Below are 48,875 nucleotides of genomic sequence, written 5' to 3' on the forward strand. Positions count from 1 at the left end.
TATTAGGCACGCCGCCAGCGTTCATCCTGAGCCAGGATCAAACTCTCCAATAAAGTTAGTTTGTCTAGCATCTAAAATAAAAATTGACGTTTCACGTTGTTTGTTTCGTTCAGTTTTCAAAGAACTCATTGCCGCCGAAGCGACTTTATCAATATAACATTTTGTTATATTTTCGTCAACAACTTTTTTTATCTTAAAAGTTGTTTTCGTTTGTTTTCTTTGTTGTCTTTCGTGACAACGAATATAAATATACCAGTTCATTTATTAAAATGCAATAGTTTTTTTAATAAAATTTTTAACCTAATCAAAAAGTATAAAAACAGTATCAATCCCCCTACATAAAGACACCTTTCTTCTATATAGTAAATGAATCATTTTAACTTCATTATATGACAAAAAGAAAAGCTTTGGAGAAATCTCCAAAGCTTAGATTAGTCTTACTTATGACGCATCGCTGGGAATAACAGCACGTCGCGAATAGATGGCGCATTTGTTAATAGCATAACAAGACGATCAATACCAATTCCAAGTCCACCTGTAGGAGGCATACCGTACTCAAGTGCTTCAATATAATCATCGTCCATCATATGCGCTTCATCATTACCTTGCTCACGCTCTTTTAATTGCGCTTCAAAACGTTCTTTTTGATCGATTGGATCATTTAATTCCGTAAACGCATTCGCATGCTCACGAGCAACAATGAATAACTCGAAACGATCTGTAAAGCGTGGATCTTCATCATTCTTTTTCGCAAGCGGAGAAATTTCCACTGGGTGTCCATAGATAAATGTAGGTTGAATTAACTTTTCTTCTACTTTTTGTTCGAAGAATTCATTGATAATATGACCAACTTCCATTGTATCTTTAATTTCCACACCATGTTCTTTCGCCAATGCACGTGCTTCTTCCACGCTCATCGGGCTCCAGAAATCTGCTCCAGAATATTGTTTAATTGCATCTACCATGTGGAGACGTGTCCATTCTGGCTCTAAATTAATTTCTTGCTCACCGTACTGGATTGTTGTTGTACCTAGTACTTGTTTTGCGATATGAGCAATCATGTTTTCTGTTAGTTTCATAATATCTTTATAGTCAGCATATGCTTCATATAATTCGATCATTGTAAATTCAGGATTATGACGCGTTGACACACCTTCATTACGGAATACACGGCCGATTTCGTATACCTTCTCTAAGCCACCTACAATAAGGCGTTTTAAGTGTAACTCAATTGCAATACGCATATATAATTCCATATCTAACGCATTATGATGCGTAATGAATGGACGAGCAGAAGCACCACCCGCAATCGCGTGCATCATTGGTGTTTCCACTTCAAGGTAGCCATTATCATCTAAGTATCTTCTCATTTCACGAATGATTTTACTACGAGTAACAAATGTTTCACGACTCTCCATGCTCGTAATTAAATCTAGGTAACGTTGACGGTAACGTTGTTCAACATCTTTCAATCCATGGTATTTATCTGGAAGTGGACGAAGAGCTTTCGTTAATAACGTAAATCCTGTTGCTTTCACTGAAAGCTCACCTACGTTCGTTTTGAAAACTTTCCCTTCAATTCCTACTAAATCACCTAAGTCAGCTGTATTAAATAATTCATATTGCTCATCTCCAACAGCATCTTTACGAACATAGATTTGAACTTGTCCGTGTAAATCTTGGATATGTGCAAAACCTGCTTTCCCTTTACCGCGCTTCGTCATAATACGGCCAGCAATAGAAACAGAGATTCCTTTCTCTTCTAATTCTTCTTTAGAGAACTCTCCATACAAGTTTAATAATTCTTCCGTTGAATTCGTACGTTCAAAACGTTTACCAAACGGATCGATCCCTTGTTCACGTAAGTTATGTAACTTCTCACGACGAACAAGCAATTGGTCATTTAATTCTTCGTGGTTCATGTTATCCATGGTATTGATATCACTCCAGCTCTATTAAATTTTACAATATATACAGTATATCATTTTCTACTCAACTAGAAAAACTGCCAGTAGCATACTGGCAGTTCTTCTTTCTTTCACGTAATTATAGGTAGTGAGAGAAGGAATGTCAAACGTTCTCTCTTTCCTCCTTTTAACCAACGTGAATTGTTTGTTGTTTTGCTTCTACTTCTTCTACAAATGCACCTAATAAAGAGGCAAGATCTTCACGAGTATCACAAGTATTAATTGCATTACGTACTCTCGCATTACCACGAACACCTTTTAAATACCAGGCTGCATGCTTTCTCATCTCTCTTACTGCAATATCTTCATTCTTTAAGTCAATAAGACGATCTAAGTGCAACATACATACATCCATTTTCTCACGCACTGTTGGTTCCGGCATTAATTCCCCTGTTTCTAAATATTTTACCGTACGATAAATCATCCATGGATCCCCAAGAGCTGCACGTCCAATCATAACGCCATCTACCCCTACTTCATCAAGCATACGTTTCGCATCTTGAGGAGTTTCTACGTCACCATTTCCAATAACAGGAATATTTACAGATTGTTTTACCTGTTTAATAATATCCCAATCCGCTTTCCCTTCATACATTTGAACACGTGTACGTCCATGAACCGCTACCGCTTGACCGCCTGCACGTTCCACAGCTCTAGCATTTTCAATTGCGAAAATGTGGTCTTCATCCCAGCCAATACGCATTTTAACTGTAACTGGTTTTTCAACAGCATCTACAACGGCCGCTACCATTTCATATACTTTATCTGGATCTAATAACCACTTTGCACCAGCATCACACTTCGTAATTTTCGGAACTGGGCAACCCATATTGATATCGATAATATCCGCCGTTGTGTTTTTATCTACATATTTCGCAGCACCAACAAGCGTTTCTTTCTCACCGCCAAAAATTTGTAAACTTAGCGGCTTCTCTCTCTCATCGATATATAACATATCTAATGTTTTTTGGTTATTAAATAAAATCGCCTTATCACTTACCATTTCAGCACATACTAAACCTGCACCAAACTCTTTTACTGTTAAACGGAATGCAGAGTTACACACTCCCGCCATCGGTGCTAGTACAACTGGATTCTTCATCTCAATGTTTGCAATCTTTAACACTCTACTGTCTCCTTTCTTTACCCTCACTTTGGCATTAATTCATCTATTGAAATATTTAATGTCTTAGCAACTTCTACTACAAAATCTTGAGAAGGGGTTCTATTCCCTCTCTCTACTTCTCCTAAAACAGATACAGATACCCCTAATTCCTTTGCAAAACCTTCTTGCGTATAACCTTTCAACTTCCGAAAAGCACGAATGCGTCTTCCCCATTTTTCTGCTTCCATACCGTTACTCCCTCTCGCCTTTTCATTTCATCTACTTGCGAACGTGAAATGTTTTGTTTTATATCTTGATTGATCTCTAACAACGGAACGATAACAAAAGCTCTTTCGAACATCCGCGGATGCGGCACAATAAGATTCTCTGCTTCAATATTTTCTTGATTATAGAGCAAAATGTCAATGTCAATGGTTCGCGGGCCCCATCTGATTTCCCTTTTTCTTCCTAATTCTATCTCAACCTTTTGCGTTACTTTCAACAATTCTTGCGGCAGTAAATTGGTAGAAATTTTTATAACTAAATTTAAAAAACGATTTTGATCTGTATATCCCACTGGATCTGTTTCATATACAGAAGAGACATCCTCCACTTGAATATGAGGATTTTTATTTAACAGCTCAATCACTTGCAATAAATAAACATAACGATCACCAATATTTGATCCTAACGCAACATATACTACATTTTTCATGGTCGGCCTCTCGTAATTTCTACCGCCACAGCACGATAGTGCCCTGGTATTGGTGGATCCGGTTTAACAACCTTTACTGTACATCGCAAAATACTTACGTACTGATTCAATATATTCGCCGCTATATTTTCCGCAATACTTTCTACAAGCTTATATGTTCGATCTTCTACCACTTGTCTACAAAGTTCAAAGAGCTCCCCGTAGTTTACCGAATGCTCTAAGTTATCACTTTCGCCCGCTTGTTTTAAATCCAGTTCCACTGTTAAATCCACTTTAAACCTTTGCCCCAATTTATTCTCTTCTGGAAATACGCCATGATAGCCATAAAACTCCATATCATGAATATAAATTTTATCCAATCATTTTACCCCCTTGCCAATCATTGCATCCATCATCTTTGCCATACGTGCCATTTCCTTCACATCATGAACACGAATCATTTCACAGCCTTTATCAATACCAAGACAAATCGATGCTCCTGTGCCTTCTACACGTTCCTCTACCGGCAAATCTAAAACATGACCGATAAACGATTTTCTCGAAGTTGCAAGAAGGACTGGATACCCTAACACATGTAATTTTTCTAGATTGCGCATGGCTTCTAAATTTTGTTCTGGCGTCTTCGCGAAACCGATACCCGGATCTAAAACGATATTCTCATCAGGTACACCTGCACCTTTTGCAATTTTAACACTCTCATATAGATCCGCAATCATATCCGCAATAAGATTACGGTAATTTGTGTTATCACGATTATGCATTAAAATTATCGGCACATTATAATGTGCCGCAACTTCTGCAATTTTCGGTTCTGCCTTCGCTCCCCAGATATCATTAATAATATGAGCACCCGCTTCAATTGCTTGCTTGGCTACTTCAGCTTTATACGTATCAATAGAAATAGGCACTTTCACTTCTTTCGAAACCGCTTGAATCATCGGGATTACGCGCCCTAACTCTTCTTCCACCGAAACTTTCGCGAAACCAGGACGAGTTGATTCTCCACCGATATCAATAATATCAGCTCCATTACTCACCATTTCTCTCGCATGACTTACAGCTGCGTTCATCTCATCGTAGTTTCCACCATCTGAGAATGAATCTGGTGTAACATTTAAAATCCCCATGATTAATGTCTTTGTATTTAAATCCAATGTATATTCGCCGCAGCGCAAATCATAATTCCACTTCACACTACACATCTCCTCTTCGCAGTTCATTTCGGCTCCAAAGATTTTCTCTATGCATTTCATATACATACATTAGAGACTTTGTAACCTTTCCTTCTTTACCAGGGAAATTAAATTCTCCAATCTGATTAAGCGGGACAATTTCTTGAATAGAATTCGTTACAAACACCTCATCAGCGGAAAGTAACTCCTTTTGTGTAAAGAAGCCTTCTTCCACATGTACATCTAATATTTCAGCAATCCTTATAATAAACGCACGAGTGATTCCATTTAAAATCCCAGTTTCAAGTGAAGGTGTATATAAGATACCCTCCTTTACAAAAAAGAGATTCGAAACAATCCCCTCCGCTACGTGGCCTGCTTCAGTAAAAAAGATCCCTTCTTTGTTCACAACATTTCCAATTTCACGTTTTCCTAAAATGTTATTTAAATAATGATGGGACTTTAAACGAAATGCTCCTTCCGGCGTATTTCGTATTTGCTTCAAAATAACGCCTTCCTTTTCCATCACTACACCAGGGACCACCAAAGGCTTTATAAACACAATAACAGAGGGCTCTTCATAAACCTCTGTTTGTAAACCTATTTCATCTATACCAGCCGATACATTAAAGCGCACATACGCATGGTCTATCCTATTCCTTACAAGTAACTCCTGTAAAATGCACAGCACATCATCTTTCGTCATCGTCCATTTGATTTGCAACGTAGAAAGAGCATCCATTAAACGTTCATAGTGGTCATCTAATAAAAACGGATGACCATTATAAATACGAAACGTCTCAAAAACACCTAACCCATATAAATACCCATGATCATATGGAGAGATTTTCGCTTCATCCGCTTCCACATACGTGCCATTCACATAAATTAACATGATGATATACTTGGACTATGATGCCGAATAAAGTTCTGCAGCAATTCTTTCCCATGTGAAGTCATAATGGATTCTGGATGAAACTGCACTCCTTCAATTGGCAATGTTTTATGACGAAGCGCCATAATCTCTCCCTCTTCTGTCCAAGATGTCACTTCTAAACATTCTGGCAATGTTTCTTTTTTTACAATAAGAGAATGATAACGCGTTGCTGTAAATGGATTTGGAATGTCTGCAAAAATCATTTTTCCATCATGATACATAAGAGAAGTTTTTCCATGCATTAAACGATCCGCACGAACAACATCGCCTCCGAAAACCTGTGCAATCGATTGATGACCTAGACACACACCAAAAATAGGAATCTTTCCTGCAAAATATTTAATGACATCCATACTTATACCAGCTTCATTCGGACTACAAGGACCTGGTGAAATCATAAGAAGGTCAGGTTTCATTTGTTCAATATCTGAAATTGTAATTTCATCATTGCGCTTGACGATAAGCTCTTGTCCAAGTTCTCCAAGAAATTGCACTAAATTAAATGTAAAAGAATCATAATTATCAATCATCAATATCATTTCTCTCACCTAACCGTTTCTTCGCTACTTTCTTTCGCACGCCACAGGGCGATTGCCTTTTTTAACGACTCTTTATATTCATTTTTCGGATTTGAGTCAATTACAATTCCCGCTCCAGCCTGCACATACGCTTGACCATCTTTTGCAAGAAGCGTCCGAATCACAATATTTAATTCCATATCTCCTGAGTAACCAATCCATCCAATTGAACCTGTATAAATCCCACGGCGAACAGGTTCTAATTCTTCTATAATTTCCATCGTACGTATTTTGGGTGCACCCGTAATCGTTCCACCTGGAAATACAGCTCGCACTAAATCGAAAGCATCCTTATCTCGTCCGACCTCACCACGAACGTTTGAAACGATATGCATAACATGCGAATATTTTTCGATAACCATAAATTCATCTACTTCTACAGTTCCATACTTACAAACTCGCCCTAAATCATTACGCTCTAAATCCACAAGCATGACGTGTTCTGCACGTTCCTTTTCATTTTCAATTAACTCTTTCGCTAAGCTCTCATCTTCTTGTTCATTTTTCCCACGAGAACGTGTACCAGCAATCGGACGGGTACTCACTTCATTCCCTTGCTTTTTAATTAACAATTCAGGTGAACCGCTAACAATTTGAAAATCTCCAAGCTCTAAATATCCCATATATGGTGATGGATTAATTTCACGAAGACTCGTATAAATCTCCAGTGGGTGTGTTTGTAATGTTTTCTCTTGTCTTGTAGACAAATTCACTTGAAACACATCTCCAGCCCCAATATATTCTTGAATACGCTGAACAGCTTTCATAAATCCTTCTTCTGTAAAAGCTACCGCTTCATTTCTATGTTCAGGAAATTCAAATGGCAATTTAACTTCAGGAACTTCCTTCATCCAAAGGCTCTTCCATTCATTTAAACGACTTTCCGCTTCCTCACGTTCATCTATATAATGCGTAATAATCCACAACACTTTCTCTTGTTGATCATACACAAACACGTCATCAAATAATAAAAAGAATATGTCAGGTATATCCACATCATCCTCCGCAAGGGAAGGAAGTTTTTCAATATAACGGATACAGTCATAACTAAAATATCCGATTGCACCACCTTGAAATGGCGGATAGTCTGGATTATGATTCGTTCTCCATCGTTCCATATACCTTTGCATTAAATCTAACGGATCGCCTTTCTCTATTGTTTCCTTACCGCTTTCACTTATATGTAACGTTTCATCTTTCCCCCGAATCACCGCTACCGGATCGAGCCCCGCAATACTATAACGACCCCCACGTCCACTTTCTAACAAAATATGTTGATTCTTATTCTGAGAAAGAGACTTATATTGCTTAAAAAAATCTAAATGATATGGAACAGAAAGCGCTAAAGATTTTCTTCGCTGCATACCAACACCCCGTCTTCTTTTATCCCACTCCCTTAGACTAATCACCCCAAATTACAGATGGTTAATATGAAACAATCGTCCCTGAGAGCTAGTGAAAATATTTTAACTTTACTACTACTTATTTTACATGAAGTTTTCTAGTCATTCACTATTTTCAAACGAAAAAAGAAAAAGCATTCCTTTTCAGGAATACTTTTTCTGGCCATACTAATTATGATTCAAATTGATAAAGCGGTGTACTTAAATAACGTTCACCATTACTTGGAATAATTACAAGAACCTTTTTCCCTTTACCAAGTTTTTTCGCAACTTCTGTCGCGGCATAAATGACAGCACCTGAAGAAATACCAACTAAAATCCCCTCTTCACGAGCCACTCTTCTCGCATATTCAAATGCCTGTTCTGTCTTCACTTGAATAATTTCATCATATACTTCTACATCCAATGTTTCAGGAATGAATCCAGCCCCAATACCTTGAATCTTATGCGGACCTGGTTTCCCACCAGATAACACTGGAGAATCTGCAGGTTCTACTGCGTAAATTCTAATATCTTTATATATTTCTTTTAACACTTCACCAGCACCCGTAATTGTTCCACCAGTACCGATACCAGCGATAAATGCATCTAATTCATTACCCATTTGTTCAACAATTTCTGGCCCTGTCGTCAAACGGTGAATTTCTGGATTCGCCGGGTTTTGGAATTGTTGTGGTATAAAGTAACCATGCTCTTTCGCTAATTCAGTTGCCTTACGAATTGCGCCGCCCATTCCTTCTGGACCCGGAGTTAATACTAATTCAGCTCCATAAGCACGTAATAAGTTACGACGTTCAATACTCATTGTCTCCGGCATTACTAAAATTGCCTTATAGCCCTTTGCAGCCGCTACCATCGCTAAGCCAATTCCTGTGTTACCACTCGTTGGTTCAATAATTGTATCGCCTTCTTGTAATAATCCCTTTTTTTCAGCAGCTTCGATCATAGATAATGCAATACGATCTTTTACGCTACTTCCAGGGTTCATGAATTCTAATTTTAAGTAAATGTCTGCACTGTCTTGCTCTACGATGCGGTTCAACTTAACGATCGGCGTTTTCCCGATTAATTCTGAAACTGATTGTGCCACTCGCATTCCTGTCACTCCTAACACCGAGTATTTTTATTGGTTTTATATACATTTAAATTTTGACAGATTTTTTCTTACTTGTCAATTTATTTAGATGATTTACAATTGCTAGAAAATCTTTCTGTTTACAAGCTTTCAATCAAGTTTGTAATATCTTCTTTAGAGAAATTATATCGCTCATTACAGAAATGACAATGCACTTCCGTTTCATCTTCTTCCTCACGAACTTGTTCTAATTCTTTTTTACCGAGACTAATTAATACACTCTCAATACGCTCACGAGAACATGTACAATTAAATTGAACGTCCATTGTTTCTAATACCTTCACTTTTTCTTTTCCTAGTACTTCGTATAATAATTCCTCTGGCGAAAGCCCTTGTTCAATTAATTTTGAAACAGGTGGGATTTTTTGCAGACGCTCTTCAATAAAGGAGATTGTCTCTTCCTGTGCTCCTGGCATAATTTGCAGGATAAATCCACCTGCAGCAAGTATGCTATCATCCCCATTTACAAGGACACCAATACCAACAGAAGAAGGTGTTTGCTCAGAAACAGCAAAATAATACGTGAAATCTTCCCCTAATTCTCCCGAAACAATTGGAGATTGCCCGATAAACGGTTCACGCATACCGATATCTTTAATTACTGTTAGAAACCCTTCTGTACCTACTGCTTGATATACACGCAATTTCCCTTGCTCTGTTGCTTCAAAATCAACGTGGGGATTCGTTACATATCCACGTACATCTCCATTCGCATGAGCATCCACTAAGATTGGGCCAAGTGGGCCATTTCCTTCCACCTTAATCGTCAGCTTCTGATCACCTTTTAACATAGCCCCCATCATTGCACCAGCTGTTAACGAACGCCCAAGTGCCGCTGAAGCGGTTCTCCATGTATCATGACGTCTTTGCGCCTCACTTACCATATTTGTTGTACGTACACTATACGCACGAACTTCTCCATCAAACGCTAACGCTTTTACTAAATAATCTTTCATACTTATTTATTCACCCTTCTCATGTTGTAAATTTGCATTACGTTCATATAGCATATGCAAGCCTTTTAATGTTAAAAACGGATCTACAACATCAATTACATTAGATTCTTCTGCAATTAATTTTGCTAATCCTCCAGTTGCAATAACTTTCGGTTCTTGTTTAGCTTCTTCTTTCATACGCTTCACAATACCTTCCACTTGTCCAACATACCCATAAAGAATGCCAGCTTGCATTGCACTTACTGTATTTTTCCCAACAATACTACTTGGTTTTGTAATTTCAATACGAGGAAGTTTAGCCGCTCTACTGTATAAAGCTTCTGCCGAAATCATAATACCTGGTGTAATTACCCCGCCCATATAATGCTTATTTTCGTTAATATAACAATATGTAGTAGCTGTTCCAAAATCGACAATAATAAGCGGGCTTCCGTATAATTGGATACCAGCTACAGCATTTACAATACGATCCGCTCCAACCTCACGCGGATTTTCATATTTAATATTTAAACCTGTTTTTATTCCTGGTCCCACTACAAGTGGTTTAATTTTGAAATATTTCTCACACATACGCTCTAAGGCAAACATAATTGGTGGTACAACCGAAGAAACAATAATTCCTTTCACATCTTGAAAAGAAAGGCCTTCATGTTCAAGTAACTGTTTCACTAACATACCATATTCATCTTCTGTTTTATGACGATCAGTCTCCATGCGCCAATGCTGACGAAGTTTCCCATCTTCAAATACACCAAGCACCGCATTTGTATTTCCTACATCCAATACAAAAATCATATTCTCACCACTTATCTTATTTAATCTATATTTGTGCAGTATGTACAAAACTGATAATGCCATCATATCATACATACCTATATAATCAGTTTTTCCATCTTCACCATTTTACAAAAAGATCGTTCACTATTTCAATTTTTAAAGCAAAGAAGCTTCAAATTTATATACAAGTACACAATTTTCTCAGCATAAAAAAAGGAGTGACTATTGTCACTCCTTCATTTCTTATTTATCTTCTGCGTTCTCGTCATCTTTTTTCATTGTGATATTCACTTTCACATCTTCAGAGGACTTTTTACGCTCAGGTAAAACTCCATAATCATATAAATGATTAATTTGCTCTGCATCTAACGTCTCCACTTCAAGTAACGTTTTTGCGATAATATCAAGCTTATCACGTTTTTCAGTAAGAATTTGTTTTGCACGAGCATAACATTCTTTCATAATCGTTTGCATTTCTACATCGATGTCATGTGCAATTGCATCACTGTAGTTTTGTTCTGAATGGAAATCTCTTCCTAAGAACACCTGACCACCTTGTGAGCTTCCAAACTGCATCGGTCCAAGCTTATCACTCATACCAAATTCCGTTACCATACGTCTTGCAATGCCAGTCGCACGTTGGAAGTCGTTATGAGCTCCTGTACTTACTTCACCAAATACAATTTCCTCAGCCACTCGGCCACCAAGTAAACCAGTGATTTTATCAAGTAATTCTGGTTTTGTCATGAAGTAACGATCTTCTTTTGGAAGCATTACCGCATACCCACCAGCTTGACCGCGAGGAACAATTGTTACTTTATGAACGATATCCGCCTCATCAAGCACGACACCAATTACAGTATGGCCCGCTTCATGGAATGCGACAATATTACGTTCTTTTTCAGAAATAACACGACTTTTCTTCGCAGGACCTGCAATAACACGATCCGTCGCTTCATCGATATCAGACATGTCAATTTTCTTTTTATCTTGACGCGCAGCTACTAATGCAGCTTCGTTTAATAAGTTCTCAAGATCTGCACCAGAGAATCCTGGTGTGCGAGTCGCAATTGCTCTTAAGTTAATATCATCATCAAGTGGTTTGTTACGAGCATGTACTTTTAGTACCGCTTCACGTCCATTTACATCTGGACGATCCACTGTGATTTGACGGTCAAAACGTCCTGGACGTAATAACGCTGGGTCAAGAATATCAGGACGGTTTGTTGCAGCGATGATAATAATCCCTTCGTTTGCACCGAATCCATCCATTTCAACAAGAAGTTGGTTTAGCGTTTGTTCACGTTCATCGTGACCACCACCAAGACCTGCCCCACGTTGACGACCTACTGCATCAATCTCATCGATAAAGATGATACAAGGAGCATTTTTCTTCGCATTTTCAAACAAATCACGTACACGGGAAGCACCGACACCAACGAACATCTCTACGAAATCAGAACCACTAATAGAGAAGAAAGGAACGCCAGCCTCACCTGCAACAGCACGTGCAAGCAATGTTTTACCTGTACCTGGAGGTCCAACTAGCAGAACACCCTTAGGAATACGGGCACCAACTTCAGCAAACTTGCGAGGATCTTTTAAGAATTCTACTACCTCAACAAGTTCTTGTTTCTCTTCGTCTGCTCCAGCTACATCTCTGAAGCGCACTTTTTTCTTTTCATCATTGTATAACTTCGCCTTACTTTTCCCGAAATTCATAACACGGCTTCCGCCGCCCTGAGCTTGGTTTAGTAAGAAGAAGAATAAGATGAAGATAATCACAAACGGAATGATAGAAGTAAAGAATGTCACCCAAGCACTCGTTTCCTCTGCTGGTTGATACTTCACTTCAGCACCTTGCGCTTTGTCATTAATTTTCTTTTGTAATTCTTCAGTATTTGGTGCATAAGTAACAAATTGTTCTTCCTGACTAGCATTGCTAAATTGTCCTTTTACCTCAAACACACCATTTTTTGGTTGAAGCTGCACATTACGCACTTCACCTTTTTCAAGTTTAGTAATGAATTTATCGTAGCTAACTGATGTTGTTTTTTGTGTTGAACCATTAAAATAGCTCACGATTCCAATCACTACTAAGAATATCAGTAAATAAAAGATGGTATTACGGAAGATACGATTCATTCCTAACCTCCTCTCACGGCATAAACACTATAGTAAATCGTAACATAGAAAAACTTTCCTATCCAATTTTAACGCCTGTATTTAATTAATTTGAGTAAACGCTTGGTTTCAATACTCCAACATAAGGAAGATTACGATATTGCTCCTTATAATCTAAGCCATATCCTACAACAAATTCATGAGGAACAGTAAATCCAACATAATCTGCTTTCAGATCGACTTTGCGACCAGTTGGCTTATCTAGTAGCGTAACAATCTTTACAGATTTCGCCTTACGATATTTGAATAGGTCCACTAAGTAACTTAATGTAAGGCCGCTATCAATAATATCTTCAACGATTAAAATATCGCGACCTTCTACAGAAGTATCAAGGTCTTTTAAAATTTTCACTTCACCAGTTGAAACTGTAGAATGACCGTAGCTAGAAACAGCCATAAAATCCATTTCAAGATATGTATCTGTTCTTTTCAATAAATCTGCCATAAATGGCATTGCACCCTTTAATACACCGATTGCAAGAGGTACTGTATTTTTGTAATCCTCTGCAATAATTGCACCTAGCTCATGCACCTTTTCTTGTATTTGTTCTTCGGAAATTAATACTTTTTCGATATCTTGATTCATCATTTCATTATCCTCCTGGAAGACTCCTTGCTTTTGTAGTGAATAATCATATATTTATCCTTATCTGCTGTTCCATGTGAAATAGCAACTGCAGATTGTTTCAACAACGGAACCCAAATAATGTTCCCGCTTGCATCACAAACAATCGGCCACTCTTCTCTCTTTTCTTTTGGTACTTTTTCCTCAATAAAAATAGCTTTTATCTTTTTCGTACCACTCATACCTTTTATTGACATGCGATCTCCATTTTCTCTAGAGCGGATAAGAAGAGGATATGATATATCATTATACTTAGCAACAAATACTGTTTCATTCATGTTACTTGGTAATTCCTCATTTACTTCTGCTACAAGTTCATCACCGTTTGCTAAGGTAACAGCACCCGGTACTGATAAAACTTGTGAAAAAGGGAAAACAATTTCTTGCTTAAATCGGAAACTACATTCTTCATATGTACGAACAATTTTTAGGCCACCAGGAAAATCAAGCGAGCCTGAAGGGTGTGTCCGCTTAAAAAATGCAATAACTTTGTCAATATGTATAGAAGAAAGCGAAGACGGAATCTTGTATTCATAAAGATAGTTTAATATTAGTTGAATCCCTCTCCTTTGTAAAGGCATAGACATGGATTCAAAGGCAGGAATTGATAAGACGATGTGTTTATCACTTTTTTTTGTAATTACTTTATTCATCTTTTCAAAAGCTAATTCCTGCAAATACGCCTCATCCTCTTGCATAAGCATACTAAAATTTTGAAATCGCTCATGCACATGCGGATTTTCCTCTTTTAAATAAGGTAGAACATACTTACGTAATCGATTCCTCGTATATACTTCCTTTTCGTTACTCGGATCCATACGTGGTGTAACCCCTAACCTTTTACAATAAGCATTAATCTCTTCCTTTGTTACCGCTAACAAAGGCCTAATTACATATCCACTATGGAAAGGGCGTTTCACAGCAATTCCAGCATAACCCTTCGGAGTACTCCCGCGGACGAGACGCATTAAAATCGTCTCCATCTGATCATCCCCATGATGCCCAAGAGCTACATATCGCGCATCATATTTCTTCATTATTCTTTCCAAAAATGCATATCGGCATTCCCTAGCAGCCACCTGTGCATTCATTCCATATTGCTGTTGATATTGCGATACATTAATTCTTATCGTTTCGCAAATAACCCCAATCTTCCGGCAAAGATTTTCTACAAATTGTAAGTCTTCATAGGATTCATCTCCTCTAAACATGTGATCCACATGCGCGACTACAATCTTCAATTTCTTCTCTTCCCTTTTCTCTAATAAATAATATAAAAGAGCTAAAGAATCAGGGCCTCCAGAAACTCCTACAACAATTGTCGAATGTTCCTCTAATACATCATGCTGCTTTGCAAACTCATCTACTTTTTCAACAAATGTATCTTTCAACTCCGCAATCACCTTTCGTTAAAACCAAACAATAACATACTTTTTACCTTACCTATAATGGTACAACTTTTACAAACTTTGTGCAAAAAAAAGATGTACAAAATTCACATTTTTATCTTACATCCCTTCCCTATCTTCATAGAAATAATACAGCTACTTTCTCCTATAAAAAAAGGCCTAGGTGTCAACCTAGACCTCATAACCAAACTGAAGAGATTTCCGCTCCCCTATTGCGCTTGTTTACCCATAATTGGAATCGTAGCCCACTTTGGCATATTCTTCTTTACCTTCGCAACGACAATCGTCATATCATCATTGATATATCCATCACTAGATCGAATGACCTCTTCCATAATAATATCAGCAATTTCTTGTGGATCATCGGTTTGTAGTTCTTTAATTTTACGTTTCATCCACAATTCATGGTTTTCCACATGCTGCGCCCCTTCAAAAATCCCATCACTCATCATAATTAGAATGTCCTCTGTTTTTAATTGTTCACCAACAACATCCACCTCAACATCCTCAATGATTCCCATTGGCAAGTTGCTTGCTTCTATTTGTAAAACGTTATTTCCACGTTTTACAAAACTTGGGGTTGAACCAATTTTTAAAAACTTAGCGCTTGCATCACGTAAATCTACCATAGCTAAATCAAGCGTCGTAAACATTTCTTCTGTCGTCCTCAATGAAAGAATTGAATTAATAGACTTAATAGCAATTTCTTCATCAATACCGGATTGCAATATTTTTTGTAACAATTTTACTGTTTCCTTACTTTCCATATGTGCCCTTTGTCCGTTGCCCATTCCGTCACTAATGGCAAGAGCATATTTCCCAACACTTAAATCCATCATCGCATACGAATCTCCTGATACAAATCCGCCTCCTTTTGCCGCTGTAGCAAGCCCTGTATCAAGAGAAAATGTTTTCGCTGATCCAAAAGATATCATGCTATGACCATTTGGATAAGCAGAAGGTTCTTCATGTTTAACAATAATATTTTCTTTTAAAACATCCGAAAGCATCGGCGCAACTAATTTGTCACATTCCCCATGTTGATTAGATGCTGCCGGAATCATCATTTCAATATCAATATTCCCTCTATCTAAACAATAGATATCAACATGTTCCACCTCGACACCAAAGTCACGAAACGCTTGTAAAATTTGTTCTTCCTGTACCTGATGATTTTCCCGTTCACGCTGAATTTCTTTCGCAAAATCTTCCATTACTTTTGAAACACCTAATAATTGTTCTGCAACAATTCTACGATTCTCTTTCATTTGTTTTCGTAACTTTTGTCCCTCATAGAAATGACTTAATTCTCCTGCCATTAAATCTGTTACCTTTTTTCCTCTTACGCAGTGCTTTTCCCATTCACGAACCAACTTACGGTTATGCTGAAGCGTCCCTTCTTCTGTTTCATTCATAATTTGTTTCATATAATCATATGTTTTATCAAAATTCACTACCCAGCATTGATCCTTTTTAAAACATGATTGACACGTCTTTGCCGTAATTGTACTTAAAAATAAATCAGCTTCTGTTTCCTCATCCTCTTCCTCCACATATCCATATACCGAAAAGCTATTAGATAATGCAGAGAATACGTTTGCAAATTGATTAATTTTATTCGCTGTCACATCACGCATTCTTCGTAAATATTGTTGTTGATCCTGAGAATGTTCTTGTGTTCCTGGCATAAATTTAGCAAGCCGATCGATAATTGCCTGTGGTGTTAGTAAAAAGAATCCTATCGCCACTCCAGATTCTATTAAAGTTGTTATAATATTTACTTGTTTGTCGACGTATAATGTGATTAGACTTGTACCAATTAGCAACCCTAAACTAACGCCCAAACGCTTCCCTTCTTTTAATAATCCACCAAGTAACCCCGAAAAAGCCAATAGACTAAGTTGAGATAAGCTACCTACATTCGCTAAACTCAATATCAATCCTGTAACAACCCCTACTGTTGAACCAGTAGCTGCCCCTGCAACAAAAGCAAATAATAACACTAAATATCTCGTGAAAATATGTTGAACTGAAGCGTCGTAAATAAACCAATCTGTTGTACCCGTTAACACAGATGCAAGTAGTATAATTAAACAAACAATTTCTTCCGTTTCTAACGCTTGTTGCTTTCCCTTTCTTTCTGTCAATAACGGTACACTTTGTAGAAAAATCATTGTTAAAACAAAACTAAGCCCTGCTTCAATAGTACTTACAAGTAAATCATACATAGTGACGGTTTGCTGCGCGAAGTAAACAACAGCGAGATGTGCGGTTAATGCGGAGATAAATACTTGAAATGGTACAAGTCCAACAATTTTACGTGTAAATCGACTAAAGAAGATATTGTAAATGAAGAAAGTAAAAATAGATGCAAAGGCAAAAAGTAAATTATCTAGTGAAACGGAAAGCGCACCACCCATAAGAGCAAGAAATGCGAGTGCCATCTTATCACGCTTCATTACATAAACAGCAGCAAAAAACGGTAGTGCAAACGGTAAAATGTTCGTTAATATATATGCTCTTCCTAAAAGAAAACCGATTACAGCAATAACGAATCCCCATCTAAAGAAAACTTGCTCCAACTTCACTTTCAACTTGCTTGTCCATGTTATTGATCTGAGTTGTCCATCATTCATAGCCAGTGTACTTGTGTTCACAGTATTCCTTCCTGCTTTTGGCATATTTTTAACACCACCTGCATAGTTTAATTACTGTCATTATAAAAGATGATTATTGGGATTTTTGTCAAAACAACAGTTCACACTTACATAATCGTTCGACTTTTTATTCGAAATAAACCTATATATATACAAGTTGTTAAAAATAAGCACCTTAAAAGAACAGAAAATTCAAAAAATATAGGGTGTTTTTGTAGAAGCTTTGCACTTATTTATTTTCTTAACAAAAAAAAAGATCATGCTATCTGCATGATCTTTTCTAGATGACCCGTACGGGATTCGAACCCGTGTTACCGCCGTGAAAGGGCGGTGTCTTAACCACTTGACCAACGGGCCGTTAAAATAAATATAGCGGCGGAGGGGATCGAACCCCCGACCTCACGGGTATGAACCGTACGCTCTAGCCAGCTGAGCTACACCGCCATGTCGTCTTATTTAACGGACAATTAGTATCTTATATCAAATTCACTTTAAAGTCAACATGTTTCAAAAAGTTTTTTATTCTTTTTTTAATATACTCATTTACATAAAAAAGCACCCCGAGTGACTTACTCCGGGCACCTCTCTATATGTTAAGAATAAAACGTTCGTTTTATCCGCGACGAGCGCCACGGCCACCACGTTTAGATTCTGTATTACGCTTTAAAGAAGTTAGACGATCTTCACTGTCTTTTAAAAAGCGTGCCATCTTTTGCTCAAACGTTTCCTTTTGATTGCCACCATTATCACGGCCACCACGGTTATCTCTGTTAAAAGAACGATTGCGTTGTGGACGCCCAGAACGTTGTTGATCACCACCACGTTGATCACCACCACGTTGATATTCACTGCGTGGACGATCTCCTTCTGGTTTTACACGTTCTTTCGCTTTTTTAATAGATAGACCGATTTTTCCATCTTTTTCAACATTAATAACTTTTACTTCTACTTGGTCGCCTACTTTTAAGTGATCATTAATATCCTTCACATAATTATCAGCAACTTCACTAATATGAACAAGACCCGTTAAGCCTTCTGGCAGCTCCACAAAAGCCCCAAAATTTGTAATACCTGTTACTTTACCTTGTAACTTGCTGCCTACCTCGATTGACATAAAAAAAATGCTCCTCCTTAGTGGTTAAAAAGTCAAATTTTACTTTATTATATATAATCCTAAAATATAGTGTCAATAAGACACGACCTACTTAGAAACAGGAAAAATTATCTCCCCTTTTCCAGAGAAGAAATAATCCCTCCTAGCAATCTTTAAAACATACTCTTCATCATTCAACTTTTGAACATCATCTTGTATTTTTTTTTCTTTCTTTGTTAATGAACCCAATTCTTTTTTCATCTCTTCAACCTTTACTTCTTTTGCTTTAATGGAACTATTTTGTTGATAAAACGTTACACTAATGCTCGCAATAATTGTAAAAGCAAAGACAAGAAAAACTGCTAAACGGCGATATAATCGCCTCCTGTTTTCATTTGTTTGTATTATATGTTCTCTTACAGAATTTGGATTCTGCTCTTCAATCAATCTTTGCCTCAGTTCCCTCATTTCCGAGGTCCCCCTAACTTCTTTTTTATACGCTCCCAAATTTGAAAGATATATTTCTTCAATTTCCTTGTATGTTGCAGTAATCCCACATATCTCTTTATAAAAAGTTTAACACGGTTAGGGAGAAGTTTCCATATGAGCAAAGTAAGAAATCGAACAGGCCAGAAAAAAACTTTCCATACAAAAAGTAATATCCATACGGTACACTTCCACAACACATGCCCAATTGAAAATAGTATACGAAATAAAAATAAAATAAAAGCAATAATAAGCTGCGCTATAATAATAACAGGTTTTATCATAAGTAGCTGTACAATTTGGATAAAAAATTGTATCGTTTGTACAAAAATATAAATGAGAAAATTCAATACTCGCATATACACTGCTTTCAATAAGCTTTGATATGCAGCAAAACCACAAAACAAAGCTACAAAAACATATATACGTAATTCAGCTTCATTTACAAGCAGCAATACGTAAAAGACAAACAGTGCTTGGACAATCCAAAACAGTATATCATATATAAATACAATCCAACGCTTACGCCGCGGTCGCTGTAAAAAGCGTTGGTATGTATCTAACGCCGCTCCAATCCAAGCACCCATTCCAATCATAGAAAGCATTGTATACAGTTGAATCGTTAAACTCATTTAAACAACTTACTAAAGAATCCTTTAGCTTTCTCCCCTTGATTTTCATCAATGTACAACATCTCATGAATTTTCCCTTTAATGGATACAATACCTTTTTCTACATCTAAATTTTTCATCTGTAAGTTTTGACCGCGAATTGTTAAAAAACCCATTACAGTTTCTAATAAAAACTCTTCACTATCAAAACTCTCTACTTGCTTTACGCCAGTAATATCTATTACACGTCTACCACGCATAATAATATCATGCTCTACAGAAACATTCTGTTGATTAGAAGACGCAACTGAGTACCCCTTATTCACGTCAATCCCCCCATAGCTTTATACTATCTAGTAAATAATGTATGAGGAGAGAAAATAATTTAGAACAAGCCTTCTTCTGCTTTCACTTTCTCTTCACGAACTACCGTATACATGTTAGCTGCATCTTCTTTTTTCGTTGTTTCTTTTAATTCATTTACTTTTACAGTTACTACCTTTTGTCCAAAACGAATTGTTAGCTCATCTTCTACTTTCACAACAGAGCTCGCCTTTGCGGCTTGCCCATTAATCGCAATTCTTCCTTGATCAGCTACTTCCTTTGCTAATGTTCTCCTTTTAATTAGACGCGATACTTTCAAAAATTTATCTAAGCGCATCTCATTTCCCCCCTATTGATTCTCTATCTGCTTCGCTTCTTCCCATAAAGCATCCATTTGCTCTAACGTTAACTCCTGCATTTCCTTATTCATTTCAGCTACTTTGGCTTCCATGTATATAAATCGGCGCATGAATTTCTCATTTGTGGTACGAAGTGCCTCTTCTGGATCCAATTTATAGTAGCGAGCAATATTAACAAAGGCGAATAGTAAATCCCCAAATTCACCTAACATTTTTTCTTTATCCATCTTTGCAACTTCCTGCTCAAACTCTTTCAATTCTTCAAAAGCTTTATCCATCATTGGCTGTACATCATCCCAATCAAAACCAACTTTTCCTGCTTTTTTCTGAATTTCATACGCACGCATTAATTGTGGTAAACTTTTTGGAATTCCCGTTAAAGCAGACTCCCTTACATACCCTTTTTCTTGTTTTTTAATTTCTTCCCAGTTTAAAACAACTTCTTCCGCGCTCTCTACATCTATATCTCCGAACACATGTGGATGACGACGTACCATTTTTTCAGATAGCGTTCGGATGATATCATCAACTGAGAACCAGCCCTCATCTTCTCCAATTTGAGCATGAAGCATAACTTGTAACAACACATCACCAAGTTCTTCAATCAAGTGGTCATCATCTTCTTCATCAATTGCCTCTAACACTTCATATGCCTCTTCAATTAAATATTTCTTTAAAGACTGATGTGTTTGCTTTTTATCCCATGGACAGCCATTTGGTCCACGAAGCTCAGCAATAATTTCTCGGAGCACATCAAATTGTTGATATAAAGAAGCTCGCTCAGTAACAGGCGGTACATATACGCTTATTAAATTGTTCAACTCTGTTTCATGATCCAACATATAGAGCGGCACTTTTTTCACTTGCTCAAAAGATGTTCCTGCGGCTGTTACAATATATACTTCATACTCATCAGGCAACATTTCCATTAATGTCAACTTAACCTCAGATGCAACAAACGCATCATATACTTGGCAAAAAATTAAGTGTTGACGTAATTCTAATTGACCTCTTTCAAATGAAGTTGCATCAATAAGTTGGAACCCTTCAATTGGATCTATTTTTAAACTAGCAAACATCGGATCCAAAAAGCTTTGTCCACCTTCAATTCGCACCTCAATCTGCTTCTTTTCCCCTTTTTGCAAGAGTAATTGAACAGTTCGTTCTGCAACAAGCGGATGACCTGGTACAGCATATATAATATCCGCACCTTGCGCTTGTTCTATTAACGTATTCGCAATTGTTTCATACACGATTTCAAATGTATCGTGCGACTCATATACATCATCAAAAGCCGTGTACTTTACACCTTCCTTTTCTAACTCTTCAATAACAGGATGCTCTTTCGTACGCACATACATATGATCTGCTTCTTTTATTTTTCGGTATACACCCATTGTCAGCTGATCTAATTCACCAGCACCTAATCCTAAAATCGTGATTACTCTACTCACAACCATTCACCTCTATCCACTCTTCTTCAATGAAGCTTGTACCTTCTCTTGCTTCATAACAGTCCCTAATTCTTTTTTTGTAAAAACACTTAACTTCGTAATTAAAAACAGATATACCAATCCGCCAATCGCTACGCCTAGCAACGCTTCAATTACAGCTAACCCTCTATACCCTTCATCACTTGCTAGTCCCAACCCTTCATAAATACGCATAAATAACATTAATATAACGACCATTCCTAATCCGCTGATCGTTACTCCAAATATGCCTTGTTTATGAATGAGTGGTTCTTCTACAATTCGAATAAGGAAAGCACTATTTAACAAAGCGATAACCATGAGCGAAATTAACGTTGCGACTGCCGCCCCAGTTACACCAAATTGCGGCATTAACATATAATTGAGCAATAATTTTAGACACCCTCCAAATATAACAAACAATGCCGGCTTTACAGTTTGACCAAGCCCTTGCAGAATAGAAGCCGTTGTAATGGATAAGGAACTAAATAAAATAGAAACAGCTAAAATAGCTAATACACCTGAGCCCTCACTATTTTCAAACAACATAATATTTGTCGGCTTAATGATACACGCTAATCCTAATGCTGCCGCAACTCCAATCACAAAAGTTATCTTCATCGCTAACTGCACCTTTTGTTGAATAAACAGACGATCTCCTCGTTCTTTTGCTGAAGTAATAATTGGAATAAGCGAAAGTGAAAATGAAGTCGTCACAACTGTACCAAGCTGCATAAGCGGGATACTTCTGTCATAAACACCCTTTAATACTTTTGCAATTTCCGCCGGTTCTCCTGCCTGAATAAGCAATGTGTAAAACGAAACTGAATCTGCCATTTGTATAAAAATTAACACTAAATTACTAACACAAATAGCCATTCCTTGCCAAAAAAGGATTCGAATGATTTTCTTTTTATTGTGTATCCTCTTCCATCCTTGTAAGAAAATAGAGCGAAAATTATGCCGCATATAAAATAAAAGTACGAGTATACCAATAAACCCGCCTGCAATCGACCCCAACATCGCTCCTGCTCCAACTGTATATAAATCAAATTCATGTGCAATGAGGAACAACGATAAGAACACAATAATTGACACACGAACCGTTTGTTCAATCACTTGTGATATAGCTGTCGGTATCATATTGTTAAACCCTTGAAAGTGCCCTCGTGCAACAGATAAAAAGGGCATTAACAAGAATGAAAATGAAATAACTCTTAGCAGTTTATCTAAATTTGCATCGCCCATGACTGATGCAATCGTGCGAGCTCCTAAAAACAACGTAAAGAAACCTATACAACCGATTCCTAATAAAAACCAAAAAGAAACACAAATAATTCCCTCTGCCTCTTCCTGTTTTCCTTGTTCTAAACGCTCTGCTACCATCTTAGAAATAATGATGGGAAAACCATAAGTAGCTAAAATTAAACAAAATCCATAAAACGGATAAATTTGTTGATAAATATAAAAACCAACATCCCCCGCTATATTTTGATATGGAATACGGTAAAAAGCGCTTAATACTTTCGTAACAAAACTTGCAACCGTTAATATAATAGCCCCGCGCCAAAAAGCTTGATACTTCTTCGCTTCCATACGAGAAAACTCCTTTTCCTATTCTCATCCCTCGTATTATATCACAAAGAAAAAACAGGATTCCTTTTAGATTTATACAATAAAAAAGGTAGCAAGACGCTACCTTTAAATGAAATACAATCCTACTTTCCGAAAAAAGCCTTTTATAAAGAAATATTATGATTAAGAAGAATTACTGTTCCATTTGTTTTGCTAAAAAGCTTGCAGCAGTATTTACTGCCTTATGCTCTACCTCACTTATAATTGCTTCTTTTGAAAAGATGATAACAGCTCCAATCGGATCTCCATTTGCAACGATTGGGCCAACTGTATAAGAGCTAACCTTTTCAGTTACACCATCGATAATCGAAATTTCACTTTCATCTGTCATAACAACAGATTTTCGATCTTCCATCGTTTTTTCGATTAAATCGCCAACACTTTTATTTAAGTATTCTTTTTTAGATACCCCCGCTACGGCGATAATGGAATCGCGATCACATACGAGTACGTTATGTCCTAAACTATCGTATAAAGCTTCTGCATATTCTTTTGCAAAATCACCTAATTCACTAATTGGAGAATATTTTTTCAAAATCACTTCTCCATCGCGATCCACAAAAATTTCTAGTGGATCTCCTTCTCGGATACGAAGGGTTCTACGAATTTCTTTCGGAATTACTACCCTACCTAAATCATCAATTCGACGTACAATTCCAGTTGCTTTCATTCTAATGCTGCCTCACTTTCTACTGATGATGAAAGTGGTGAATTTACCTGTTCATGTAAAAATCACCAACTGTTAGACATAGTATTTTACACATTAGTTCTTCTATGCACGTCGAATTGCATTTTTTATTTTGTTTTAGGCATTTATTACTTCTTTTTTCACGTCAGACAAACCTTTTAATAAATTTTCGGCGATTGTTAACCATTTTGATGTCTCTAATCCATTCGTTTTCATAACAATTTTCAAACGAGAACCTTCCATACCAAGACCAATCATACGACCAAAACTATTACCAAGCATAAATAATTTCCCACCATCAATATTTTGGCTTGATTGCTCTGAGAATAAAAACGTCACTTCAAATTTTGTTTGCTTAATTAGCTCAATCTGTTCTTTCGTTGCTAATACTTTAATATTTGCAATTTGTAATAAATATCCAACTTCTTGCGGATAATCTCCAAAACGATCAATCATTTCTTCTTGTAATTCCTCAATATCTTCAATCGCAGAGACACCTCTAAATTGTTTGTACATCATAATTTTTTGTTTACTATCTGAAATATAGGCGTCTGGCAAGTAAGCATCCACTTCTAAATCAATTTCAACATCAATCGTATTTTCAATTCCTTGTGTTCCTTGACGCTGTTCAATCGCATCTTTTAACATTTGAGAATATAGGTCAAATCCGACAGAATCGATGAATCCATGCTGCTCAGCCCCTAACAAGTTACCAGCACCACGAATGGATAAATCTCGCATTGCAATTTTAAATCCTGATCCAAGTTCTGTGAATTCTTTAATTGCTTGTAAACGCTTCTCAGCGACTTCTGACAACACTTTATCACGCTTATATGCAAAGTATGCATAAGCAACACGGTTTGAACGACCAACGCGCCCACGAAGCTGATAAAGCTGTGATAATCCCATACGATCGGCATCAAATACAATTAATGTATTTACATTAGGGATATCAACACCTGTTTCAATAATCGTTGTACTTACAAGAACATCATGCTGCCCATCTAAAAATGATAGCATGACAGACTCTAGTTCACTCTCGTTCATTTTCCCATGTGCATACGTCACACGCGCCTCTGGGACTAACATGGAGATTTCATCTGCTTTTCTTTCAATATCTTCAACACGGTTATACAAGAAATAAATTTGACCGCCCCTTGCAAGTTCCCGTTCTATCGCCTCTCGAATTAACCCTGGATTATACTCAACCACATATGTTTGTACCGGGAAACGATTTTCTGGTGGCGTCTCAATAACAGATAAATCTCGTACACCGAGCATAGACATATGGAGCGTACGCGGAATTGGCGTTGCCGTTAATGTTAATACATCAACATTCGCTTTCAATTGTTTAATCTTTTCTTTATGCGTAACACCAAATCTTTGTTCTTCATCGATAATTAGTAAGCCTAAATCTTTATAGGTTACATCTTTAGATAAAATGCGATGTGTTCCAATAACAATATCAACTGTCCCATCTTTTAAACCTTTAATTGTTTCATTTTGTTGTTTTCTAGTACGGAATCTACTTAACAATCCAATATTAATTGGGTAGTCTTGAAAACGTTCTCGAATCGTTTCATAGTGTTGTTGTGCAAGAATCGTTGTCGGTACTAAAATTGCAACTTGCTTTTCATCCATAATTGCTTTAAACGCTGCACGAATTGCAACTTCCGTTTTACCATATCCAACATCACCACATAGAAGTCGATCCATCGGACGCCCACGTTCCATATCTTTCTTAATTTCTTCAATAGAACGCAACTGATCTTCTGTCTCCTGGTACGGGAAAGATGATTCAAATTCCTGCTGCTCTGCAGTATCCGGCGTATACGCATATCCCTTTGAAGCCTCACGCTCTGCATACAATTTAATTAAGTCATCTGCAATATCTTGTACAGATTTTTCCACCTTTGTTTTGACCTTTTTCCAATCGTTTCCGCCTAGTTTGTAAACTTTCGGATTCTTACCTTCTGATCCTACATACTTTTGTACTTGATCAATTTGTTCGATTGGCACATATAACTTATCATTACCTTGATATTTAATGTTCAAATAATCTTTATGGACACCATTAATTTCTAACGTTTCAATTCCTAAAAATTTACCGATACCATGATTTACATGAACAACATAGTCGTCAACTTTTAACTCTGAATAACTTTTAATACGCTCTGCATTCGATAGTTTTTGCTTACGTTGTGATTTTTTTACTTTTTTATGGAACAGCTCTTTTTCTGTAATCACAACAAGCTTTTGCATTGGCATTTCAAATCCTGCATGTAAATCACCTACAGCAATTTGAAGGCGACCAGGAAGCAATATATCTGTAGATTCTATAATGTCTGCTTCAATATCATAATCACTTAAAATATATTGTAATTTTTTTGCGCGTTCTTCATCTGTTCCTAATACAACAGTCGTGAAGTCCCCTTCAGTCCATCTATCAATTTCTGTTTTTAACAATTGCATTTGCCCATGAAAATCCTGCATTGTTTTACACGTTACATTAACAATATTTTGCGGGTGCGTATGTGCAATATGGCGTAAAAATAATGTTAAATATACAAAGCTTCTCTTTTTATGGTGTAGAAATTCTTCAAATTGGTGTGAGAACACCAAATCTTGAATAATTGCCCCTTCACTTAGAAGCGATGTATACCATTCTGCTTCTTCTGTCTCAAGATGTGATGCCGTTTCTTGAATACGCGAAATTTCATCTAAGATAACGACACCATTCTCAGGTAAATAGTCTATTAGACTAGCATGTTCTTTGTAAAAAATAGATAAATATTTAAACATTTGCTCTATAGTCTGTCCGTTTTTCAATATTTCTATCTCGTGACTAACTGTTTCAAGTACTGCTGTCTTGATTTTATCATCAGAGAGCTTCTGCATCGTCTTCATTAAACCTTCCTCAAGACGCTCCACCCCTAATTTCAGTTCATCTTTTGAGAATAAAAATTCTGTCGCAGGACCGAATTTCACGCTTTCTCTTTTATCTTGAGAGCGTTGTTCTTCTACATCAAATGAGCGGATAGAATCTACTTCCGTATCAAAGAGCTCTATACGAAACGGCAATTCTTCAGTTAACGGATAAATATCCAGTATACCCCCGCGCAAACTAAATTCTCCAGGTGCTTCTACCATTGACTTACGTTCATATCCAATATGATGCAATGTATGAAGCAATACATCTAAATCAATCTCTTGCCCTAGACTAATTTCGATTTGCTTTTGCTTCCATAATTCTTTTATTGGTAGAAATCTACGTAATCCAGCAACTGGAACAACAATAATGCCCTGCTCGCCCATCGCTAAACGATTTAATACTTCAATACGCTGCGCTTTCAGTTCTGGGCTTGCAACCCCTATTTCTGACGCAATTAATTCATTAACCGGATATAACCATACATCCCGCTCACCAAGTAGTGATACTAAATCCTCATATACTTTTTGCGCTTGAAATAAGTTGTGTGTAACAACAAGTTGTGACTGCTTTGTTTTTTTATATAAAGCAGCCATTAATAAAGAACGAGAAGAAGTTGCCATACCTGATACAAGCTGTTCTTTCAATCCTTCTTCTAGTCCATTAATAATGGATTGTATTTCTTTATTTTTATAAAATTGCTCTAATAACCCTATCATTTTCAAAACTCCTCTCAACATAAAGAGCAAGTTAATATATTTTTATGCAAATATTTTGGAAAAGGAAAACAGAAAAATGCTTTGGACACGCCAAAGCGACAACATTTTATTGCAAAAATTTTTCATACTCATAATACTCCGGATAAGATGAGAGCGTTTCTTGGCACGACTCACAGATTGTTTTTATATATATATTTCCATTTTCATGAAAATGAATCATATCCAATCGTTCTTGCTCTGTTAGTTGAAATAAAACTTTGTTGTATACCTTTTCTGCGGTAATGGAACCTACGTTACAACCACAATGTCTACAGTAATAATGTCCTTCCATACTATCCTCCTAAGTGTACAATTACTACTAGTATGGATAAAAACATTATAAAATATTCCAATTTAGAACATTAACCGTTAAAAGTATTCATAATTTGAAGAAATGGTTTCTTCAACCACTCTTCACATGCGTCCGTAGCTTTTTCAATAGATTGATTTACCTCTGGTAGCTCTTCTGCTGTGAAACGCCCCAATACATAATCCACAACTTTCATGCCATTTTTTGGACGATCAATCCCCATACGAATACGTTGGAACTCTTGCGTTCCTAAATGAGAAATTGTCGATTTCACACCGTTATGACCGCCTGCACTACCTTTCATACGAAGACGCAATTTACCCACTGGAATATCTAAATCGTCATACATGACAACAAAATCTTCTACATCAATTTTATAGTAATCCATAAGTGGACGAATGCTTTCTCCAGATAAATTCATATACGTAAGCGGCTTTAATAAAATTACTTTTTCACCATTAACAAAACCTGAACCATACATGCCTTTAAACTTTTGTTCACTTAAAGAAATGCCCCATCGTTTCGCAAGCTCATCAATTCCCATAAATCCGATATTATGCCTTGTTAATTCATATTCTCTACCCGGGTTCCCAAGTCCTACTATTAATTTCACTCTTGTACCACTACTTTCTTTTTACGATACGAAAAGACGTAACCAAATTTGGTTACGTCTCATTCTATCCAATTAATTGAATAATACACTCACTGATTCTTCTTCATAAACACGAATGATCGCTTCTCCGATTAATGGAGCAACAGAAAGCTCGTGTACTTTATCAATTTTCTTCTCTTCCGGTAATACAATAGAGTTTGTTACAACTAACTCTTTAATATTTGAGTTTTGGATACGCTCAATTGCTGGACCAGATAAAACTGGGTGTGTACAGCAAGCATATACTTCAGAAGCACCGTTCTCAACAAGAGCGTTTGCTGCTAATGTAATTGTACCAGCTGTATCAATGATGTCATCAATTAAGATTGCTGTCTTACCTTCAATGTTACCGATGATATTCATAACTTCCGACACATTCGGACGTGGGCGACGTTTATCAATAATAGCAATTGGCGCTTTTAGGCGGTCTGCCATTTTTCTTGCACGTGTTACACCACCGTGGTCAGGAGATACGATTACGATATCTTTAAGACCTTTTGTCTCAAAGTAATCAGAAAGAATCGGTACACCCATTAAGTGGTCGATTGGGATATCAAAGAACCCTTGAATTTGTGGAGCATGTAAATCTAGAGTGATTACACGAGTTGCACCTGCTGTTTCAAGTAAGTTTGCTACAAGTTTCGATGTAATTGGTTCACGAGAACGCGCTTTACGGTCTTGACGCGCATAACCATAATAAGGAATAACGATATTAATTGTTTTTGCAGATGCACGTTTTAATGCATCAATCATAATAAGTAATTCCATGATATGTTCATTTACTGGGAAGCTTGTAGATTGAATAATGAATACATCGCAACCACGAATACTTTCTTCAATGTTAATTTGAACTTCTCCATCACTAAAACGGTCAACAGAACATTTCCCTAACCCTACTCCAATATGCTTTGCAATTTGCTCAGCAAGTTCCTTATTAGAGTTTAAAGAGAATACTTTCAAATTAGAATTTAGATATTGAGTCGACATCTAGATTAACCCTCCACATTATGATTTTTTCTTATTCAGCAATTGATCAACATAGTCTTCTTTGTTAACTTGACGTGCACGTGCAATTGATAATGCTTTTGATGGAACACTCTCTGTAATTGTAGATCCTGCCGCAACATAAGCACCATCTTCAACTGTTACAGGAGCAACAAGGTTTGAATTACAACCAATAAATACGCCGTTTCCAATAACTGTTTTAAATTTATTCTTGCCATCATAGTTCACCGTAATTGAACCACAACCAAGATTCACGTCTTCTCCAACTTGTGCATCCCCGATATAACTTAAGTGTGAAGCTTTACTTCTATTACCAAAAACAGTCTTTTTGATTTCCACGAAGTTTCCAACGCGTACTTCGTCACCAATAACTGAATCTGGACGGATATGTGCAAATGGGCCGACTGAAACTTCCATACCAATCTTACTGTCATGTACAGTAGATTGACGAATTGTCGTACGATCTCCAATTTCACTATCACGTACTACTGTATGTGGACCAATTTCACAATCAGAACCAATTACAGTTTTGCCTTCAATAACTGTTCCCGGATAAAGAACTGTATCACTACCAATGATTGCATCAGCAGAAATGTATGTGTTATTTGGATCAATAATTGTAACACCATTTACCATGTTCTTTTGGTTAATACGTTTTTTCATAATAATTTCCGCTTGCGATAGAGCGACTCTGTCATTAACACCTAATGTTTCATCGAAATGCTCTGTTTGATAAGCTGATACAATATGACCTTCACTTTTCAAAATCTCAATAACATCTGGAAGGTAATATTCACCTTGAACATTATCGTTTGAAACTTTAGAAAGTGAAGCAAATAGTGCCTTATTATCAAAACAATACGTACCTGTATTAATTTCTTTAATAGCTCGCTCTACTTCATTTGCATCTTTATGCTCAACGATTTTTTCAACATGACCACTTTCATTACGAACAATGCGTCCATATCCAGCAGGCTCTTCTATGTACGCTGTTAACACCGTCGCTTTCGCTCCTGCTTCTTCATGATGCTTTAACAATGCTTCCATTGTTCCTGCAGTTATAAGGGGCGTATCACCACAAATAACTAAAGTTGTTCCCTCTTCATTTGCAAGTACATCGGCAGCTTGATCAACAGCATGTGCTGTACCAAGTTGTTCTGCTTGCAATGCAAACTCACTTACGTTCCCTAGTTGTTCTTGTACTTTTTCAGCACCATGTCCAACTACCGTTACAAGTTTCTGCAATCCTAATTGAGATACTTGATCAACTACATGCTGTACCATTGGTTTTCCGCATACAGGATGAAGCACTTTGTATAGCTTGGACTTCATACGTGTGCCTTTACCTGCAGCTAAAATCACTGCAAATCTGTTTGACATATAGACCCTCCATCGCAACCTATTTATCCATTAAAGATATTATCCTAAATCATTATATATTTCAAGAAACACAGCATAACTATTAAATTTTACCATACTTCTTATAAGATGTTTTATTCTTTAATATCTTTTTTTAGGAAATAAGATATACTAGTTCGAATGATTTTAAAGAAATTAGAAGTTTACATATAACGAGGACAATAAAGTGAGGCTTTAATTAGCGGAAAATTTTATTCAAAATAAATACTTTATAAGTACAAAACCGTTCTTTTTAGGCGGGAGAGAGCGCCCGGCCTCGCACAGAAGCGGTCAGGGCCTTTTTTGCCTCCATGCCAAGGGAAGACAAAAGGAGATAACGAGTTCAGATCTTCTTTTATTTTCATAGCCGGAACTTAGGTGCCAATAAATCAAAATGGATTTACAAATTAAAAAACAAACCCCTGTAAGGGTTTACAGGAGTTTGTTACAAAATTATAGAGCTCCTTTATTAGAGCCCTTTTTATTCGAATTTTACGAAGCTCCCGCTTCTTCAAACTCAACTTCTTCTAACTCGCCTAAACGGTGATACTCAGCTAAAACCGCATCTTGAATTTTTGAGCGTGTGTTAGAATTAATTGGATGCGCAATATCACGGAACTCCCCATCTGGAGTACGTTTACTTGGCATTGCTACAAATAATCCATTATTGCCATCAATTACACGAATATCATGAACAACAAACTCATGGTCTAATGTAATAGAGGCAATCGCTCTCATACGGCCTTCTGTGTTTACGCGGCGTAATCTTACGTCAGTCACTTCCATCTTGTGTTCACCACCCTTTTCTAAATAAGCGATATGTTTGTATAAATTCCACAAATTTTCTATTTTCCCTTTAATTTTTTAAAAATTTTTAAGATAAAAATTTTTATTTTAACGGAATATAAGAATTAATGGACGTTATCGCTTACAAATTTTCATTTTACAAGGGCAATAACTTCAATTTCGACGGAAACATCTTTCGGTAATTTTGCAACTTGTACACAAGAACGAGCTGGTTTATGTGCAGAAAAATATGTTCCATATACTTCGTTTACATCATTAAAATCATCCATATCTTTTAAAAATACAGTTGTTTTTACAACCGTATCAAATGATGCTCCTGCCTCTTCTAACACAGCTTGTAAATTTTGAAATACTTGTTCGGTTTGTATTTTCACATCACCTGTTACAAGTTCTCCACCTACCGTTAATGGCATTTGTCCTGAGCTATAAAACATGTTATTTACGATAATCCCTTGTGAATATGGACCAATCGCTTGTGGTGCTTGATTTGTTTGAACTACTTTCATATTCTCTCACCCTTTTATTATTTTATTTTCCTTAAATAAAAACTCTTAGAAAATTTTCTTCCCATATAAACTCAGTTCATCCTATCTAAAATAATTAGGATGCCCTGTGCTAGCGGGCGGTAAGACTTTCACAATACAAGAAAAGACTTAACGCCCACTAGCACTTTCATTTACAAAAAAAGATAAAGCTTCTGCTTTACCTTTTTATTCAGCTTCTACAAGCCCTTCGTCAAATGGCACAAGTGAATAATTCCCTTTTTCCACTTGAATTGTTTTCTCTTTAATATCTACTTCTGATAAGCGGATTAAAGAAACAAAGTTATTAATAAGTCTTTCTTCAATATCTGTCGATTCTACTAATACGCCGATTCCAACAACATTGGCATTAAACTCTTCTAGCATGCTAATCATGCCTTGAATTGTTCCTCCAGCCTTCATAAAATCATCAACGATTAAAACATTGGCACCTTCCGGAAGACTACGTTTTGCTAAAGTCATTGTTTGAATACGCTTAGATGAACCTGATACATAGTTAATACTAACTGTTGGTCCTTCTGTTACCTTATTATCTTTTCTTGCAATTACCACAGGTACATCTAAATAATTCGCTACCGCATATGCAAGCGGAATTCCTTTTGTTGCTACCGTCATAACCGCATCAATCGGCTGCCTCGCAAATACAGAAGCAAATAGGCGACCTGCCCCGTTGATATAGCGGGGATTACTCAAAAGATCCGTCATATATAAGTATCCACCTGGAAGAATACGATCTGGATTCTCAAATAAGCCACAAAGCTCATTAATGATCAGATTTGCTTCCTCTTCACTTATATATGGAATATATTTCACTCCTCCTGCTGCCCCTGGTATCGTTTGCAATGTGCCGACCCCGTGTTGTTCAAACGTTTGCTTAATAATAACTAAATCTTCACTAATGGAAGACTTAGCTGATTGATACCGTTCAGCAAAAAAAGTGAGAGAAACTAACTGACGAGGATTTTGCAATAAATAGTAAGTCATATCAACTAGTCTTGTACTCCGTCTAATTTTCACATTCTCACCCCAAATCACGAATATTCTAAACAAATCATAACTTATTATACGTCTTTATTCAAGCGTTTCTCGCTCTCCTAATAGACGGACTGCGTATACTTGTTCACAAAATCCTTTTAAACCATTATAAATACGGTGCATACGCGAATCATGATGCACAAGCCCAAACACAGTTGGACCACTGCCACTCATTAAAACTGCATCTGCGCCAAAGCGCTTCATCTGTGCTTTAATACGTGCAACTTCAGGATGCATCGCAAATGTCACATCTTCTAATACATTTCCAACTGCATTGCATATTCCTTTATAGTCACCTTGATTGATAACTTCAACCATTTTATCTACGTCTGGATGTGTAACACGATTTAATTGTAAATTTCCATATACGTCAGCAGTAGATACACCGATATGAGGCTTCGCTAAAATAACCCAACAAGAAGGAGGTGTCTTTATATGCTCAACCTTTTCTCCTCTTCCTGTCGCAATCGCTGTTCCGCCATATACACAAAAGGATACGTCAGACCCAATTTCTGCTCCAAGTTCCGCTAATTCACCTATTGTAAGACCTAAATTCCATAGCTTATTAAGACCACGTAATGTAGCAGCCGCATCACTGCTTCCACCTGCTAATCCTGCTGCTACTGGAATTGTTTTTTCAATAGCAATAGATACACCTTGTTTTACCTTAAATTTCTCTTTTAATAATTTCGCTGCTTGATAAGCTAAATTACGCTGGTCGTCTGGGACATACCGATTATGGGATACAATTTCAATACGGTCTTCTGATAACTCCGTTAACTCTAAACGATCTGCTAAATCGATTGTTGTCATAATCATTTTCACTTCATGATAACCGTCTTGTCTTTTCCCTAGTACATCTAACGACAGATTAATCTTTGCTGGTGCTTTCACTAGTAGCTTCAATCTATTCACCCACTCTATGTACTCAATCTTTTATCGTTTATTTTACCATAAATTTATAGTAAGACGATGACACTTCCCTAATTATAACGAAAAGCATTCAGAATGAAACTACTTATGCAAAATGATGATACCTTTTGGCGTGCAAAAAGCCGAGGAATTTCTCCTCGGCCACCGTAGCATAGAAGTTATTTTGCAACTACTGGTTTTGTTTCATTAATTGCTGCTGTGCAATTTCAATAGCACGTTTCACCATATTACCAGCATCTTTCGCACGAATTCCGCCCCATCCTTCTTTCTGAACAACATCATAAAATCCAAGCTCTTTTGCAAGCTCTTCTTTAAACTGATTTGACATGACTCCTCTTCGTCTACTCAATGCAGGTCCCTCCTTATTTTGCTACGGTATAATTAGTATGCAAAAAAATGTCTTTTTTATTTATGGGAATATATGTAACAAATTAGACAATTACCCTAAAATAACCTCGTTCTGAGGATCATCATAAAACGTTAATTCTACCGTTTCTGTTAAAACATCTGCATAGCTATAGGAAACACGCTGCAATGTATCTTCTTGTTGATCTAACTGTACAACAAAAACAGAACGATAAGTTTCTGCTAGTACGCCTGATTGTTCCACTGTTTTTCTTCTTCCACTATTCGCCTTTAACATAAGGCGCTTCCCAAGATGATGATCTAATTCACTTTTAATTTCATCTAAACGTTTTGACATATACTTTGCTACACCTCGCTGTAATTTAGAGTGAATACATAAATACATGATATATCTATCCCAATCATTGCCTATACATAACAAGCAATATCTTCGCAAGAACCTAATGCGTTCGAATAGATAGAAGAATTACTATATTGTAAAAGTATTATTGTATAGTCTGTACGTTCTTACCTTTTTTTATCCAAGCACCTACAAATCCTTGTTTATGGTACATCTTTCACCAAACAAACTGATACTTTTCCCATAAGAAAAACAAGGTACATATATACCTTGCTTACTCTTCATAATATTGAAAAGGTAATCCTGTTCGTAAAAGTCCTCGGGTCTCAATACCACCAAGGCCTTTTTGCCCAGTAATAGTATTTCGAACAACATCCCATACATTTACGCGTTCCATAAATGAAGTAAAACTAATCTTCCCCACTACATATACTGGATCCAATGCATGAATATTAATACGCGATGGTGAACTAGCAAAATTAGCACCAGCTCGAATTAATGCTTCAAAATGGGACTGACATGCCCCTGCAAAAATAACAAGTTGATCTAAAGAAGGGTATTTTTTTCGTACTTCCCGAACGGCCTGTACAAAGTGCCGAGAATGACGATAAGCTGCTAAGTCTCCCATAACTCCTTTAGATTTTGTATATGCATCATGACCTGTAATAACCAAAATATCTGGACGAAAATGATCGATTAAATCAACTACCTTTTCATGCATTTCTGTTTCTTTACAATGTACCCCTTGAACTGGAACACCTATCTTTGTATATAAATCTAAACATTTCCGTAAATATAATGGGTCTCCATCTATATGCAAAACCCTACCTGGCATTTGAAAATAATTGACTTCACTCGTATATCCTCCTGTAGAATTATGCTCGTGACGTTGCTTCATCAAAACATAGTCTTGTTGAAACAGGCGATATGTTCGCTCCATCGTTTCCTTCTCCCGCTTTTCCCTTTTCTTATACTCTCTCTGATCAATGCTAATTAAATCTTCAAGCGGTGCATCTGCCACAAGTCTGACTTCTTCTCCAAATAATATTGCAATTTCACCTTTTATTTCTGTAATGCGAAAAAGAATGTCTCGGTTATAAGACTGTCGTTCCACTAAATCTCCAACATGTACAGCCATTATCCTACCTCCAAATTCATTAGGCCATCTCACTAACCATGTTCTGTTTTTAACGTATGAATTTAGAGTGAAAAGGGTGACAAAAAGGACAGCTCGAATTGAGCTGTCCTTTTATTGTTTATCCCGCTATTTGCGACCAGTAAGATCCCCACCTCAAAATTCAGCGAAAGTAAAGAAGTTAGGTGGGGGATTAAAGTTTCACTTTATGAGAGACTAATGCATTACTCAGTGCTGCAAATTCTTCAATTGATAATGTTTCACCTCTTCGCTTTGGATCAATGCCTACTTCTGTTAAAATACGATCTAATAACTCTTTATCTTTCGGAAAACCATTTAGATTATTTGATAAGTTATTCATCAACGTTTTACGACGTTGTGCAAAGCTTGCTCGTACTACTTCGAAGAAAAACTTCTCATCTTTCACTTCAACAATTGGTTTTGGACGTTTTAAAAGACGAATAACTGCGGAATCTACATTTGGTTGTGGGACAAATACGGTGCGCGGAACAGTCATAACTGTTTCTACCTCCGTATAATATTGAATTGCAATAGATAGAGAACCGTAGTCTTTCGTTCCTGGTTTAGCCGCTAAGCGATCTCCCACTTCTTTTTGCATCATAACAACAAACCCACGAACTGGTAATTGTTCTTCTAGCAATTTAAACAAAATTGGTGTTGTAACGTAGTATGGTAAATTTGCTACTACCATTACGTCTTGCCCTTTTTCGAACTGCTCTCCGAATACTTCATGTACATCTGCTTTTAAAATATCTTTATTAATTACAGTTACGTTGCTGTAAGGAGCTAATGTTTCATCTAGAATTGGTAATAGTCGTTGATCGATTTCAAAAGCAACTACTTTCTTAGCACGTTTTGCTAACTGCTCCGTTAACGCTCCAATACCAGGACCAATTTCAATTGCTCCGCTCTCTGGGCCGATTTCTGCATAATCCACAATACGATTTAATACGTTTGTATCAATTAAGAAATTTTGACCTAAACTCTTTTTGAATGAAAACCCGTACTTTTCAACAATATCTTTCGTACGATTCGGTGTTGCGATATCCTTCATTTCTTTTCCTCCTGTAATACTTGTTTATATGCTTCCGCAAATGCTTCTTTTGAAACTTGAAACATTTGTAAACGTTTATGTAGCTGCTTCGCATTTGTATAACCAATCTTTAATAGTTTACCCATTTTTTCTCTACGACTTTTTGCCTGTTCTCCGCCTACTAGTCCAGCATCTACTAAGTCACTCCAACTAATTTCGCTCGTATAGGCTTCCATTTCTTCGTGAACATTTTCTAAAGCACGGCGAATGGATTCATTGGAAGCATGTTCAATTCCGACTCCTTTTTTTCTCTTGGCAAGTGCCTCTTCTTTCGGTAAGAAAGCATGCTTACAACCCGGAACCTTCTCAGAAATAATTTTCCGAATACGCTCTCCCGGGTAATCAGGATCCGTCAAAATAATAACGCCTCGTTTTTGCTGTGCCAATTTTACTTGCTCAATGACATGTTCACCGATTGCTGAACCGTTCGTTTCAATTGTATCTGCATCAACAGCACGCTTAATTGCAACTGTATCATCTTTACCTTCTACAACGATAATCTCTTTAATTTTCATGACTGCCTCCACACTGATTTCGTCTCTACTTAGTAAAACAAAAAAACGAATACTTTTCCATTATTATTTTCCCACTGATACAATTTAAAAAACAGAGGAGAAAAAATCCTCTGCCTACTCTTCTTATTGTAACACTTTAACCTCACTTGTTTTCTTCCCTACAAATATATCCGTTAGTTAGCTAGCTTGTATTGCCTTCTGGGTATTGTTGGCGTCTCTTCATTGGGAGGTAACAATAGTGGCAGGGTAAAAGAAAAAGAATGGAATTCACCATTCTTTCTTATTCAACACCAAATAAAGCTTTTGCATTTTCTGTAGTTACCTTTGCAACCTCTTCGTATGAAATACCTTTTAAGTTAGCAATTTCTTCTGCAACAAATTTCACATAACTTGGCTCATTTCGTTTACCACGAAATGGATGTGGCGTTAAGTATGGACAATCCGTTTCTATTAGCAGCTTTTCCATTGGAATTTCCATTGCAACTTCTTTCGGTTTCTTTGCATTTTTGAAAGTTACTGGCCCACCCAATGAAATTAAAAAATTCATATCAATACATTGTTTTGCCACCTCTACACTGCCACTAAAGCAATGCATAATGCCGCCTACTTCAGCTGCATTTTCTTCTTCTAGAATATCTACAATATCTTGCGTTGCATCACGGTTATGTATAATAATAGGCAATTTCACTTTCTTTGCTAACTGAATTTGTTTACGAAATACTTCTTTCTGTACTTCCTTCGGAGACTTGTCCCAATGATAGTCCAACCCCATTTCACCAAGAGCAACTACTTTTGGGTGTGCAGCTAACTCTTCTAACCAAACTAAATGTCCTTCTGTCATATCAATGGCATCAACGGGATGCCAACCAACCGCTGCATAAATAAAGTCATACGTTTCTGCGAGCTCAATTGCTTTTTTTATTGTTACCTCATCAAAACCAACAACAACTGTATACGAAACCCTAGCTTCTTTCATTCTTGCAATAACTTCCTGTAAATCTTCTTCAAATTGCTCTGCATTTAAATGTGAATGTGTATCAAACAACATAACAAATAACTCCTTTTATTTGAAATAAATTCTATCATAGTAAAAAATCTCTTCCCTAAAAACGTAATAACAATAGTACAATCTTAATACAAAAAAGGAATTTTTAAAAAGATTCCTAACAAGAAAAAAAGATGCTCCACGAATGTTACACGTGAAACATCTCTTATTTTGTCAAGATTACTTGATTTTTGTACCATTTGATAAATTTTGATCAATTGTTGCTAAAGACAATACTCCGTTTTCTTCGCCTGCTAAAATCATACCTTGTGATAATTCACCACGTAATTTCACTGGTTTTAAATTTGTTACACAAATAACTTTTTTCCCTTTTAATTCTTCTGGTGTGTAAAATTTAGCAATTCCAGAAACAACTTGTCGCTTTTCTGTGCCTAAATCAAGTTGAATCTTTAACAGTTTGTCTGCTTTTTTTACAGGCTCTGCTTCTATTACTTCCGCCACACGCAATTCAACTTTAAAGAAATCATCAATTGTAATTTCTTCTGCCTTCGGTTCCTCTTCCTTTTTCTCTTCTACTTTAGGAGCAGAACCTTTCATTTGTTCTTTGATATATTCAACTTCAACTTCTACCTCTAAGCGTGGGAAAATTGGTTGTCCTTTAACTACCTTCGTGCTAGCTGGAATACAACCAATCGTAGAAAGGCTATTCCAAGATTGATAAGCTTCATCAGTAAGGCCAAGTTGTGTAAAGATTTTACTTGGTGTTGCTGTCAAGAATGGCATAAGCATAATGCCCATTTGGCGAAGCATTTCTGCAAGGTGTGCCATTACGGACGCAAGTTTATCACGATCATTCTCATCTTTCGCTAATACCCAAGGTTGTGTTTCATCAATATATTTATTAGTACGGCTAACCAGTTGCCAAATAGAACTCAATGCTACTGAAAACTCCATGTTTTCCATTGCTTCTTCTACTTTTTTCAATGTATCCTGTGCAAACGTTACTAATGTTTCATCAAACTCAGTTACATTTTCTTTAAAAGCAGGAATTTCTCCATTAAAGTACTTATCAATCATCGCTACTGTACGATTTAATAAGTTTCCTAAGTCATTTGCAAGGTCAAAATTAATTCGCTCAACAAAACCTTCTGGCGTAAATACACCGTCTGATCCAAATGGAACCTCACGAAGTAAATAGTAACGCAGTGCATCCAATCCATAACGATCAATTAACGTAACTGGATCAACTACATTACCTTTTGATTTACTCATTTTTCCGTCTTTCATTAAGATCCAACCATGAGCAAATACCTTTTTCGGCAGTGGTAAATCTAGTGCCATTAAAATAATCGGCCAATAAATTGTATGGAAACGAACAATTTCTTTTCCTACTAAGTGAACATCTGCTGGCCAATACTTTTTATATTTCTCTTCATTATCTGTTCCATATCCTAGTGCTGTAATGTAATTAGATAATGCATCTACCCATACGTAAACAACGTGTTTGGGGTTACCTGGCACACGAATTCCCCAGTCAAAAGAAGTACGAGAAACTGCTAAATCTTCTAGACCTGGTTTAATGAAGTTATTAATCATTTCATTTTTACGAGATTCAGGCTGAATGAAGTGTGGATTTTCTTCATAAAATTGTAGTAGTCGATCTACATATTTACCCATTCTAAAGAAGTAAGATTCTTCGCGAACAAGTTCTACAGCATGGCCACTATCTGGACTTTTTCCTCCGACTACTTTATCGCCTTCCATAATCGGATCAACAAGTTGATGTTCTGTGTAGAATGTTTCATCCTGTACAGAATACCATCCTTCATATTCATCAAGATAAATATCACCTTGATCAACAAGTTGTTTAAAAATCTTTTCAACAACTTCTTTATGACGATCTTCGGTTGTCCGAATAAAGTCATCGTAAGAAATGTCCATTTTCTTCCACAATTCTTTAATTCCCGCTACAATGTTATCAACATATGCTTGTGGTGTAACTTGTAGTTCTTCTGCTTTCTTTTGAATCTTTTGTCCATGCTCATCAGTACCTGTTAAATAATGAACATCATATCCTTGCATGCGCTTGTAGCGTGCCATTGCATCTCCTGCTACCGTTGTATAAGCATGTCCAATATGAAGCTTTCCGCTTGGATAATAAATTGGAGTAGTGATATAAAAGGTCTTATTTTCCTCTGTCATTGTTTTGAACCTCCCAAATGACCTCATATGTATTTATAAACAGTATATCAAAAACTGACGCATAAAAACGAATTAATGCTCGATTATCTTTATCATCTATTACTCATATTCAAAAAAAATATACAGTAATTTATCTGAAATATTGATAAAATTTAAAAATACAGTAAAGTACTTGTGTAATTCTTTCATTTTCTATTATATATAAGAAGTATAAAAATCTACAATTCTTTCATAAAATATAAAATTTATGAATTGACGGAAATGTAAATGATTGGTATCATATGTTCATAGGGTATTTTGTCGAAAAATGACGAATTAAAATATAGACTCGCAAACTTACAGAATATGAGGAGGATAACGAATATGAAATCTACTGGTATCGTTCGTAAAGTTGATGAATTAGGCCGTGTTGTAATTCCGATTGAATTACGTCGTACATTAGGTATTGCTGAAAAGGATGCTCTTGAAATTTACGTTGATGACGAAAAAATCATCCTAAAAAAATATAAGCCTAACATGACTTGCCAAGTAACTGGTGAAGTGTCTGATGGTAACCTTTCTTTAGCTGAAGGTAAAATTATCTTAAGCAAAGAAGGCGCTGAACAGATCTTAAACGAACTTCAACAATATATTCAAGCAGTAAAATAAGCTTCTCAATTATGAGAAGCTTATTTTTTATCAACATGATAGATTTGATAGACGTCTCGTTTCGACAAATCTCGATCTTTGGCCGCCTTTTTAATTGCATCCTTTGAAGACATTCCTTGCTCGTTTATGTAATGTTCGATATGATCGTATACTGATATAGCTTCCCACCACTGTTCCTCTGGAGCAGCTTCCTCTTTTGACCCGGATACTAATATACAAAATTCACCACGAACCTCATTTTGCTTTGTCCATTCAATCGCTTCTTCTACCGAACCACGAATAAATTCTTCAAATTTTTTCGTTAGTTCTCGGCACAATACAATTTCTCTATTTCCAAGTACTTCTTTCATAGAAATTAATGTATCATCTAACCGATGCGGCGCTTCATAGAACATCATCGTAGTTGGAACATAACGAAGCTTTTCTAATTCCGCCTTACGTTCTTTTTTATTTCTGTGCAAAAATCCGTAAAAATAAAAATGTCTCGTTTCTAACCCTGATGCAATTAGCGCTGTAAGAGCAGCATTTGCCCCTGGAAGTGGAATAACATGATATTGTTTCTCTACAGCTTCTACAACAATGTCGTAGCCTGGATCAGAAATACAAGGCATACCTGCATCACTTACAAGAGCTACTGTTTTTCCGTCTTCTAGCTTATCTAAAATTTTCTGTCCACTTACTTCCTTATTATGCTCATGATAACTCATAACTGGTGTTTCAATTTCAAAATAGTTACAAAGCTTTTTCGTCTGCCGCGTATCTTCAGCAGCAATGATATCAGCCTCTTTCAATATCCGAATCGAACGAAACGTCATATCTTCTAAATTACCAATCGGTGTTGGAACTAAATATAAGGCTCCCTTTTCATTTGCTTGAAAACTTTTTTGCTGCCACATAGCGTTCTCCTTTTTGCATATATTCTTCTTTTTCTTTTCGCTTTAACTGTTTAAAATGATATTCAGCTTGCATCGCTGTCGTTTTATCTCCATGAATCTCTACGTATTTTAAAACAACAGGAAGCCTAGCACGAGTATAACGTGCTCCCTTCCCACTATTATGAGTTTGAATTCGTTTCTCTAAATTATTTGTATACCCTGCATAATAACTCCTATCTGAACATTCTACTACATAAAAATAATGTTTATTCATCTCCATATAAGATTGAACGAAGCTCCTTTGTATACTCATTATTTTCCTCATATACAAAAAGGGGTGGCAAAATTTTCAAATCTGCATTTCCATCTTTAATTCCTTCTATTAGTAGCGTATTTGCTTCTTTACCCGCCTTTGGATATACAAACTGCACACGTTTTGGTTCAATCTTATACTTTCTCATTAGTGTTACAATATCAAGTAATCGACCTGGACGATGAACAAATGCTACCTTACCACCTTGCTTTACAAGCTGACTACTAGCATATACGACATCCTCTAATGTACACATAATTTCATGACGAGCTATAGCTAAATGCTCGTTAATGTTTTTCTCAGATGCCTTTGGCGTTTGAAAATACGGCGGATTACATGTTACAACATCGTATTGATGACGCCCAAGCTGCTCTGGCATATCCTTTAAGTCTCCATGAATTAACTGGATTCTTTCTTCTAACTTGTTATACTGGATGCTTCTTACTCCCATATCATACAAGCGTTCTTGAATTTCTACCCCTGTAATATTCCCTTTCGTTCTCGTGCTTAACAAAAGCGGAATAACAGCATTTCCTGTACATAAATCAAGCAAATTTCCCTTTTGAATCGGAACCCATGCAAAATTCGCAAGTAACACTGCGTCTAAAGAAAAATTAAACACAGATGGACTTTGAATAATTTTCATTTCTTCCGCTAGTAAATAATCTAAACGTTCATCTTCATATAAGTGCATATACGATTTCCTTTCTTATACTTAACCTACCCTATTTGAACGTAAAACTAAGACCTATTTCATCTTATCTTTACTCTCATGTATAAAAAATTACCTTTCCAATATATTGGAAAGGTAATTTCATTTTTTATTTAAAAATGACAGACAGAATAAACAATCCCCTTCTTTACGTACACTTCCATAATGTAAATTACAGATATGGAAACCTTCTTGATATAGGCGTGCTAGGTTATCGTAGCCTTCACCAATATCCGTTTTAGGCTTCATTTCTTTTCGTTTTTGAGTTTTTTGTTTTTCCTTATTTTGTATTTCTTCAAAACGACGTCGCAAATTTTCATTTTCCATTTTAATATGTTGGTTTTCTTCAAGTAACTCTGCAAGATGTTGCTTTAATTCTCCCAACTGCTTATATAAATGTCCAATTTGCTCTTCCATACTGGAAACCGCTGCAAAAATATCCTTTTTCTCCACAAGCACCCACCTCATTAATCTGTGGTTTGACTCGAAACGACCCCTTCATTAATTAATTCATCTAACGTATATTCTACTATCCGTTCCTTGTCTACTAATTCCACTTGAATTAATCTTTCTAAAATATTTAATCCGATAACGCGTCCAAGACCATGCGGTGTTTGTATACGTTGATCTAAATCAGGAAGTTGCTCTTTTGCCGCTTCATACTCGTCATTCTCATATTTTAAGCAACACATTAATCGGCCACATAAGCCAGAAATTTTCGCAGGATTTAATGATAAATTTTGATCCTTTGCCATTTTAATGGATACAGGTTCAAAATCACCTAAAAATGTAGAACAACAAAGCATACGGCCGCATGGACCAATACCACCAAGCATTTTTGCTTCATCGCGAACACCAATTTGTCTTAGCTCAATTCTTGTCCGAAAAATTGCAGCTAAGTCTTTTACAAGTTCACGAAAGTCAATACGACCATCCGCTGTAAAATAGAAAATAATCTTATTACGATCAAACGTATATTCTACGTCTACAAGCTTCATATCAAGTTTATGTTCCCCTACCTTTTGTTGACAAACTTGATATGCTTCTTTTGCAGCATGTTTGTTCTCTTCAACAATTGTCCGATCATTTTCATTTGCAATGCGAATGACTTTCTTTAGCGGTAGTACCACATCATTTTCATCAACTTGCTTTTTTGTAATAACTACTTTCCCATATTCAATACCTCGTACAGTTTCCACGATCACAAATTCATTTTCTGAGATATCGAATTGATTCGGGTCAAAGTAATACACTTTTCCGGCCTTCTTAAAGCGAACACCTACTACATCATACAAAACGGTCATCCCTCCTGCAACCGCAACACTAACTGTTCGAACACAAGCTGCGCATTTACATTAGCGTTGATTCTATTTTTTGCTTCTAATATATTAAAAAGAGCTGATACAATGCGCTTCTGAGCGTAAGAGAAAGAATGAAACATCTCCTTTTGATCTTGAAAGACAAGACGATCTTCCTCTCCTAATTGAACATATAATAAATCCCTATAAATAAGGAGTAAAATATCTAAACCTTGTTGTAATTGTTCCTTCTCTCCAAAGTGTTTCCCCCACTTTTCTTGTACAAAAAAAAGAGAGGTTGTATCTTTTTCGAGCGCTTCACATAATTTTATCACTAAAGCTCGTGCTTGTGCAAACCATTCATCATTACACAGTAATAACGCTTCCTCAAAACTATTCGTAAGCTGTGCAGCAAGGGTAGATAAAGAAACTGCAATTCCATCCCCCTGCAGTCTCTCAATTAAAGATTCTGTAGACAAAGGTCTAAATGTCACAACTTGGCAACGAGATAAAATAGTATTTAAAATTTGATGACTTTGTTCAGTAAGTAAAATAGCTGTTGTATTGCTGCTTGGTTCTTCTAAAAATTTTAATAAGGTATTAGCAGCATTTGCTGTCATTCGATCTGCATGCTCAATAATATATACCTTTTTATTTGCCTCTAAACCCGTTTTTGAAAACTCTTCCTGTAAATCATGAATTTGTTGTTTTTTAATAGATAACCCATCTGGTCTTACAATATGTAAATTAGGATGGTTACCCGAATCAATCCGGCGGCAATTCGTACATGTATGACACGGCTCTACACCGTTTCTTTGTTTACAAAGAAAACTTTTTGCCATTTGAATTGCCGTTTCATATTTTCCAGTTCCTTTTGCACCTTCTAACAAATAAGCGTGGGATATACGCCCTTTTGCAATACTATTCATCAACATCTTTACACCAATGGGCTGTATAGCAGAAAGCTGCTCCCACGTCCTCGTCATAATGCATACCTCACTTGTTTTATACTTTCCTTCTATTATAACAATTTATCTTCTATAAGCTGAATAACTTCTTCCACAATCTTTTCTATTGGCTGATCTGCGTTCACAACGACTATGCGATCTAAGAAGCGATCTACAACCTGTAAATAACCATCACGTACACACTTATGGAAATCAATACTTTCCATATCTAAACGATTCACTTCACGATTAGCATCCTTTTCGATGCGAGATAAGCCTGCTTCAGGTTCAATATCTAGATAGATTGTTAAATTAGGCATACAATCTTCAGTCGCAAACCGATTAATTTCAAATACCTTATCAATCCCGAGACCTCTTGCATAACCTTGATAAGCAAGAGAGCTGTCAATAAAGCGATCACATAATACAAGATAGTTTTTCTCCAAAGCTGGCATAACTTTTTCTACTAAATGTTGTCTGCGTGCTGCAGCATATAATAATGCCTCCGTACGTGCTTCCATCATCGTATACTCTTGGTTATGTAAGATTGCTCGGATCTCTTCTGAAATCGCTATACCACCTGGTTCTCGCGTTGCTATGACTTTTTGTTCTTTCTTTTCAAAGTACGGTAATAACTTTGTAATTAATGTCGATTTACCTGAACCCTCTGGTCCTTCAATTGTTACAAATAATCCCTTCATCCTAAAACCTACTTTCTTCCTATATCATACACATTCATATATTTTACATTCCCTTGAAAACGAGCACCCGTCTCTTCTAAATAAGAAATTTGTTCGATGTGTTCTGTCGTAATTTCTTCTCCATACATCAGTAATGGAATACCCGGTGGATACGGAATAACCATATCCGCTGCAATCATCCCCGCAGCTTCTTGTAAAGGTACAATTTTTTTCTTATACTTTCCTAATTGCTTATAAGTAAATGGTAAAGAAGAGAATCCCTCTCTGTAAGTATACCGAATAGATGGTATCTTGTCTGTTACCGTATAATTACGTAATGCTGACCGTATTACTTCTATGGCCTTCATATACTGCTCATTCACTTGTAATGGTAAAATAAATAGAACATTATATGGATCTGCCATTTCTGCGTATATACCTATCTTTTCAAATATAGATTGTAATTCATATCCAGACAGCTCACAGCGTGTTTGTACCGTAACTTTTAACTCATCCTGCAAAGGATACTGTAAAACAGCAATTTGTGGAATACCCTGCAATTCCTCCCTAAATCGCCTCACAAACTCCACAATTTTATGACAGCCCTTCTCCTTCATATTTGCTAATGTAAAGCGAGCCACATCTAATGAAGCCATAATCGGATAAGACGGACTGCTAGATTGTAACATATTTAAATAAGAAGAAACTTTTTCTTCATGCACTAAATTACTATTGATATGTAAATAAGACCCCATAGTCATAGCGGGTAATGTTTTATGCGCTGAGTGTACAACTATATCAGCACCGTATTTTAATGCTGACTTAGGAAATGGTTCTCCTATACAAAAATGAGCTCCATGTGCCTCATCTACTAAAACAGGAATATTATGTGCGTGTGCGCACATAATACTTTTCTTTAAGTCAACTCCCATACCATAATAATTGGGATGTGTTAAAATCAATGCCTTTGCTTCTGGATATCGTTCAATAGCTCCCTTAATGACCTCATGCTCAACTCCAACTGGTATGCCATACAATTCATCAATCCAAGGCTCTAAAAATACTGGATTCGCTCCAGCTAACTTCAAGCCATTAATAATAGACTTGTGGCAATTCCTTTGTACAAGAACAATATCATGCTCCTTGCAGCATGATAAAATCATTGCCAAATTTCCAACTGTAGAACCATTAATTAAAAAATAACTCTTTTTTACATTATATACATCAGCCAATAATTGCTGTGCTTCATCTATACATTCAAACGGACTATGCAAATCATCTAATCCTGTTAATTCCGTTACATCAATAGAAAGCACATCACTAAAACCTGCTTGTGCCTGCTCCGGAAAATTCAAACCATTTTTATGTCCTGGAACATGTAAAGATAAAGGCTTTTTATTTTTAAACTGGAGTAACGTCTCATATAATGGTATTCGATTTTGATTCATGTTTATCTCTTCCTTACTTTTCATTCTCTATCTATTATACAGAGATATTAGGGCAAAAAAAATAATAGGCATATGCGCCTATTTATGAATATGATATTTGGATTTTTCGCAGTTGTTCTAAATAGTATATATATTTAGGATCATTCGTTTCAGTTTCTACCATGTCCCGTTCACAAGCATCACATATAAAACTTGTGTGTACATGTATACCATCATCCTTCCTATTCCCACATACAATGCAAACCTCATGTTTTATTTTCATATCTTTATCCTAATCATTTTTCTCTAAATGAAAACGATGTAGGATATTCCTCCCCTCTATTTTAAATTAAAATATACTTACTTCTATTCCTTGACACTTTTCCGGAAAATATACATCGTTTCGTTATATATGTATGATATGAATCCTATTTGGGCAGTGTGTTTGTCACACACATGATGAAATTAAACTTTCTTCCACAGTACTTTTATTATCTTTTCACCTGAAGATATAAAAAAGCACGAGTCAAATGACTCGTGCTTTAATTGCTTGGCGACGTCCTACTCTCACAGGGACAAGGTCCCAACTACCATCGGCGCTAGAGAGCTTAACTTCCGTGTTCGGTATGGGAACGGGTGT

51 protein-coding genes, 2 tRNA genes and 1 rRNA gene are annotated in these 48,875 nt (G+C 36.5%); 1 reads left to right on the forward strand and 53 read right to left on the reverse strand.

Annotated elements, in window-relative coordinates; translation table 11 throughout:
• Nucleotides 1–21 precede the first annotated feature (21 nt).
• The 43 genes from ORL93_RS28165 to metG all read right to left on the reverse strand — a co-directional run bounded on the left by ORL93_RS28165 (nucleotide 22) and on the right by metG (nucleotide 41,335).
• Complete coding sequence (locus ORL93_RS28165; RefSeq protein WP_265960117.1) at nucleotides 22–261, reverse strand: hypothetical protein; 240 nt, start codon at nucleotides 259–261, stop codon at nucleotides 22–24.
• Between the two features lie 176 nt (nucleotides 262–437).
• On the reverse strand, nucleotides 438–1,931 hold the full coding sequence (lysS, locus tag ORL93_RS28170; protein ID WP_003194294.1) for a lysine--tRNA ligase: 1,494 nt from the start codon (nucleotides 1,929–1,931) through the stop codon (nucleotides 438–440).
• 163 nt (nucleotides 1,932–2,094) lie between these two features.
• Complete coding sequence (gene dusB, locus ORL93_RS28175; RefSeq protein ID WP_097795733.1) at nucleotides 2,095–3,093, reverse strand: tRNA dihydrouridine synthase DusB; 999 nt, start codon at nucleotides 3,091–3,093, stop codon at nucleotides 2,095–2,097.
• A gap of 23 nt (nucleotides 3,094–3,116) precedes the next feature.
• Complete coding sequence (locus ORL93_RS28180) at nucleotides 3,117–3,320, reverse strand: helix-turn-helix domain-containing protein (protein ID WP_000387032.1); 204 nt, start codon at nucleotides 3,318–3,320, stop codon at nucleotides 3,117–3,119.
• Nucleotides 3,272–3,787 (reverse strand): 2-amino-4-hydroxy-6-hydroxymethyldihydropteridine diphosphokinase, encoded by a 516-nt coding sequence (gene folK / locus ORL93_RS28185; protein ID WP_097795732.1) that lies wholly within the window; start codon nucleotides 3,785–3,787, stop codon nucleotides 3,272–3,274. The genes ORL93_RS28180 and folK overlap by 49 nt, the downstream gene beginning before the upstream one ends.
• Complete coding sequence (gene folB, locus ORL93_RS28190; protein ID WP_003194288.1) at nucleotides 3,784–4,146, reverse strand: dihydroneopterin aldolase; 363 nt, start codon at nucleotides 4,144–4,146, stop codon at nucleotides 3,784–3,786. The genes folK and folB overlap by 4 nt, the downstream gene beginning before the upstream one ends.
• Nucleotides 4,147–5,007, reverse strand: coding sequence for a dihydropteroate synthase (gene folP, locus ORL93_RS28195; protein ID WP_026008711.1), 861 nt, complete (start codon nucleotides 5,005–5,007; stop codon nucleotides 4,147–4,149).
• Entirely contained in the window at nucleotides 4,982–5,854 is an 873-nt protein-coding gene (pabC, locus tag ORL93_RS28200; protein ID WP_097795730.1) for an aminodeoxychorismate lyase, read from the reverse strand. Before pabC ends, folP begins: the two co-directional genes overlap by 26 nt.
• Complete coding sequence (gene pabA, locus ORL93_RS28205; protein WP_097795729.1) at nucleotides 5,848–6,435, reverse strand: aminodeoxychorismate/anthranilate synthase component II; 588 nt, start codon at nucleotides 6,433–6,435, stop codon at nucleotides 5,848–5,850. Before pabA ends, pabC begins: the two co-directional genes overlap by 7 nt.
• Nucleotides 6,436–6,440: 5 nt before the next feature.
• Entirely contained in the window at nucleotides 6,441–7,838 is a 1,398-nt protein-coding gene (gene trpE, locus ORL93_RS28210; RefSeq protein ID WP_097795728.1) for an anthranilate synthase component I, read from the reverse strand.
• Between the two features lie 211 nt (nucleotides 7,839–8,049).
• Complete coding sequence (gene cysK / locus ORL93_RS28215) at nucleotides 8,050–8,973, reverse strand: cysteine synthase A (protein WP_097795727.1); 924 nt, start codon at nucleotides 8,971–8,973, stop codon at nucleotides 8,050–8,052.
• 119 nt (nucleotides 8,974–9,092) lie between these two features.
• Nucleotides 9,093–9,968 carry a redox-regulated molecular chaperone HslO gene (gene hslO / locus ORL93_RS28220; RefSeq protein ID WP_003194276.1) on the reverse strand — a complete coding sequence of 292 codons (876 nt, stop codon included), beginning with the start codon at nucleotides 9,966–9,968 and terminating at the stop codon, nucleotides 9,093–9,095.
• Between the two features lie 6 nt (nucleotides 9,969–9,974).
• Entirely contained in the window at nucleotides 9,975–10,763 is a 789-nt protein-coding gene (locus ORL93_RS28225) for a type III pantothenate kinase (protein ID WP_003194273.1), read from the reverse strand.
• 225 nt (nucleotides 10,764–10,988) lie between these two features.
• A complete protein-coding gene (gene ftsH / locus ORL93_RS28230; protein ID WP_018767320.1) occupies nucleotides 10,989–12,890 on the reverse strand; it encodes an ATP-dependent zinc metalloprotease FtsH in 1,902 nt (633 codons plus the stop codon).
• An 85-nt stretch (nucleotides 12,891–12,975) separates the two neighbouring features.
• The gene (gene hpt / locus ORL93_RS28235) at nucleotides 12,976–13,518 is read right to left on the reverse strand and encodes a hypoxanthine phosphoribosyltransferase (RefSeq protein ID WP_000981837.1); all 543 of its coding nucleotides are present in this window, start codon (nucleotides 13,516–13,518) and stop codon (nucleotides 12,976–12,978) included.
• On the reverse strand, nucleotides 13,515–14,945 hold the full coding sequence (gene tilS / locus ORL93_RS28240) for a tRNA lysidine(34) synthetase TilS (protein WP_018767321.1): 1,431 nt from the start codon (nucleotides 14,943–14,945) through the stop codon (nucleotides 13,515–13,517). The genes hpt and tilS overlap by 4 nt, the downstream gene beginning before the upstream one ends.
• A gap of 227 nt (nucleotides 14,946–15,172) precedes the next feature.
• Entirely contained in the window at nucleotides 15,173–17,644 is a 2,472-nt protein-coding gene (gene spoIIE, locus ORL93_RS28245; protein WP_006093081.1) for a stage II sporulation protein E, read from the reverse strand.
• 261 nt (nucleotides 17,645–17,905) lie between these two features.
• Nucleotides 17,906–17,977: transfer RNA gene (locus tag ORL93_RS28250), tRNA-Glu, on the reverse strand.
• Between the two features lie 13 nt (nucleotides 17,978–17,990).
• Nucleotides 17,991–18,064, reverse strand: a tRNA-Met gene (locus tag ORL93_RS28255).
• A 169-nt stretch (nucleotides 18,065–18,233) separates the two neighbouring features.
• Nucleotides 18,234–18,734, reverse strand: a complete 501-nt coding sequence (locus ORL93_RS28260; RefSeq protein ID WP_003194257.1) for a S1 domain-containing RNA-binding protein — start codon at nucleotides 18,732–18,734, stop codon at nucleotides 18,234–18,236.
• Nucleotides 18,735–18,821: 87 nt separating this feature from the next.
• Nucleotides 18,822–19,181: a cell division protein DivIC gene (gene divIC, locus ORL93_RS28265; protein WP_265960118.1), complete on the reverse strand. Its 360-nt coding sequence runs from the start codon at nucleotides 19,179–19,181 to the stop codon at nucleotides 18,822–18,824.
• Nucleotides 19,178–19,831, reverse strand: a complete 654-nt coding sequence (yabQ, locus tag ORL93_RS28270) for a spore cortex biosynthesis protein YabQ (RefSeq protein WP_033798549.1) — start codon at nucleotides 19,829–19,831, stop codon at nucleotides 19,178–19,180. Before yabQ ends, divIC begins: the two co-directional genes overlap by 4 nt.
• Nucleotides 19,828–20,136, reverse strand: coding sequence for a sporulation protein YabP (gene yabP / locus ORL93_RS28275; RefSeq protein WP_003194251.1), 309 nt, complete (start codon nucleotides 20,134–20,136; stop codon nucleotides 19,828–19,830). Before yabP ends, yabQ begins: the two co-directional genes overlap by 4 nt.
• Before the next feature lie 59 nt (nucleotides 20,137–20,195).
• A complete protein-coding gene (locus tag ORL93_RS28280; RefSeq protein WP_003194249.1) occupies nucleotides 20,196–20,471 on the reverse strand; it encodes an RNA-binding S4 domain-containing protein in 276 nt (91 codons plus the stop codon).
• 12 nt (nucleotides 20,472–20,483) lie between these two features.
• Complete coding sequence (yabN, locus tag ORL93_RS28285) at nucleotides 20,484–21,947, reverse strand: bifunctional methyltransferase/pyrophosphohydrolase YabN (protein WP_265960119.1); 1,464 nt, start codon at nucleotides 21,945–21,947, stop codon at nucleotides 20,484–20,486.
• 12 nt (nucleotides 21,948–21,959) lie between these two features.
• Nucleotides 21,960–23,561, reverse strand: a complete 1,602-nt coding sequence (locus tag ORL93_RS28290) for a putative polysaccharide biosynthesis protein (protein WP_098161118.1) — start codon at nucleotides 23,559–23,561, stop codon at nucleotides 21,960–21,962.
• 172 nt (nucleotides 23,562–23,733) lie between these two features.
• The gene (gene spoVT, locus ORL93_RS28295) at nucleotides 23,734–24,270 is read right to left on the reverse strand and encodes a stage V sporulation protein T (RefSeq protein WP_006093076.1); all 537 of its coding nucleotides are present in this window, start codon (nucleotides 24,268–24,270) and stop codon (nucleotides 23,734–23,736) included.
• Between the two features lie 135 nt (nucleotides 24,271–24,405).
• Nucleotides 24,406–27,936, reverse strand: coding sequence for a transcription-repair coupling factor (gene mfd / locus ORL93_RS28300; protein ID WP_040119078.1), 3,531 nt, complete (start codon nucleotides 27,934–27,936; stop codon nucleotides 24,406–24,408).
• A 106-nt stretch (nucleotides 27,937–28,042) separates the two neighbouring features.
• A complete protein-coding gene (locus ORL93_RS28305; protein WP_003194238.1) occupies nucleotides 28,043–28,267 on the reverse strand; it encodes an anti-sigma-F factor Fin family protein in 225 nt (74 codons plus the stop codon).
• 70 nt (nucleotides 28,268–28,337) lie between these two features.
• Entirely contained in the window at nucleotides 28,338–28,898 is a 561-nt protein-coding gene (pth, locus tag ORL93_RS28310; RefSeq protein ID WP_097795724.1) for an aminoacyl-tRNA hydrolase, read from the reverse strand.
• 72 nt (nucleotides 28,899–28,970) lie between these two features.
• Complete coding sequence (locus tag ORL93_RS28315) at nucleotides 28,971–29,924, reverse strand: ribose-phosphate diphosphokinase (protein WP_000107420.1); 954 nt, start codon at nucleotides 29,922–29,924, stop codon at nucleotides 28,971–28,973.
• An 18-nt stretch (nucleotides 29,925–29,942) separates the two neighbouring features.
• On the reverse strand, nucleotides 29,943–31,322 hold the full coding sequence (glmU, locus tag ORL93_RS28320) for a bifunctional UDP-N-acetylglucosamine diphosphorylase/glucosamine-1-phosphate N-acetyltransferase GlmU (protein ID WP_018767328.1): 1,380 nt from the start codon (nucleotides 31,320–31,322) through the stop codon (nucleotides 29,943–29,945).
• 510 nt (nucleotides 31,323–31,832) lie between these two features.
• Nucleotides 31,833–32,126 carry a septation regulator SpoVG gene (gene spoVG, locus ORL93_RS28325; RefSeq protein ID WP_002174553.1) on the reverse strand — a complete coding sequence of 98 codons (294 nt, stop codon included), beginning with the start codon at nucleotides 32,124–32,126 and terminating at the stop codon, nucleotides 31,833–31,835.
• A gap of 152 nt (nucleotides 32,127–32,278) precedes the next feature.
• On the reverse strand, nucleotides 32,279–32,653 hold the full coding sequence (locus ORL93_RS28330) for a RidA family protein (RefSeq protein ID WP_018783065.1): 375 nt from the start codon (nucleotides 32,651–32,653) through the stop codon (nucleotides 32,279–32,281).
• Nucleotides 32,654–32,857: 204 nt separating this feature from the next.
• Nucleotides 32,858–33,706, reverse strand: a complete 849-nt coding sequence (gene purR / locus ORL93_RS28335) for a pur operon repressor (RefSeq protein ID WP_078211859.1) — start codon at nucleotides 33,704–33,706, stop codon at nucleotides 32,858–32,860.
• Between the two features lie 54 nt (nucleotides 33,707–33,760).
• A complete protein-coding gene (gene ispE, locus ORL93_RS28340) occupies nucleotides 33,761–34,630 on the reverse strand; it encodes a 4-(cytidine 5'-diphospho)-2-C-methyl-D-erythritol kinase (protein WP_018767331.1) in 870 nt (289 codons plus the stop codon).
• 196 nt (nucleotides 34,631–34,826) lie between these two features.
• Nucleotides 34,827–35,006 carry an acid-soluble spore protein SspF gene (gene sspF, locus ORL93_RS28345; protein WP_016116903.1) on the reverse strand — a complete coding sequence of 60 codons (180 nt, stop codon included), beginning with the start codon at nucleotides 35,004–35,006 and terminating at the stop codon, nucleotides 34,827–34,829.
• Nucleotides 35,007–35,096: 90 nt separating this feature from the next.
• On the reverse strand, nucleotides 35,097–35,360 hold the full coding sequence (gene veg, locus ORL93_RS28350; protein ID WP_018767332.1) for a biofilm formation stimulator Veg: 264 nt from the start codon (nucleotides 35,358–35,360) through the stop codon (nucleotides 35,097–35,099).
• 277 nt (nucleotides 35,361–35,637) lie between these two features.
• On the reverse strand, nucleotides 35,638–36,501 hold the full coding sequence (gene yabG, locus ORL93_RS28355) for a sporulation peptidase YabG (RefSeq protein WP_003205440.1): 864 nt from the start codon (nucleotides 36,499–36,501) through the stop codon (nucleotides 35,638–35,640).
• 190 nt (nucleotides 36,502–36,691) lie between these two features.
• A complete protein-coding gene (gene rsmA / locus ORL93_RS28360) occupies nucleotides 36,692–37,573 on the reverse strand; it encodes a 16S rRNA (adenine(1518)-N(6)/adenine(1519)-N(6))-dimethyltransferase RsmA (protein WP_016116901.1) in 882 nt (293 codons plus the stop codon).
• Nucleotides 37,570–38,127, reverse strand: a complete 558-nt coding sequence (gene rnmV, locus ORL93_RS28365) for a ribonuclease M5 (protein ID WP_018767333.1) — start codon at nucleotides 38,125–38,127, stop codon at nucleotides 37,570–37,572. The genes rsmA and rnmV overlap by 4 nt, the downstream gene beginning before the upstream one ends.
• Nucleotides 38,128–38,407: 280 nt before the next feature.
• On the reverse strand, nucleotides 38,408–39,175 hold the full coding sequence (locus tag ORL93_RS28370) for a TatD family hydrolase (protein ID WP_097795723.1): 768 nt from the start codon (nucleotides 39,173–39,175) through the stop codon (nucleotides 38,408–38,410).
• Nucleotides 39,176–39,352: 177 nt separating this feature from the next.
• A complete protein-coding gene (gene metG, locus ORL93_RS28375) occupies nucleotides 39,353–41,335 on the reverse strand; it encodes a methionine--tRNA ligase (RefSeq protein ID WP_097795722.1) in 1,983 nt (660 codons plus the stop codon).
• Nucleotides 41,336–41,698: 363 nt separating this feature from the next.
• On the opposite strand from metG, the gene ORL93_RS28380 reads away from it, so the two are divergent.
• Entirely contained in the window at nucleotides 41,699–41,983 is a 285-nt protein-coding gene (locus ORL93_RS28380) for a transition state genes transcriptional regulator AbrB (protein ID WP_003194210.1), read from the forward strand.
• Nucleotides 41,984–42,003: 20 nt separating this feature from the next.
• Here ORL93_RS28380 and rsmI read toward each other — a convergent pair whose 3' ends face one another.
• From rsmI to rrf, 10 genes are all read right to left on the reverse strand, one after another.
• Nucleotides 42,004–42,879, reverse strand: a complete 876-nt coding sequence (gene rsmI, locus ORL93_RS28385; RefSeq protein WP_003194207.1) for a 16S rRNA (cytidine(1402)-2'-O)-methyltransferase — start codon at nucleotides 42,877–42,879, stop codon at nucleotides 42,004–42,006.
• Nucleotides 42,848–43,138, reverse strand: coding sequence for a GIY-YIG nuclease family protein (locus ORL93_RS28390; RefSeq protein ID WP_098161121.1), 291 nt, complete (start codon nucleotides 43,136–43,138; stop codon nucleotides 42,848–42,850). Before ORL93_RS28390 ends, rsmI begins: the two co-directional genes overlap by 32 nt.
• Nucleotides 43,125–43,865 carry a tRNA1(Val) (adenine(37)-N6)-methyltransferase gene (locus ORL93_RS28395; RefSeq protein ID WP_098161122.1) on the reverse strand — a complete coding sequence of 247 codons (741 nt, stop codon included), beginning with the start codon at nucleotides 43,863–43,865 and terminating at the stop codon, nucleotides 43,125–43,127. Before ORL93_RS28395 ends, ORL93_RS28390 begins: the two co-directional genes overlap by 14 nt.
• A 120-nt stretch (nucleotides 43,866–43,985) precedes the next feature.
• On the reverse strand, nucleotides 43,986–44,336 hold the full coding sequence (yabA, locus tag ORL93_RS28400; RefSeq protein WP_016116893.1) for a DNA replication initiation control protein YabA: 351 nt from the start codon (nucleotides 44,334–44,336) through the stop codon (nucleotides 43,986–43,988).
• Between the two features lie 14 nt (nucleotides 44,337–44,350).
• Complete coding sequence (locus tag ORL93_RS28405; protein WP_003194202.1) at nucleotides 44,351–45,178, reverse strand: PSP1 domain-containing protein; 828 nt, start codon at nucleotides 45,176–45,178, stop codon at nucleotides 44,351–44,353.
• A 5-nt stretch (nucleotides 45,179–45,183) separates the two neighbouring features.
• Entirely contained in the window at nucleotides 45,184–46,167 is a 984-nt protein-coding gene (gene holB / locus ORL93_RS28410; RefSeq protein ID WP_018783058.1) for a DNA polymerase III subunit delta', read from the reverse strand.
• Between the two features lie 35 nt (nucleotides 46,168–46,202).
• Complete coding sequence (gene tmk, locus ORL93_RS28415) at nucleotides 46,203–46,829, reverse strand: dTMP kinase (protein WP_265960120.1); 627 nt, start codon at nucleotides 46,827–46,829, stop codon at nucleotides 46,203–46,205.
• Nucleotides 46,830–46,837: 8 nt separating this feature from the next.
• Nucleotides 46,838–48,256 carry an aminotransferase class I/II-fold pyridoxal phosphate-dependent enzyme gene (locus ORL93_RS28420; protein WP_097795720.1) on the reverse strand — a complete coding sequence of 473 codons (1,419 nt, stop codon included), beginning with the start codon at nucleotides 48,254–48,256 and terminating at the stop codon, nucleotides 46,838–46,840.
• Nucleotides 48,257–48,338: 82 nt separating this feature from the next.
• Nucleotides 48,339–48,518 (reverse strand): sigma factor G inhibitor Gin, encoded by a 180-nt coding sequence (locus tag ORL93_RS28425; protein WP_016116889.1) that lies wholly within the window; start codon nucleotides 48,516–48,518, stop codon nucleotides 48,339–48,341.
• Between the two features lie 265 nt (nucleotides 48,519–48,783).
• A 5S ribosomal RNA gene (gene rrf / locus ORL93_RS28430) occupies nucleotides 48,784–48,875 on the reverse strand; the annotation flags it as partial.

The organism is Bacillus sp. DHT2 (assembly GCF_026241455.1).
GTDB lineage: Bacteria > Bacillota > Bacilli > Bacillales > Bacillaceae_G > Bacillus_A > Bacillus_A pseudomycoides.

Bases quoted from the DNA above. Each gene is read 5' to 3' on its own strand.
- ORL93_RS28165 (WP_265960117.1), bottom strand. From the start codon at position 261: ATGAACTGGTATATTTATATTCGTTGTCACGAAAGACAACAAAGAAAA.
- lysS (WP_003194294.1), bottom strand. From the start codon at position 1,931: ATGGATAACATGAACCACGAAGAATTAAATGACCAATTGCTTGTTCGT.
- ORL93_RS28180 (WP_000387032.1), bottom strand. From the start codon at position 3,320: ATGGAAGCAGAAAAATGGGGAAGACGCATTCGTGCTTTTCGGAAGTTG.
- folK (WP_097795732.1), bottom strand. From the start codon at position 3,787: ATGAAAAATGTAGTATATGTTGCGTTAGGATCAAATATTGGTGATCGT.
- folP (WP_026008711.1), bottom strand. From the start codon at position 5,007: ATGAACTGCGAAGAGGAGATGTGTAGTGTGAAGTGGAATTATGATTTG.
- pabC (WP_097795730.1), bottom strand. From the start codon at position 5,854: ATGTTAATTTATGTGAATGGCACGTATGTGGAAGCGGATGAAGCGAAA.
- pabA (WP_097795729.1), bottom strand. From the start codon at position 6,435: ATGATATTGATGATTGATAATTATGATTCTTTTACATTTAATTTAGTG.
- trpE (WP_097795728.1), bottom strand. From the start codon at position 7,838: ATGCAGCGAAGAAAATCTTTAGCGCTTTCTGTTCCATATCATTTAGAT.
- cysK (WP_097795727.1), bottom strand. From the start codon at position 8,973: ATGCGAGTGGCACAATCAGTTTCAGAATTAATCGGGAAAACGCCGATC.
- hslO (WP_003194276.1), bottom strand. From the start codon at position 9,968: ATGAAAGATTATTTAGTAAAAGCGTTAGCGTTTGATGGAGAAGTTCGT.
- ORL93_RS28225 (WP_003194273.1), bottom strand. From the start codon at position 10,763: ATGATTTTTGTATTGGATGTAGGAAATACAAATGCGGTGCTTGGTGTA.
- ftsH (WP_018767320.1), bottom strand. From the start codon at position 12,890: ATGAATCGTATCTTCCGTAATACCATCTTTTATTTACTGATATTCTTA.
- hpt (WP_000981837.1), bottom strand. From the start codon at position 13,518: ATGATGAATCAAGATATCGAAAAAGTATTAATTTCCGAAGAACAAATA.
- spoIIE (WP_006093081.1), bottom strand. From the start codon at position 17,644: ATGCCAAAAGCAGGAAGGAATACTGTGAACACAAGTACACTGGCTATG.
- ORL93_RS28260 (WP_003194257.1), bottom strand. From the start codon at position 18,734: ATGTCAATCGAGGTAGGCAGCAAGTTACAAGGTAAAGTAACAGGTATT.
- divIC (WP_265960118.1), bottom strand. From the start codon at position 19,181: ATGAGGGAACTGAGGCAAAGATTGATTGAAGAGCAGAATCCAAATTCT.
- yabQ (WP_033798549.1), bottom strand. From the start codon at position 19,831: ATGAGTTTAACGATTCAACTGTATACAATGCTTTCTATGATTGGAATG.
- ORL93_RS28280 (WP_003194249.1), bottom strand. From the start codon at position 20,471: ATGCGCTTAGATAAATTTTTGAAAGTATCGCGTCTAATTAAAAGGAGA.
- ORL93_RS28290 (WP_098161118.1), bottom strand. From the start codon at position 23,561: ATGGAAGCGAAGAAGTATCAAGCTTTTTGGCGCGGGGCTATTATATTA.
- spoVT (WP_006093076.1), bottom strand. From the start codon at position 24,270: ATGAAAGCAACTGGAATTGTACGTCGAATTGATGATTTAGGTAGGGTA.
- mfd (WP_040119078.1), bottom strand. From the start codon at position 27,936: ATGATAGGGTTATTAGAGCAATTTTATAAAAATAAAGAAATACAATCC.
- ORL93_RS28305 (WP_003194238.1), bottom strand. From the start codon at position 28,267: ATGGAAGGACATTATTACTGTAGACATTGTGGTTGTAACGTAGGTTCC.
- ORL93_RS28315 (WP_000107420.1), bottom strand. From the start codon at position 29,924: ATGTCGACTCAATATCTAAATTCTAATTTGAAAGTATTCTCTTTAAAC.
- glmU (WP_018767328.1), bottom strand. From the start codon at position 31,322: ATGTCAAACAGATTTGCAGTGATTTTAGCTGCAGGTAAAGGCACACGT.
- spoVG (WP_002174553.1), bottom strand. From the start codon at position 32,126: ATGGAAGTGACTGACGTAAGATTACGCCGCGTAAACACAGAAGGCCGT.
- ORL93_RS28330 (WP_018783065.1), bottom strand. From the start codon at position 32,653: ATGAAAGTAGTTCAAACAAATCAAGCACCACAAGCGATTGGTCCATAT.
- veg (WP_018767332.1), bottom strand. From the start codon at position 35,360: ATGTCAAAACGTTTAGATGAAATTAAAAGTGAATTAGATCATCATCTT.
- yabG (WP_003205440.1), bottom strand. From the start codon at position 36,501: ATGGCTGTACATGTTGGAGATTTAGTGGAACGACAGTCTTATAACCGA.
- rsmA (WP_016116901.1), bottom strand. From the start codon at position 37,573: ATGAAGGATATCGCAACACCGAATCGTACGAAAGATATTGTTGAAAAG.
- rnmV (WP_018767333.1), bottom strand. From the start codon at position 38,127: ATGAAAATTAAAGAGATTATCGTTGTAGAAGGTAAAGATGATACAGTT.
- ORL93_RS28370 (WP_097795723.1), bottom strand. From the start codon at position 39,175: ATGTTGTTTGATACACATTCACATTTAAATGCAGAGCAATTTGAAGAA.
- metG (WP_097795722.1), bottom strand. From the start codon at position 41,335: ATGACAGAGGAAAATAAGACCTTTTATATCACTACTCCAATTTATTAT.
- ORL93_RS28380 (WP_003194210.1), top strand. From the start codon at position 41,699: ATGAAATCTACTGGTATCGTTCGTAAAGTTGATGAATTAGGCCGTGTT.
- rsmI (WP_003194207.1), bottom strand. From the start codon at position 42,879: ATGTGGCAGCAAAAAAGTTTTCAAGCAAATGAAAAGGGAGCCTTATAT.
- ORL93_RS28390 (WP_098161121.1), bottom strand. From the start codon at position 43,138: ATGGAGATGAATAAACATTATTTTTATGTAGTAGAATGTTCAGATAGG.
- ORL93_RS28395 (WP_098161122.1), bottom strand. From the start codon at position 43,865: ATGCACTTATATGAAGATGAACGTTTAGATTATTTACTAGCGGAAGAA.
- holB (WP_018783058.1), bottom strand. From the start codon at position 46,167: ATGACGAGGACGTGGGAGCAGCTTTCTGCTATACAGCCCATTGGTGTA.
- tmk (WP_265960120.1), bottom strand. From the start codon at position 46,829: ATGAAGGGATTATTTGTAACAATTGAAGGACCAGAGGGTTCAGGTAAA.
- ORL93_RS28420 (WP_097795720.1), bottom strand. From the start codon at position 48,256: ATGAATCAAAATCGAATACCATTATATGAGACGTTACTCCAGTTTAAA.
- ORL93_RS28425 (WP_016116889.1), bottom strand. From the start codon at position 48,518: ATGAAAATAAAACATGAGGTTTGCATTGTATGTGGGAATAGGAAGGAT.